This is a genomic window from Fibrobacterota bacterium (assembly GCA_019509785.1).
Classification (GTDB): Bacteria; Fibrobacterota; Fibrobacteria; order UBA11236; family UBA11236; genus Chersky-265.
This window is the reverse complement of record JAEKLQ010000054.1, coordinates 57,672-115,342: the sequence shown is the minus strand read 5'-3', so window position 1 is coordinate 115,342 and position 57,671 is coordinate 57,672. Positions and strand designations below refer to the sequence as shown.

The 57,671-nt window shown below is 60.9% G+C and carries 48 protein-coding genes (2 of these 48 cut by a window edge); 26 read left to right on the top strand and 22 right to left on the bottom strand.

Annotated features, from left to right (window positions below; translation table 11 throughout):
• Both JF616_16630 and JF616_16625 read right to left on the bottom strand, forming a co-directional pair.
• Window positions 1-3, bottom strand: part of the annotated coding region (locus JF616_16630; GenBank protein ID MBW8889383.1) for a hypothetical protein (this coding region is incomplete at its 3' end). The annotated region extends 2,247 nt beyond the left edge of the window; 3 of its 2,250 annotated nt are in view.
• A 5-nt stretch (window positions 4-8) separates the two neighbouring features.
• On the bottom strand, window positions 9-2,441 hold the full coding sequence (locus tag JF616_16625; GenBank protein MBW8889382.1) for a hypothetical protein: 2,433 nt from the start codon (window positions 2,439-2,441) through the stop codon (window positions 9-11).
• A gap of 450 nt (window positions 2,442-2,891) precedes the next feature.
• Here JF616_16625 and JF616_16620 point away from each other — a divergent pair, with 450 nt between their 5' ends.
• Entirely contained in the window at window positions 2,892-4,973 is a 2,082-nt protein-coding gene (locus tag JF616_16620; protein ID MBW8889381.1) for a sugar transferase, read from the top strand.
• Window positions 4,974-5,447: 474 nt separating this feature from the next.
• Here JF616_16620 and mnmG read toward each other — a convergent pair whose 3' ends face one another.
• The 4 genes from mnmG to prpB all read right to left on the bottom strand — a co-directional run bounded on the left by mnmG (window position 5,448) and on the right by prpB (window position 10,963).
• Window positions 5,448-7,316 (bottom strand): tRNA uridine-5-carboxymethylaminomethyl(34) synthesis enzyme MnmG, encoded by a 1,869-nt coding sequence (mnmG, locus tag JF616_16615; protein MBW8889380.1) that lies wholly within the window; start codon window positions 7,314-7,316, stop codon window positions 5,448-5,450.
• Between the two features lie 83 nt (window positions 7,317-7,399).
• Window positions 7,400-8,842, bottom strand: a complete 1,443-nt coding sequence (locus JF616_16610) for a bifunctional 2-methylcitrate dehydratase/aconitate hydratase (protein MBW8889379.1) — start codon at window positions 8,840-8,842, stop codon at window positions 7,400-7,402.
• Window positions 8,843-8,849: 7 nt separating this feature from the next.
• Window positions 8,850-9,983, bottom strand: coding sequence for a 2-methylcitrate synthase (locus JF616_16605; protein MBW8889378.1), 1,134 nt, complete (start codon window positions 9,981-9,983; stop codon window positions 8,850-8,852).
• Window positions 9,984-9,985: 2 nt separating this feature from the next.
• Window positions 9,986-10,963 (bottom strand): methylisocitrate lyase, encoded by a 978-nt coding sequence (prpB, locus tag JF616_16600; protein MBW8889377.1) that lies wholly within the window; start codon window positions 10,961-10,963, stop codon window positions 9,986-9,988.
• A 128-nt stretch (window positions 10,964-11,091) separates the two neighbouring features.
• Here prpB and JF616_16595 point away from each other — a divergent pair, with 128 nt between their 5' ends.
• From JF616_16595 to JF616_16555, 9 genes are all read left to right on the top strand, one after another.
• Window positions 11,092-11,556, top strand: coding sequence for an EVE domain-containing protein (locus JF616_16595; GenBank protein MBW8889376.1), 465 nt, complete (start codon window positions 11,092-11,094; stop codon window positions 11,554-11,556).
• Window positions 11,557-11,649: 93 nt separating this feature from the next.
• On the top strand, window positions 11,650-11,931 hold the full coding sequence (locus JF616_16590) for a hypothetical protein (GenBank protein ID MBW8889375.1): 282 nt from the start codon (window positions 11,650-11,652) through the stop codon (window positions 11,929-11,931).
• A gap of 271 nt (window positions 11,932-12,202) precedes the next feature.
• Window positions 12,203-12,715: a hypothetical protein gene (locus tag JF616_16585; GenBank protein MBW8889374.1), complete on the top strand. Its 513-nt coding sequence runs from the start codon at window positions 12,203-12,205 to the stop codon at window positions 12,713-12,715.
• Window positions 12,712-13,092 (top strand): prepilin-type N-terminal cleavage/methylation domain-containing protein, encoded by a 381-nt coding sequence (locus tag JF616_16580; protein MBW8889373.1) that lies wholly within the window; start codon window positions 12,712-12,714, stop codon window positions 13,090-13,092. Before JF616_16585 ends, JF616_16580 begins: the two co-directional genes overlap by 4 nt.
• The gene (locus JF616_16575) at window positions 13,092-13,868 is read left to right on the top strand and encodes a prepilin-type N-terminal cleavage/methylation domain-containing protein (GenBank protein MBW8889372.1); all 777 of its coding nucleotides are present in this window, start codon (window positions 13,092-13,094) and stop codon (window positions 13,866-13,868) included. The genes JF616_16580 and JF616_16575 overlap by 1 nt, the downstream gene beginning before the upstream one ends.
• On the top strand, window positions 13,865-15,403 hold the full coding sequence (locus tag JF616_16570) for a hypothetical protein (GenBank protein ID MBW8889371.1): 1,539 nt from the start codon (window positions 13,865-13,867) through the stop codon (window positions 15,401-15,403). Before JF616_16575 ends, JF616_16570 begins: the two co-directional genes overlap by 4 nt.
• Before the next feature lie 217 nt (window positions 15,404-15,620).
• On the top strand, window positions 15,621-16,052 hold the full coding sequence (locus JF616_16565) for a prepilin-type N-terminal cleavage/methylation domain-containing protein (GenBank protein MBW8889370.1): 432 nt from the start codon (window positions 15,621-15,623) through the stop codon (window positions 16,050-16,052).
• The gene (locus tag JF616_16560; protein ID MBW8889369.1) at window positions 16,049-16,792 is read left to right on the top strand and encodes a prepilin-type N-terminal cleavage/methylation domain-containing protein; all 744 of its coding nucleotides are present in this window, start codon (window positions 16,049-16,051) and stop codon (window positions 16,790-16,792) included. Before JF616_16565 ends, JF616_16560 begins: the two co-directional genes overlap by 4 nt.
• Entirely contained in the window at window positions 16,789-17,646 is an 858-nt protein-coding gene (locus tag JF616_16555) for a hypothetical protein (GenBank protein ID MBW8889368.1), read from the top strand. Before JF616_16560 ends, JF616_16555 begins: the two co-directional genes overlap by 4 nt.
• A gap of 55 nt (window positions 17,647-17,701) precedes the next feature.
• On the opposite strand, the gene JF616_16550 is transcribed toward JF616_16555, so the two are convergent.
• Window positions 17,702-18,184: a hypothetical protein gene (locus JF616_16550; protein MBW8889367.1), complete on the bottom strand. Its 483-nt coding sequence runs from the start codon at window positions 18,182-18,184 to the stop codon at window positions 17,702-17,704.
• A 25-nt stretch (window positions 18,185-18,209) separates the two neighbouring features.
• Window positions 18,210-19,301 carry an alanine racemase gene (gene alr, locus JF616_16545; GenBank protein ID MBW8889366.1) on the bottom strand — a complete coding sequence of 364 codons (1,092 nt, stop codon included), beginning with the start codon at window positions 19,299-19,301 and terminating at the stop codon, window positions 18,210-18,212.
• A gap of 428 nt (window positions 19,302-19,729) precedes the next feature.
• Here alr and JF616_16540 point away from each other — a divergent pair, with 428 nt between their 5' ends.
• Both JF616_16540 and JF616_16535 read left to right on the top strand, forming a co-directional pair.
• Entirely contained in the window at window positions 19,730-20,611 is an 882-nt protein-coding gene (locus JF616_16540; protein ID MBW8889365.1) for a pentapeptide repeat-containing protein, read from the top strand.
• A 572-nt stretch (window positions 20,612-21,183) separates the two neighbouring features.
• A complete protein-coding gene (locus JF616_16535) occupies window positions 21,184-22,482 on the top strand; it encodes a pyridoxal phosphate-dependent aminotransferase (GenBank protein ID MBW8889364.1) in 1,299 nt (432 codons plus the stop codon).
• An 82-nt stretch (window positions 22,483-22,564) separates the two neighbouring features.
• Here JF616_16535 and JF616_16530 read toward each other — a convergent pair whose 3' ends face one another.
• Window positions 22,565-23,590 carry a transglycosylase domain-containing protein gene (locus JF616_16530; protein MBW8889363.1) on the bottom strand — a complete coding sequence of 342 codons (1,026 nt, stop codon included), beginning with the start codon at window positions 23,588-23,590 and terminating at the stop codon, window positions 22,565-22,567.
• A 94-nt stretch (window positions 23,591-23,684) separates the two neighbouring features.
• Between JF616_16530 and hisA the strand changes: the two genes are divergently transcribed.
• The gene (gene hisA, locus JF616_16525) at window positions 23,685-24,464 is read left to right on the top strand and encodes a phosphoribosylformimino-5-aminoimidazole carboxamide ribotide isomerase (GenBank protein MBW8889362.1); all 780 of its coding nucleotides are present in this window, start codon (window positions 23,685-23,687) and stop codon (window positions 24,462-24,464) included.
• Between the two features lie 10 nt (window positions 24,465-24,474).
• On the top strand, window positions 24,475-25,425 hold the full coding sequence (locus JF616_16520) for a rhomboid family intramembrane serine protease (GenBank protein ID MBW8889361.1): 951 nt from the start codon (window positions 24,475-24,477) through the stop codon (window positions 25,423-25,425).
• A gap of 125 nt (window positions 25,426-25,550) precedes the next feature.
• Here the strand turns inward: JF616_16520 and JF616_16515 are convergent, their stop codons facing one another.
• The 6 genes from JF616_16515 to JF616_16490 form a co-directional block, all read right to left on the bottom strand.
• Window positions 25,551-27,812, bottom strand: a complete 2,262-nt coding sequence (locus JF616_16515) for a hypothetical protein (protein MBW8889360.1) — start codon at window positions 27,810-27,812, stop codon at window positions 25,551-25,553.
• Window positions 27,813-28,050: 238 nt separating this feature from the next.
• Window positions 28,051-29,058, bottom strand: coding sequence for an aspartate carbamoyltransferase (pyrB, locus tag JF616_16510; protein ID MBW8889359.1), 1,008 nt, complete (start codon window positions 29,056-29,058; stop codon window positions 28,051-28,053).
• Between the two features lie 649 nt (window positions 29,059-29,707).
• Window positions 29,708-30,436, bottom strand: a complete 729-nt coding sequence (locus JF616_16505) for a hypothetical protein (GenBank protein MBW8889358.1) — start codon at window positions 30,434-30,436, stop codon at window positions 29,708-29,710.
• Between the two features lie 177 nt (window positions 30,437-30,613).
• A complete protein-coding gene (locus JF616_16500) occupies window positions 30,614-32,146 on the bottom strand; it encodes a SpoVR family protein (GenBank protein MBW8889357.1) in 1,533 nt (510 codons plus the stop codon).
• The gene (locus tag JF616_16495; GenBank protein ID MBW8889356.1) at window positions 32,143-33,507 is read right to left on the bottom strand and encodes a DUF444 family protein; all 1,365 of its coding nucleotides are present in this window, start codon (window positions 33,505-33,507) and stop codon (window positions 32,143-32,145) included. Before JF616_16495 ends, JF616_16500 begins: the two co-directional genes overlap by 4 nt.
• 112 nt (window positions 33,508-33,619) lie before the next feature.
• A complete protein-coding gene (locus JF616_16490) occupies window positions 33,620-35,599 on the bottom strand; it encodes a protein prkA (GenBank protein MBW8889355.1) in 1,980 nt (659 codons plus the stop codon).
• A gap of 376 nt (window positions 35,600-35,975) precedes the next feature.
• Here JF616_16490 and JF616_16485 point away from each other — a divergent pair, with 376 nt between their 5' ends.
• From JF616_16485 to JF616_16470, 4 genes are all read left to right on the top strand, one after another.
• Window positions 35,976-37,205 (top strand): LL-diaminopimelate aminotransferase, encoded by a 1,230-nt coding sequence (locus JF616_16485; protein ID MBW8889354.1) that lies wholly within the window; start codon window positions 35,976-35,978, stop codon window positions 37,203-37,205.
• A gap of 105 nt (window positions 37,206-37,310) precedes the next feature.
• On the top strand, window positions 37,311-37,874 hold the full coding sequence (locus JF616_16480) for a hypothetical protein (GenBank protein MBW8889353.1): 564 nt from the start codon (window positions 37,311-37,313) through the stop codon (window positions 37,872-37,874).
• 98 nt (window positions 37,875-37,972) lie between these two features.
• Window positions 37,973-38,983, top strand: a complete 1,011-nt coding sequence (locus JF616_16475; GenBank protein MBW8889352.1) for an NAD-dependent epimerase/dehydratase family protein — start codon at window positions 37,973-37,975, stop codon at window positions 38,981-38,983.
• A gap of 18 nt (window positions 38,984-39,001) precedes the next feature.
• Window positions 39,002-40,096, top strand: coding sequence for a DegT/DnrJ/EryC1/StrS family aminotransferase (locus JF616_16470; protein MBW8889351.1), 1,095 nt, complete (start codon window positions 39,002-39,004; stop codon window positions 40,094-40,096).
• 51 nt (window positions 40,097-40,147) lie between these two features.
• Here the strand turns inward: JF616_16470 and JF616_16465 are convergent, their stop codons facing one another.
• Together JF616_16465 and JF616_16460 are read right to left on the bottom strand one after the other, a co-directional pair.
• Entirely contained in the window at window positions 40,148-40,885 is a 738-nt protein-coding gene (locus JF616_16465) for an acylneuraminate cytidylyltransferase family protein (protein ID MBW8889350.1), read from the bottom strand.
• A gap of 4 nt (window positions 40,886-40,889) precedes the next feature.
• The gene (locus JF616_16460; GenBank protein MBW8889349.1) at window positions 40,890-41,810 is read right to left on the bottom strand and encodes a sulfotransferase; all 921 of its coding nucleotides are present in this window, start codon (window positions 41,808-41,810) and stop codon (window positions 40,890-40,892) included.
• Window positions 41,811-41,954: 144 nt separating this feature from the next.
• Between JF616_16460 and JF616_16455 the strand changes: the two genes are divergently transcribed.
• Together JF616_16455 and JF616_16450 are read left to right on the top strand one after the other, a co-directional pair.
• Window positions 41,955-43,292 (top strand): aminotransferase class III-fold pyridoxal phosphate-dependent enzyme, encoded by a 1,338-nt coding sequence (locus JF616_16455; protein MBW8889348.1) that lies wholly within the window; start codon window positions 41,955-41,957, stop codon window positions 43,290-43,292.
• Window positions 43,293-43,426: 134 nt separating this feature from the next.
• Complete coding sequence (locus JF616_16450; GenBank protein MBW8889347.1) at window positions 43,427-44,350, top strand: class I SAM-dependent methyltransferase; 924 nt, start codon at window positions 43,427-43,429, stop codon at window positions 44,348-44,350.
• Window positions 44,351-44,419: 69 nt separating this feature from the next.
• Here the strand turns inward: JF616_16450 and JF616_16445 are convergent, their stop codons facing one another.
• Complete coding sequence (locus tag JF616_16445; GenBank protein MBW8889346.1) at window positions 44,420-46,834, bottom strand: hypothetical protein; 2,415 nt, start codon at window positions 46,832-46,834, stop codon at window positions 44,420-44,422.
• Window positions 46,835-47,050: 216 nt separating this feature from the next.
• Between JF616_16445 and JF616_16440 the strand changes: the two genes are divergently transcribed.
• The 4 genes from JF616_16440 to JF616_16425 all read left to right on the top strand — a co-directional run bounded on the left by JF616_16440 (window position 47,051) and on the right by JF616_16425 (window position 51,304).
• Entirely contained in the window at window positions 47,051-48,208 is a 1,158-nt protein-coding gene (locus tag JF616_16440) for a nucleotidyltransferase family protein (protein MBW8889345.1), read from the top strand.
• Window positions 48,209-48,277: 69 nt separating this feature from the next.
• Complete coding sequence (locus JF616_16435; GenBank protein MBW8889344.1) at window positions 48,278-49,057, top strand: SDR family oxidoreductase; 780 nt, start codon at window positions 48,278-48,280, stop codon at window positions 49,055-49,057.
• 61 nt (window positions 49,058-49,118) lie between these two features.
• The gene (neuC, locus tag JF616_16430; protein ID MBW8889343.1) at window positions 49,119-50,276 is read left to right on the top strand and encodes a UDP-N-acetylglucosamine 2-epimerase (hydrolyzing); all 1,158 of its coding nucleotides are present in this window, start codon (window positions 49,119-49,121) and stop codon (window positions 50,274-50,276) included.
• The gene (locus JF616_16425; GenBank protein ID MBW8889342.1) at window positions 50,273-51,304 is read left to right on the top strand and encodes a hypothetical protein; all 1,032 of its coding nucleotides are present in this window, start codon (window positions 50,273-50,275) and stop codon (window positions 51,302-51,304) included. The genes neuC and JF616_16425 overlap by 4 nt, the downstream gene beginning before the upstream one ends.
• Here JF616_16425 and neuB read toward each other — a convergent pair.
• From neuB to JF616_16405, 4 genes are read right to left on the bottom strand one after another with little or no spacing between them, the layout of a single operon-like run.
• The gene (gene neuB / locus JF616_16420) at window positions 51,274-52,287 is read right to left on the bottom strand and encodes an N-acetylneuraminate synthase (GenBank protein ID MBW8889341.1); all 1,014 of its coding nucleotides are present in this window, start codon (window positions 52,285-52,287) and stop codon (window positions 51,274-51,276) included. The genes JF616_16425 and neuB overlap by 31 nt on opposite strands.
• An 11-nt stretch (window positions 52,288-52,298) precedes the next feature.
• Window positions 52,299-53,312: a GNAT family N-acetyltransferase gene (locus JF616_16415; GenBank protein ID MBW8889340.1), complete on the bottom strand. Its 1,014-nt coding sequence runs from the start codon at window positions 53,310-53,312 to the stop codon at window positions 52,299-52,301.
• A 5-nt stretch (window positions 53,313-53,317) separates the two neighbouring features.
• Entirely contained in the window at window positions 53,318-54,520 is a 1,203-nt protein-coding gene (locus tag JF616_16410) for a LegC family aminotransferase (GenBank protein MBW8889339.1), read from the bottom strand.
• Entirely contained in the window at window positions 54,517-55,527 is a 1,011-nt protein-coding gene (locus JF616_16405) for an SDR family NAD(P)-dependent oxidoreductase (GenBank protein MBW8889338.1), read from the bottom strand. The genes JF616_16410 and JF616_16405 overlap by 4 nt, the downstream gene beginning before the upstream one ends.
• Window positions 55,528-55,629: 102 nt before the next feature.
• On the opposite strand from JF616_16405, the gene JF616_16400 reads away from it, so the two are divergent.
• Window positions 55,630-57,594: a hypothetical protein gene (locus JF616_16400; GenBank protein MBW8889337.1), complete on the top strand. Its 1,965-nt coding sequence runs from the start codon at window positions 55,630-55,632 to the stop codon at window positions 57,592-57,594.
• Between the two features lie 45 nt (window positions 57,595-57,639).
• On the top strand, window positions 57,640-57,671 hold the 5' end (the start) of the coding sequence (locus tag JF616_16395; protein ID MBW8889336.1) for a glycosyltransferase family 2 protein. The gene runs 718 nt beyond the window's last position; 32 of the gene's 750 nt are visible here — the first part of the coding sequence; the start codon lies at window positions 57,640-57,642; its stop codon lies off the right edge, out of view.

Here is a 57,671-nt window from a genome sequence, read left to right as displayed (position 1 = left end):
CATGCCGTTCACGAGCTCCGCCGCAGCCAACGCTGGTGGACGAGCATGTTCCTCTCATCCCCTTTGCGTTTATACCAATCGGCCATGAGGGCGTGCGTCTCGCCGATGGATTTGTCCAGCTTCAGGCTGCGCGCCAGCGCAACGTAAGCCGAATGCCAACGGTGCTTGCCCATCCAGACCGCGGCCCGCATGGTTAGGTATTTGGCCTCGCCCGCGTACCCTTTGCATCCATCCAGGAGTTCCGGCAAGGCGTCCACTTGGCCCAGCTGGAGTTTGGTCCACGCCCAACGGTAGCTGGCGCTTTCATTGCCCAAGGGATACATCGCCGCCAACCGGCCATATAGGGTATCGGCGGCCTTGTAATTTCCGGCTCGGTAGGATAACACCGCCAGGGAATCGACGTACAAGGGTTCATCGGGATCGAGGCGACGGAGGCCGCGGAACAGCGCCAGGGCCGTGTCCAGTTCCGCGCGGGCCTGGGCGGAAGAATCCGGCGTCGGCGAGGAGTACCAGTTCATCATCAGGTACGTGCCCAGTTTCCCGGCGAGGATCTTCCCGACCAATGCGCGCTCCCCCGCGGCATCGGGGCCGAGCTTGGCGTACCAAACCGGGGGGAAATCCTGGAACAGGTTCTGGTACGCGCGCGTATCGGATGCGAACTCCTGGTAGCGCCGCTTCAGGTAGATTTTACGCGAATCCACCTGATCGCAGGGGAACAACTCCCCCGCCCGTTTATACGCGGCCGCCGCTTCGGGATAGTTCTCATGCTCCTGGTAGTACACGTCGCCTTGTTCCACCAGGAAAGCGGCCAGCTTCTCGTTCCGGGGGGCCATGGCGCTGTCCCCCAAGATCATCCCCACCCCGCCGATGTCCATGATATGGGCCTCGAGTTCGGCTCTCGGCACGAATTTCTGCAGGCTTAGGCGTAGCGTGCGGGAACGGCCTTTTTCCGCAGCGCCCCCGAAGCTCTCTCCCGGACGCGTGTAGAACAGATCCGTATCCTCGTTACGCAGCCAATCCTGGCCCCCGCCTTCCGTGTAGCTATAGTAGTAGAAACCGTCGCGACCCGGATCATAACCGGAAATGGGGACCCAATGCCCGTACAGGCTGATGAAGGGCACCCGGCCCGCCGCCAGGGCGCTGCGCATGCGGGCGGCGTCGAGGAAGCAGGTGGTTACGGGGATTTCGAGCTGCCTCAGGGCCGGAACCAATTCAGGTACGTTCTCCAGCTTGGGCAAATGCAATTGCACGGTATTGGAGAGATCGAGCAATCGCTTCTTCAGATCCATGTCCGTCCAGGTGGGTTTGAGGAATGCCACCGCGGACAGCAAGGCATACCATTCCTGATCCAGGTAAGAAGCGGGCTTGATGACGGGAAGATCCAATTGGGCCGTCGCCAACCGGGAGGCTTGGGACAAGGCGGCCAGCTCCGCATCGGCCCGCTTGCGTAGCTTGGCGAAGTAAGCCTTCCGCCCGCACACCGCCTGTAATCTTTTCAGGATCTTTACGGCCAAGTCCCGATGTCCGGATTGGTATTCGAGTTCCGCCCACTCGTCCAGCACAACCGGGGTCCCGTGGGAGGCGGGTACGTGGGCCAATTCGACCCTGGCAGCCGCGCGATACAGCCCATAGGTATGCGATTCCAAGGCCCGTTCCCGGACGCCGTCCAGGAAATAATCCCAATCGCCCAGGGCGAAGAGCATATTGGCGTACACCAGCAAGGACGGCAATCCGAGGAACACGGCCCTCTTCGCGAAAACGGACGTGCGACGCGAGCCGATCAGGTAGGCTACGCCCAGGATGAAGGCGCCGCCATAAAAGATGGCCTTTACGATGGACCGATAGGTCCGGTCCGCCGGCGAACCGAATAGCATCAGCTCGCGGAAGGAACCCGGCATTTGGGCCGCGAGCCACAAATCGCACCGCTCCCAAACCATGATCCATCCCAGCACCGCCGCCACTCCGGCGTAAAAGAAAATCAGGGCCCGCAAGCCGGGGCGAAAACCCGTCCGCCAGGCCAAAAGCCCGATGGCGACTACCGCGGGAGTCGCGTACAAAATCCAGAGGAAGCCATCCGTGTAAACGTCGCTCGGAAGATGGGTGGAAAAGTTCTGCAATTCGCCGATGTTGTGGAGCAATGCCACGATGTAGACGAGCGGATAGATCGCCAATGCGGTCGCGAGCAGGACTTGGCGAAAGGCCGATTCCCCTTCCGCGCCATGGCCGGCCTCCACCGGTGGATCCGAACGTTCGCCCGCCTTGCTATCCGCGTCCAATCCCAACGGGAAATAGCGCATCCGCTTTTTGCGGGTCATGGCCCAGGCGCTGCCCGCTCCAGCGAGCAGATACAGGGCTAGAAGCACGGTCCAATGCATCGGCGCCCAGAACAGAAAAGCCGAAAAAACGGCCAAACCGGCCGCGAGCGACAACTGTTTGGCCATACCCTGCCTGACCAGATTTCGCCGACGCAGTTTGGAGAGGTATATAAACCAAAGCGCAAAGGGTCCCAGGAGCAGGGATACCAGGGAGAACCAGACAGCCTTCAATCCAGACGGGAGGTCCGGTTTTCGGAACAAAAAAAGTCCTTCGTTAAGGCCGGCAGACCGGCATGGGCCGGAATATGAAAGGAGGAAAGTATAAATCGCCTATTTCGCAATCAATCGGTTCAAGGACTTATGATTCTAACATCCCGGGAAAAATCGCGAGGGAAATCGGCCAAGCAGGGCGCGGTAGGTTTCCTTCGAATTTGCCGAATTTGTTGACATTTCCCTGACCAAACGCCTATCTTTAGGTTGGATTTAGGAAGCTCGCTTCCGCCCCTGTTAATTGAATTCGGCCCGCCCCTTACCGTCCTCGGAATCGGGATTAGTTTGGACTAGGAGCTCGCTTACATGAAACCATCCCTAGCCGTCTTGGTCTCCAAAAGGCTTGCGGATTTGTTCGTGGGTTGGGTAGGCACCCTTTTTTTCGTCGCCACTTACCCATTGGTCGCGCTTCTCATAAAGCTCGAGTCCCGGGGCCCCGTGCTTTATTCCCAGCAGCGCATCGGGATCAATCGGCGTTCTAGCCCCTACCAGATTTTCAAGCCGAGGGTGACCGAGGCCACTGCGGCGGGCGGTACCAGTGCGTTTATCCTCTCCAACCGCCAGGTCGATTACGGCGGTGAGCTTTTCACCATCCTCAAGTACCGCTCCATGCGCATCGATGCCGAGACTTCGGGGCCGCAGTTGGCCCGTAAGGGTTTGGATCCGCGGGTAACCAAGATCGGCAAATGGCTGCGGGCATTGCATATCGATGAACTGCCCCAGTTCGTGAACATATTGCGTGGGGACATGAGCCTCATCGGGCCGCGCCCCGAACGGCCGTACTTCACCTTGCAGTACGCCAAGCAAATTCCCCACTACCTGGACCGCACCCTGTGGATCAAGCCCGGCCTCACCGGTTTGGCCCAGATCATCCTCGGGTATGACGATTCCCTCGAGAGCGTCGTCCGTAAAGTGCATTTCGACTACGCCTACCGTTCCGCCACCTCCAATTTCCTATCGTGGCTAAAAATGGAAGCCTGGGTGGCGATGAACACGGTTCTCTACCTGTTCATAAAGCCCCAATTCGAAGGCAATGAAAACCGCGATCTGCAAGGCCTGAAACGGGCCAAGGTGGTGGACTTCCGCGCCCTCACGCCGGACAAGGGACTCGAACTTCGTACCGAGGTCCATCAGCATGAGACCAAGCGGTCGCTGATCCTGGTGGGAAGCAGCCCCTATGAACTGAGCCGCACCCTGAAGGAAATCAATCCCAACCCCAAGAAGACCGTGGAAATCCAGGTCAATCCCGATGAGAATTTCGATTTGGAGGATCTCGGCCATTTGATCAATCTGGTCCACCGGGTGAAGCAGAACGGCGGGCGCGTCGCGATCAAGAATTCCAGCCCCCGGGTCCAGAAGATGCTCAAAGAGATCCACATGGATAAGGTGGTGGATCTCTATCGCCCCCAGGATACCGTCAAGAATTTCATGACCGTGGACGTGGAGTCCTGGTTCCATGCCTATAACCTTAAGGAACAGGTTCCGCCCTCCACCTGGCATCTGCAACCCACGCGCGTGGTCGCCAACGTCCGCAAGATCCTCGACCTGTTCCGTACCCACGATACCAAGGCGACCTTCTTCGTACTGGGCTGGGTGGCCGATCATTTCCCGGAAGTAGTCCGTATGATCGATGCCGAAGGCCATGAGATCGGCACGCACGGGTATTACCATAACCTCCTGACCAACATGACCCCGTCTCAGTTCGAGGAGGACTTGGAGAAGTCGCTGGTGGCGATCGGCAAACGGACCAAGCAGACCATCATCGGGCACCGGGCTTCCAATTTCACCATAGTGGAATCGACGCTATGGGCCCTGGAGATCCTCGCCAAGTACGGGATCGAGTACGATTCCAGCGTCTTCCCCATCAAGCGCGAGCGCTACGGCATCGCGCGCTACCCGAACCGCTTGCCCCATCAATTGCTGTTCGCCAACGGGAACAGCCTGAGGGAGATCCCCATGTCCACCTTAGGGCTGGGGAACAGCCTCATTCCCATCTCGGGCGGCGGGTATCTGCGCTTATATCCGTACAAGGTCACCGATCGCTATATCGAGCAGAAGAACCAGCGCGGCTTCCCGGCCATGGTCTATTTCCATCCCTGGGAATTGGACACCGAACAGAAGCGGCTCAACGTAGGCGCGCTGAAGGGTTTCCAGCACTACGTGAACCTGGACAGCACCGAATGGAAGCTGGCCCGCCTGATGCAACGGTTCTTCTTCACGTCCATCAAGGAAAACCTGGAATCCCGCCGGGTGCAATCCCTGCTGCGCAAGAATCCGGTCCGCGTCGAGCGCCTTATGGGCATGGCGAACGGGGAGGAAGCGGTGTTCCGGTTGTCTTCGTCTTCCCCGGAAGCGGTCCAACCGACCGCTGCGGTTCCTCCGGCCTAATCTCCGCTTATCCGGACGTTCTTTTTCGGAAGTTCTTATCCGGGCGATTTACCTTGCCGGATCAAGGTTCCGGATTTCAGCTCCAGAGTGACAGCAAGTACATCGTCAAGAGATAGGCCCAGAAAAAGACCAGGAGCTTGACGAATTTTGAATTATCCAGGGAATCCCGTTGCGGTAATTGGAATCGGCTCATGGAAATCCTCCCAGGTCGAGACGCCGCTAATGCGACTTTTGTAACATAATTTTCCCGTCGCATAGGTCAAGCACCATTTTACGTGGACCCTAAGATCCCCTGTGATAATGGAGGGGGTTCTTAGCCGAATTTTCGTTGGATTCGACGTCTACCGGATGGAAGAGGTAACCGTTAGGCCCCTAGGAGCGGGCGTTCGGAGGCCGGGCGTCCTGCGGGGCAGTCGACTTGGCGTCGACACCCGGAGCGAACGCGCACCGCTGATGGCGGGAAAACGCGGGAGACTAAGCCGGGCCGCTGGCGCCCTGGTTGATGTGGAAGATAAGCCCGGAAATGTCGGCAGGGGTAACTCCGGCGATACGTTGGGCCAGGCCCACCGTAAGCGGCCGCTTGGCGGCCAGCTTCTGGCGCGCCTCCGTCGAAAGGGCATGGGCCCTTGCGTAATCGAAAGCCTGGGGGATGCGCAGACCCTGCAGACGCTTGTTCCGCTCGATCTCCTTCAATTGCCGATCCCAAAAGCCGCGATATCTTTCCGCCGCTTCCAGGCGCAGCATATCCTTCCGGGCCAAGCCCAGATCCAGGCCGAGACGGGCGGCTAAACCTTCCAGGCCCACATCCGGCCGACGTAACAAGGCAAGGGCGGTAGTGGCCTCGTCCAAGGGCGCGGAACCGCATTCACCCAGGTAGGCATCGACCTCCGGCCCGAAGGCGCGCGCTTGGCCGAGGGCGGTCCGCGCCGACTCCATCCGCGCCTGCCAGGCCTCGTACTTCGCGAAGGCGGCATCGTCGATCAGGCCTAAGGCGCGGCCCTTATCGACCAATCGCACCTCGGCATTGTCGTGCCGCAAATGCAACCGGTACTCGGCCCGGGAAGTGAACATGCGATAAGGTTCCTCGAGCTCGAGGGAAACCAGATCGTCGGCAAGCACGCCGATGTAGGATTCGCTGCGGCCCAACAGAAAAGGGGGTTCCCCGCGGATGGCCAGGACCGCGTTGATGCCCGCCACCAGGCCCTGCGCGGCGGCCTCCTCGTAGCCCGATGTCCCGTTCACCTGTCCGGCGAAATAAAGCCCCGGCACTTCCTTGCAGGCGAAGGTGGGATGCAACTGGGTCGATTCCACCGAATCGTATTCCACGGCATAGCCGTAGCGCAGCACGCGGCAGCCTTTCAGTCCGGGAATGGTCCGTAGGGCGCGATCCTGGATCTCGGAGGGTAGGCTGGAAGAAAACCCGTTCACGTAAATGCGCCCGTTGCGGAGGCCTTCGGGTTCGAGGAAGAGGTGATGGGAATCCTTATCCGCGAAGCGGCAGATCTTGTCTTCGATGGAAGGGCAATAGCGCGGGCCGACGCCCTTGATGACGCCGGTGAACATGGGGCTGCGATCGAAACCGTCGCGCAGGATGGAGTGCGTCTCCAGATTGGTATGCGTGATCCAGCAGGTGGCATGGTTCTTGACCGGAGCTTCGGTCCGGAACGAAAAGGACCATGGCTCGGGGTCGCCATGCTGGATCTCCACGGCCTGGTAGTCGATGGAATCCGCCGCCAGGCGCGCCGGGGTGCCGGTCTTAAGGCGGCGGGTACGTATTCCGAGACCTCGGATGGCGGAAGAGAGGCGATCGGCGGCGGCCTCCCCCACCCTGCCGCCCTTGGTTTGCGTCATGCCGGTATGCATGACGGCGCCGAGAAAGGTTCCGGAGGTGATGATGAGGGAGCGGCAGCGCAGGGTTCCGCGCGGCCCGAAGTCCAGATCGAAACCGCCGTCGGGAGTACGCTGGAACGATTCCAGTTCGCCGTCGAGGAGCGACAGGTTGGGAGTCGCGCGCAAGCGGTCTTGCATGGTATCGGCGTAAAGCTCCATGTCCATTTGCGCGCGCGGGCCCCAGACGGCCGGGCCCTTGGATAGGTTGAGCATGCGGAATTGGATGCCCGCCACGTCGGCGACCACCCCCATCAAGCCGCCGAGCGCATCCAGATCGCGTACGAGCTGGCCCTTGGCCACCCCGCCGATGGCCGGATTGCAGGACATGCGTCCGATGGCGGCGACGTCCATGGAGACCATCGCCGTGCGCGCGCCCATGCGGGCGGCCGCGTGGGCCGCCTCGATGCCGGCATGCCCTCCGCCGATGACGACGACGTCGAAACTCGATTCCATGGGGAGGAAATCTACGAAAGGGGAACCGAAAACCCGTACCGGGCGAGGCGCCAAAGCACCCGGCAGAATGGGGCTCGCGGCATTTACGGCAGGAAAAGCCCCATGAATTCCGGCACGGTCATCCTCCCGAGGCGTTCACCGTCCCGGAAAAGGCCCAGCAGCCCTGCGACACGCTCCTTCGCGAATCGCGTCGCCAGGTTCGCTTCCAACTTGGCGAACAGGTGCGGGATCGACTCCTGCCTGCGCCGCTTATGGCCCAGAGGGTATTCCACCACCACCTTTTCGGTGGCGCCCCCGTCCGCGAAAAAGATCTTGAGGTCGTTAGCGATGGATCGCTTGGAGGGATCCAAGTAGTCCCGGGTGTATGCGGTTTCCTCGCGGCATACCATCTTGGCCCGCAAGGCATCGATGCGCGGATCGGCTGCCGTGGAATCGGAATAGTCCTCGGCCGCGAGGGACCCCTTGATCAGGCCGATGGCGGCCATGTATTGGAGGCAATGATCGCGATCGGCCGGGTTGTGCAGGGGACCGGCCTTGTCGATGATGCGCAGGGCCGGCTCCTGGGTGCCGATTTCCACGCGCGCGATCGCGTCCAGGCGATCCTTCACTTGGGGATGCAGGCGGAGGGCCGCTTCCACGGCGGTCTGGGCATGGAATTCGGCCGGAAAGGAAACCTTAAAGAGAACGTTTTCCATGACATAGGTTCCCAGCGGCCGCGCCAGCGCAAGCGGCTTACCGCGCAAGATCACGTCATCGAAACCCCATTGCGGCGCAGTGAGGGCGGAAGGATAACCCATCTCCCCCCGCAAGGCCATAAAGGCCAGCCAGGCTCCGCGCGCGGTGGCGTCGCCGGCGGCCCAGGACTTGCGCGATCCCGTGTTGGGGGCGTGGCGGTAGGTCCGCAAGGCGCCGCCGTCGATAAAGGCATGCGACACGGCCGCCAGGACCTGGTCGCGGGTGCCCCCTAGCATCGTGGCGATCACCGCGGCGGAAGCCACCCGCACGGAGAGGACATGATCCAATCCTACCCGGTTGAAGGCGTTCTCCAGGGCGAGCACGCCTTGGATCTCGTGGGCTTTCACGGCGGCGCGTAGCACGTCGGCGATGGTGAAGGGCGCCTGGCCGGACTTTAACGCGACCCGGCTCTTCCAATCGGCTACCGCCAGGATGCCGCCCAAGTTGTCCGAAGGATGCCCCCACTCTTTCGCCAGCCAGGTATCGTTGTAATCCAGCCAACGGATAAGGGTCCCGAGATTGAATGCCGCCGCGACCGGGTCGAGCACGTATCCCGTCCCGGGCACGCGCGCCCCGTCTTCCACGTGGATTCCCGGCACCACCGGACCCAGCATCTTGGCGCAGGCGGGGAAGCCGAGGGCCAGCATGGCGCAACCCAGGCTATCGGCCAGGCAAAGGGCGGCCGTATCCAGGGCCTCGCCTCCGGGTACCGCGAAGCCATGGGCGTAATCGGCTATGGCCAGCAGGGCGGCATCGGCCGGGCGTTTTTCGTTGCTGATGGGAGCGGACATGGTTCTCCTAGGATCGCTGCGCCAGAGGCACGAAGGCGCGCGTTTCCGGGCCTATGTAATTGCTCGCGGGGCGGATGATCTTGTTATGGGCGCGCTGTTCCATGATATGCGCCGACCATCCGGCGGTCCGCGCGAGTACGAACAGAGGCGTGAAAAGCGGCGTGGGGATGCCGCAATAATGGTAGGCGAGCGCGCTGTAGAAATCGAGGTTGGGGAATAGCTTGCGCTCGGCCCACATGACCTTTTCGATTCGTTCGGCGCGCGGGAAAAGCGATGCGTCGGCGCCGGGGCGCCGGGACAAGCGCAGGGCCCAGGGCTTGATGATATCCGAACGCGGATCGGAAATCGAGTACACCCGGTGCCCGAATCCCATGATCAGCTTCTTCTCGGCCAACCTTTTCCGCACGCCGGCTTCCGCGGCGTCCGGGTCCGGGAAGCTTTCGATCAATTCCATGGCCGCTTCATTGGCCCCGCCGTGCAAAGGACCGCGCAGGGCCCCGATGGCTCCGGTGATGGCGGAATGGTAATCGGAGAGCGTGCTCGCGATGATGCGCGAGGTGAAGGTGGAGGCGTTGAACTCATGTTCGGCGTACAGTATCAAGGATACGTCCAGGCAACGAAGCTCGTCTTCCGCGGGCGCTCGGCCCAACAATAACCGCAGGAAATGCCCGGCCACCGTCTCCTCCGGCGTTTCCAGATCGGGACCTTTCCCGTCACGATGGTAATTCCACCAATAGGCGAGGATCGATCCCAAGGTAGCGAGCAGGCGATCGACGGTATGCATTACGGGACGGTCGCCGTTCTCGGGTTCCAGATTGCCCAGGAAGGAGGTTCCCGTGCGCAACACGTCCATGGGATGCGAGGAAGCGGGAATGAGTTCCAGGACTTTCTTCAGCGCGTCGGGAATGCGGCGCAGGAGGGAAAGGGACATGCGGTAGGTTTCCAACTCGATGGGCTTGGGCAATTCCCCGCGGGTCAATAACCACGCGACCTCTTCGAAGCTTGCCTGCGCCGCCAATTCCTCGATGGGATAGCCGCGATAATTGAGGCCTTTGCCTTCCAGTCCGCAGGTGCAAATCGCGGAATCCCCCGCCACCACCCCGGCCAATCCTCCCGTCTTGTCCTTCGCGCCCTGGGCCATGATCATCCCTTCCCGTTGCGTCCGCTCCGTTTATCCTTCTTCCCGGCGGCGTCTTTCCCAACGGCAAGGCCGTTGGGACCCAAAACCAACCGGCCGTCCGGCTGCTTTCCGAAAAGCTCGTCGAGTTTCCGTTCGTAAGCATGATAACCCAACACGTCGTACAACTCTTCGCGGGTTTGCATCTTCCCCACCAGGGCCTTCTGATGCCCGTCGGCGCGCAAGCCCGCGAGCGCCAGTTCCGCCGCATGGTTCATCACGCGATTAATCGTGAGGGGATATAAAACCAGGCCCACCCCCGCCGCGCCCAACTCTTCCCGCGTGAAAAGGGGCGTCTTCCCGAACTCGGTCATATTAGCCAGCACGGGAATGCCTACGCGCTTGTGGAAGGCGCGATACTGATCCAAGCCGGTCAAGGCTTCGGGGAAGAGCATATCGGCGCCCGCTTCCCGGCAGGCTTCCGCGCGCTCCAGCGCGGATTCCAACCCCTCCACCGCCAAGGCGTCGGTACGGGCCATAACGATGAAATCGGGATCGGTCTTGGCGTCCACGGCGGCCTTGATGCGATCCACCATCTCGGCCAAAGGCACGATAGCCTTGCCCGGGCGATGCCCGCAGCGCTTGGCCGCCACTTGATCCTCGATGTGGATCCCGGCCGCGCCCGCCTTGATGAATTCGCGCACCGAGCGGGCGATCATATGGGCCGGGCCGAAGCCGGTGTCGGCATCGGCAAGCAAAGGCAAGGACGTAGCCCCGACGATGCGGCGGACGTCTTCCAACACGTTGTCCAGGGTGGTCATCCCCAGATCGGGCAATCCGTAGGAGGAATTGGCCACGCCGGCGCCGCTCAGGTACAAGGCGCGGAAACCCGCGCGCTCGGCCAGCATGGCGACGTAGGCGTTGATCGTCCCCACCACTTGCAACGGCTTTTCGGAGCGTAGCGCCTTGCGGAATCGCGCGCCTGCGGATAATCGGGATTGCATTCGGGCCATTCTGGTACCGCCGCGAAGATAGGTTTTGCGACCATTGTATGAAACCCCGTCCAGGCGGGCAATCGCCGCGAATGGTTCCTTCGCGCAGCGAATTGCTACGTTGGCGCCAGGAGGCGACCATGGCGAAACGGTATTGGCTCATGAAGACCGAGCCGGACGAGTTCTCGATCCGCGACCTGAAGGAACGGAAGCAGGAACGCTGGAACGGCGTCCGCAATTACACGGCGCGGAACCACATGCGCGACCTGATGTCGGTAGGCGATGAAGTGCTTTTCTACCACTCCAGCATCACGCCGGCAGGGGTGGCCGGCCTCGCGACCATCGCCAAGGCCGCCTATCCCGATCCCACGGCGTTGGACCCCAAGTCCGACTATTACGATCCCAAAGCCACGCCGGCGAAGAATCCGTGGGTGATGGTGGACGTGAAATTCAAGCGGGAGTTCCCCCGCCTCATCACCCTGGACGAAATGCGCGCCACGCCCGGCCTGGAGGACATGATGGTCATCAAGAAGGGCATGAGGCTGTCGGTGCAACCCGTGACGCCCGAGGAATTTGCGATCGTGGCGAAGCTAGGGTCCCCCTGAAAATCCTCGCGTAGCCCAAGCGAACCCAAAAGATCAGGGCCGACCCCCTTACTATTGCCTTACCGGGGGGCGTGGAAAGCCTAGATTAGGGATATGCGACCCGACCTGGATAGGCCCGTAATCCCCGTCTCGCCCCTGGTTTCCGGAGTGGTGGGACCCGAAGCCGTTCCGCCCGCGCCGGGACGCGACCGGGACGAGGCCATCCTGGGTTTCCTGCGCCAACGCCTGTGGGAACGGGCCCAGGGTAACCGGCGTGTTACCTCCCCTCCGGGCGAGGAGGACAAGTACGAGCCCCAGCGCCTGAACCGTAAGATCATGTGGCAGTACGACGGGAAGGCCAAAAAAGTCCCACTCCTGCGCCGCCCCTACATCTGACCGTGCACCGCCCTTACATGTGACCCCTCCCCTCCTCCGGGACTTCCCGACCCCGGAATTCCCGCTTCCCGTCTTCAATCGCTTTACCCCGCCTTGACATTCCTTGGGGTTCGCCCTCGCGTTTCCCGATATTCCCCATTTTCCCTTCCGAAAAAACCCTAAGAACCCAGGATTTCCATGGGGGGAAAACTTCGACTGGAACTTCGAGCGCCCCTATAATCAAACCAACGCGATATCCGGGCATTTGGTCCCGGGATGCGAGGATGATCAAATGGCCAAGCCTTCTCGGGACACCGGACTCACGCTGATGCAAAGCAACCCGCCGCGCGAACTCCTGCTCGAGAAGATGCGCGGCAAGCTCGCGACCACGCGCAGCAAGGCCCAAGTCGCGACCGAGCATAATCGAGAAGTCCGCAAGCGTACAACCGCCAGTTGGACCTTGCGCGCGATCGCGCTGATCGCCCTATGCGCGCTCAACTATTTCATCATCGGGAACCACGACATGATCGCGGCGAAATTGCATAAGCCTGCGATCCCGACCTTGCCTTCCCCCGCCGAATCCGCCACCCCTGACCAACAGGCTCTCTATTATGTCTATGCCCTTTTCGATTATCCCAAGTTGAACGAGCGTTACGGGGTTTCCGGCTTTTACGCGGTGAACCAGGCGGACGCGAAACGGCGCATCGAAGCGTTGCTGCCGCAGGTCTCGGATCGGGCCTTGGGGGAAATCTCCCGGTACATGCCCATAGCTTTCAAAACGGTGAACTCGGAGATTTCCAAATGAAGGCCGGGCTTCGGAACGCGCAGTCCGGCTTCGGCTTGATCGAGATCATGATCTCCATCGTGGTTCTCGGGTTGGTGGGAGCCACGACTTTCTACTTCCTGCATTCCCAGAATACGAACACGGGCCTGGGCACCGATATCAGCAAGGGGATGTTCGTCGCGAAGTGCAAGCTCGATTCCCTGAGGGTGAATCGTTACGGAAGCCTGGCCACGGGATGCGATACCGTCAACAACCGATTCATCCGCCAGTGGTTCGTAACCACCGATTTGCTTGCCGATCGTAAAACGATCCAGTTACAGGTTTCCTGGCCCCTGAGCGCCCAGCACACCATCACCTTCAATACGATCGTCGGCGACGATCAGTACAAGGTCTACTAATGGAAACTAACTTCCGCATGAATCGCAACGGCGGCTTCACCCTCGTGGAAACCATGGTATCCGTGGTGGTGGGAGCCGTACTAATGGCATCCCTGTACCAACTCTGGACCGCCAACCAAAGGACCTCGTTGCGCCTGGGTAACAAGTCCGACTTCCGGAACCGGGCCACCTTGGCCACCACGCAAGTGAACCGCTCCGTCACCATGGCCGGTTACGGCATGTCGAAGATGGACGTGCTTTTCCGGAGCCGCACCGAAGCGACCGATACCTTGATCGTGTATTCCAATCCCGCCGATCGAAGGACGACGCTGCGGGATACCGCGCGCGTGGGGACGACAACCATCGTTATCGTCAATGACACGGGATTCTCGGTAGGGAGCCGCCTGGGGATCACCGACAGCATTCAACAAGAATACGCTTTGATATCGAACATCTCGGGCGATTCGACGCAGGGGTACACCCTAACGCTTAGCGGGCCGTTGCAGCATCGCTATAATCCCGGCACGCCCGACGTTTACCCCGTGCAAAGGGAGAAGTTCTACATCGATCACAACGCGGGCGCCTTGATCCGCCGCGTCGATCAGATGACGAACACCCTCGCCAGCGGCATGTCCGATTTCCGCATCGACCTCATGGACGCATCCGGCGCCCAGGCGACTTCGTATCGCCTGATCCGGGTCGTGACCTTCTCTATGACCGGAACCTATAAGGTGCCGGCCGGCAACTACAATACGATGCGCTTCTCTTCCACCGTGATCCCAAGGAACATCCTATGAAACGCATGGACTCGAAGCCTTTAAGCGCCACCAAAGTCCAACGTCAAGAAGGCGCGGCCGTCCTGCCTATCATCATCGGCATCGCCGTGGCGATCACCCTGATCCAGGTGCCGCTCCTTTTCAAGACCAAATCCGGCAATAAGTTTTCCGGATCCCAGAAATCCAACATATCGGCCAAGGAAATGGCGGAAGCCGGCATCGATGCGCTGATTTCGGATATCGGCAGAAAAGCCATTACCGTCGGCCCTGCCACGGATACCATGCCCTATGTCGGCGTCACTTTGGGACGGGGAGCGTTTTCGACCCGCGTCCAGACCTACCAGATGAATCCGTCCCGCGTGCGCGTCGTTTCCGCGGGAAGCGTCGGGAGCAATGCCCAATCCATCGAGGCCCGCATGGAAGTGGTCAAGACCGAAACCACCGTTCCTTTCGATACCCCCAAGATGTCTCTGTGGGGCATCCGCGGAACGCCTCCCGTCCTCTACTACCAATCGCTGGCCGAACACGATTCCGGCTGGGCCTGGATCCATCCCGAAGGCCAGGTAACCTTATCCGACGGCGGCCAGATCAACGTGGACGATTTCACCGTGGCGCCGAGCGGGATGATGTATTTCATTAACAACGTCGCCGGCAGCGTCAGCAAGCTCTACAAAATACGGCCCATCGATTTGGACAACAATCCGGCCACGCCTGTCAACGCCATCCTGGTCGGTCCGGTGATCAACACGGCCCAGCCCGATTCGACATTCGATGTGGGCGGCCCGCGGGAGTTGCACGGCCTGGTATTCGTCAGCCGCACCAACTCGGCGGCCAACGGGGTACTGTATGCGGTGACCTGGCAGAGCCTGAAGATATATGAGTTAAGCCTGCGGGACGGAAGCGCCTCCGAAGTGTCCACTCTCGTGCCGAAGAATCCAAGCGGACCCGGTTTCAACGTGGACGCGATCGCCGAGGATTTTTCCGGTACCTTCTACCTCATCCGTAACAGAAGTACGAATGATCATTCCGAGGTTTGGCGTTTCGATGAATTCGAAACCTCGCCGTCAAGTCCGCGCCGCGATACCTTGATTTTCACGGCCGATATCTCCAATCGCCCCGCGCGCGCTTTGGCGGGACATCCCAACGGCTACTTGTACGCGTTAGATGATCAAAAATGGTACAAGATTAATCCCAACCTAGCCAGCGTGAATAATAGGACAACGATCCTTTTCGCGGACAACTCCGCATACAAGGGCATGGGGTTCTTTTACGAACGCGAGGATCTGAAGTTTACCGGGAACGCCCTTCCCCACAAAATCAACATCTGCCATTACCCGCCCGGAAACTGCGCTAACGTCCAAACCATTCAGATCGACACCAACGCTTTGGCCGGGCACATGTCTCACGGAGGAACCTGCCCTCCCGACGTCGGAGGCTATTGTGGGGGAATCATCGGCTCGATCGTGGAGGTTCCCGATACGACCATCCAATTGCGGGTCATTTCCTGGCGCGAGCTCTCCGGCAACGCCCTTTCCGGCCAAAGCGTCGGCCACTAGCCATATTCATATATTCGCCGCGGGGAGCCGAAGGGCTCCCCTTTCCTCGTTTTAAACCTTCCCCGCTCCCCCTCCCCCCGTAACATTACCGTTACCTTACCTGATGCGCACGATCCGTGCGCGACCGGGGGGAGACGGTCCTTGCATCCTCTTCCCTTCCCCCCTATAATCTGCCTTACCGGTACCGCTGGGGGCGCCGGTTTTCCTTGGCGGGAATGTGGTCCAGCACGAAGCTCAAGCGGGAGGAGCGATCATTCCCCGCGGCCGGCGTCAAGCCGGTTTCAGCCTGATCGAAATCCTGGTTTCGGCCGCCGTCACCGGCGTGGTCGCGACTTCGGCATTCTATTTCCTTTCCTCGCAAAATACCATGAGCGCAAGAGGCAATGACCTCATGCGCGGCGTCAATCTTGGCAAGCTCAAGATGGATTCCCTGAAAGTGGTCGCCTACGATTCCCTTTCCGCGGGAACGGATACCGTTACCGATCGCTACGTGCGCTCGTGGCACATCGGGGTGATGCGCGATGGCGCGGGCGTTCCGAACGGAAGGAAGACCATAGAGCTCACCGTATTCTGGCCCCTCACGGGAGAGCAGATGGTTTCCTTCGCCTCCCTGAAGAGCGACGACAAATTCAAGGAGGCCTCGCCGTGAGCCGACAGCGCGGATTCACCCTCATCGAAACCGTGGTGAGCATGGTCATCGGCGCCATCATCATGGCAGCGGGTTATGCGCTTTGGAGAACCCATCAAGTCGAAAGCATGCGGTTGTCCAAGAAGATCGAGCTGCGCAACAAGCTGACCCTTTCCTCCAAGCAGTTGCAACGGGCGGTAACCTTGGCGGGACTCGGCCTTTCCGGCGCCGCCAACCTCGCCAAGCAAGATGCGGTGGGTAGCGACACGCTAATCATCTACACCAACCCCACGGAGGCCAAGGCAAGCCTGGTTATCGCGGCCGATCACCATGTGGCGGCCATCCAAGTCGATGCGCCCACGCTCTTCGCGGCCGGCGGCTACGTGGCATTGGCTTGCGCGGGCAGCGCCGAATTACGCCGCGTCGTTGGCGTCGACGGCTCCACCTTGAGCCTCGATTCGGCTTTCGCCAACGATTACCCGATCGCCGGGACCGTTGACATGCCGGCCCGCCGCGAACGCTTCTATTCCCAGCAAGACAGTTCCGCGCTCGTCCACGAAATCGCCGACGTCCATCGCATCATCGCCACCGACGTGAAAAATTTCCAGGTCTCCTTCGCGGACAAGCAAGGGAACTCCACCGAAGTTCCCGCGCATGTCCGCACCGTGCGCTTCTCCCTGACGGGCATATTCCCGGCCCGCGAAGGGGCCATCAACAGCATCATCCTTTCCTCCACCGCCATTCCGAGGAACACCTTATGAACCGCGTTCCGATCCCTTCACCCGAATTCCGTTCCCAGGCCGGCGGCGGGATGCTCACCATCGTGGCGACCTTGGGCGTATTGCTGGTCCTGGCGCAAGGCACCATCTACTACAAGGCGAAAGGGAGCGCGAAATTCCTCGGGAGCGAAAAGTCCAAGGTATTGGCCCAGCAAATCTCGGAAGCCGGTGTGGAGGACAACATCGCCGACATGGGCCGGCATTTCTTGAAAATCCATTCCGGAATGCCGGAAACGGTGACTTATTCCGGCAAACCTTTCGGCGGAGGAGCTTATACTACGCGATTGGTCCCGGTAGCGACCGGCGCGGATGCGGATACGGTGGACCTTTTCTCTACCGGAACCGTGGGAAAGGGTTCCCAAACGGTGCAAGCGCGCATGAAGCTGCGGAAGATAATGGATACGACGCGCACGCCAATTGCCATCGTGAAACCCGATACCGCCTACACCTATATTCCCCATAGCCTCGCCGATACCGCGAGGGATACGACCATCCAGGACCCAAACACGATGCCCCAGCTGGATAAGACGCCGGCGTACTCCGCATGTATGGCCAGTTCTGCCAAGAAATGCGATATATGCCATCTTCCGAGCGGCGACGTGACCAAGGCTAACGTCATTTCAGTCAGTAAATCCGCCATCAGCACGCATATCAGCCATCATGGCGATTACGTTTCCACCGATAACACTTGCGATCTCTACAAGCCCAAGGTGAATCTGACCATCACCCACCATACGGTCATCGATACGACGCGAAACATCACGGACAAAACCACCTACGAAACCGCCGTGGTCATCGATACGACGGTGAAGGTCCAGATATTGTCCTGGCGGTAAGCCGCTACCGCGGTTACGCGCCCGGCTAGGGCAGCCGGGAGGCGTGGCCCTCCGCTTATAGCGGGGGATCGGTTTTGAAAGTCGGATCCCAATAGATGGTGTGAGTGTCCGAGGTGAGGATGAGCGAATAGTCCCCGTCCTTTTCGAAGATGGCCTTCACCCATTCGTCCGCCCCGCCCGCTCGCAGGGCAGTGATCTCCTGGGCGCCGTTCTCGTAGGCCAACTTCCAGGTCCCGGCGGGAACCTTGAATGTGCCGGTTGCTCCGATCCCCACTCCCCCGATGACCTGAGAGTTGGCGGCCGTGGTAAAGTCGGTGGAAGCTCCCGGGAACAATAAGAAGACCAGGGAGTCGGCGTCGACGTCGATTTTGTTGGTGATCCGCAAGGTGGCGGTGGCCGCGGAGTCCTTGGGCGTAGGGGTCGTGTTCACATCGCTCAAATCGACCGGTTTGCAAGCCGTAAGGCCTCCGAAAACGGCGAAGATCGCCAGCGGTGCGAAAGCGATGGCGGAGCGGAAGAGGGGGCGGGTCGAAAGCATGGGAACCTCCCCCGCCATGATACCACTACCGATATACCCTTTCCACCCGTTTGCCCAGGGAGCAGATGATCTCGTAAGGATGGGTCTGCTTGATGCGGGCCCAATCCTCGATGGTGATTTGGCGCCTGCCAGAACGGCCGACCAGAACCACTTCGTCCCCCATCCTCGCCGCCGGGCAACCGTTCAGGTTCACCGTCAGGTAATCCATGGAAATCCGCCCGATGATGGGGCATGCCTTACCCCGGATGAGCACCTCGCCGGAATTGCTGGCCGCCAAGGGCACGCCGTCGGCGTAACCCGCCGGTACCGTCCCAACCCAGGTGTCATGGAACAGGGTATGCGTTCCGCCATACCCGATGGTGAACCCGGCCGGCAGCCGCCGTCTGGCCAGGAGGGTGGTCTTGAGGGACAAGGTCGGCGCCAGGTGATAGCTGCGCAGCCCGCTGAGATCGAATACGCCGTAAAGGTTGATGCCGGTGCGGACCATGTTGAAGTACGCTTCCGGGAAATTATTGATGCCGTCCGAGTTGGCCATGTGTACCAAAGGGAACGTGAGGCCGGCCGATCCCAGCCGGTCCAGTAAATCCCGGAACAAGGTTATCTGCTCTCGGGACTTGCCATGCATGGGATTGTTGGCATTGGGGAAATGGGAATAGATTCCCTCGAACTCCAGACCGGGCAATTTACGCGCGGCCAGGATCTCTTCATAGGCGCGGAAATGGGGAAAGCCCAAGCGCCCCATGCCGGTATCGACCTTAATGTGTACCTTCACCCGCCGGTCCTGGCGGCGGGCTTCCCGGGAAAGGGCGCGGGCCGTCTCCAGGTCGGGAACCGGACAAACCACCCCCAATTGCACGCAAAGAGGGATCTCGGAAGCGAGAATCCCCCCGATGATTTGAACCGGAACCGGGAATCGTCCGACTAATTGGGCCGCTTCCTTGACCTCGGCCACTCCTAAGCGATCGGCGCCGGCGGCCACCAATGCTTCGGCCACCGGCAGCGCGCCCAGGCCGTACGCATCGGCCTTTAATACGGCCATCACGAGGGCAGGACGTACCGATTTCCGGATCTGGCCGAAGTTACGGCGGATGGCCTTGAGATCGACTTCCAGGCTCACGCGGGAAGGATATACGGGGGAAGCCGGGGTATTAGGCAATGCGCGGCCCGGGGGCGGAAACAGTTCCGGAATTCATGGCGGAAAGCAAATTTAACATTAAATTTAGACCGGGCTTCCCTTCGCACGGACGGCGTGCCCCCGGTCCCACCTCTTCTTTGAAAGCAGGATTATGCGCAGATTGAGTTCCCTGTTTGTACTGGTCGGTATCGCTTCGTATTCGCCTTCGGTTCTGGCCGCCGAGACGCATAAAGGAGAAGACCTGTCCAACCGGTCTTTCAGCGGCAAGGATCTGACCAACGCGGAATTCAAGAATTGCACCCTGGACGGAGCCCGCTTCAACCAGACCATCGGGGCCATCGGCGATGCAGATTTCCGACGGGGATTTCCGGGAAACCCGTTTCCCCCAGGCCGATTTCCGCAATTCCGATTTGCGGGACGCCAATTTCAAAAAGGCCGCGCTGGAAACCGTGAATTTCCAGAATGCCGTCCTTTTGGACGCCACCTTCGCCGGCGCAAATATGCCCAAGGCCAATTTCGTCGAGGCCAAGTTCAATGAGAAGGCGGACTTCTCCAAGGCCAACCTGGCCGGGGCCAACTTCAAGAACAACAGCCTGGAAAAATCCGACTTCTCCAAAGCCGATCTGTCTGGCGCCGTTTTCAACGGTGTCAAATTCGAAGGCGCCGATTTCAGCGATGCCACCGTGGCCAACATCAATCTGGCCGAATCCAATCTCACCGGGGCCGATCTCGACCACCTCCATTTCACCAACGCCAATATTTCCAACACCGCCTTGGTCGAGACCAACCTGAAGGGATCGCAATTCTCGGACTCCAAGTTCGATAAGGCCGAATTCCAATTCACCAAGATGGGAGGCGCGTCCTTCGATCGCTGCACCTTCAACAATACTTCCTTCTATCGCACCGATTTGGGCGACGTGAATTTCTCCAACTCCGCCATGACCGGGGTGGTGTTCGACCTGAAGGGCATGGACGGCGCCAAATTCCACGGCGCCCAACTGGAACGGGCCAAATTCACAGTCGATAAGATCAGCAAGGTCGATTTCAGCGGAGCCAAACTGAAATTCGCCGATTTCTCGGGCGCCCAACTTTTCAACTGCGACTTCAGCGGAGCGGACCTTTCCAACGCGCGTTTCGACAACGCCTTCATCACGGGCTGCGATTTCTCGGGGGCGAATCTTTCGACTGTTTTCTGGGATGCGGACAATTTGAAGAAGAATCTCTTCGATTCGCAGACGCGGTTTCCGCGGTCGTACACTCCGAATCCTTCGCAGATGCGGGCGCACAAGTAGCGTAACGCTGGGCGCGGGGGCGGGCGGGTCTGGGGCCTCAGCTATGCTTCGCGTGGGCCCATCGCCTCCCTAAGATTTGTCTCGCTCGCGGCCCTGGACTTTTGCTCCGGGGGGGACGACTACGGGCCACGTCCCCGACCGACACACTCTTTTCGAATAGCCCGCCTTCCAAACCCCGCCCGGTTCGCGCCCGTCGAATCCGGCATCTCGCGGCGGAAAAGACAGGGGCTCTCATCGTCGCGCGCGCCTCCCGTAAGTTCCAACGACCCTTGCGCGACGCGCGTGATTGTGATCAAGCGGCGAGCGTGAAGTCCCGGGGCGGCTGACTTGGGCTGAATTTGCGAGGCAGCCGAGGCGGCGGGCGCCTGGTCGGCGGAGCCCTCTTCAAATGGGCCCCGCCGACCGAAGGCATGGGTCCATCGAGGCGCCCGCCGCATCGACCCCACCCAAGCGAGCCTTAAGACCCGCCGAGCAAGCTGAGGCCCAAGGCAGACGCACCGGGACGGCCCGCATCCCCGCATTGAATCGCATCAACCGCGCCGAATCGCCCGAAAATGTTAATATTGAAAACTATGAGACGCGAGATATTGCACCAAGGCGCCGGCGAACTGGTCTACGAGATCCGTGAAATCGTCAAGAAGGCGCAGCTTTTCCAAAAACTGGGCGTTGAGATATTCTGGGAAAACATCGGCGACCCGGTCGCCAAGGGAACCCCCATCCCTACTTGGATGAAGGCCATCGTCGCATCCCTCGCGCAGGAAAACCTGTCTTACGCTTACTGCCCCACCAAGGGCGTTCCGGAAACCCGCCAATACCTGGCCCAGAAGAACAATGCCTTGGGCGGCGTGCAGATTACCCCGGAAGATATCTTGTTCTGCAACGGCTTGGGCGACGCCATCTCCAAGGTGTATCAGTACCTGGATCCCGGCGCGCGCGTCATCGGGCCGTCCCCGGGCTATTCGACCCACTCCTCCGCCGAAGGCGGGCATGCCAGCCAGCCTCCCATCACCTACCGCCTCGTCCCCGAGAACCATTGGTTCCCAGACATGGACGAGTTGCGCAACAAGATCAAGTACAATCCCAACATCGTCGGCATCCTCATCATCAATCCGGACAATCCCACGGGAATGGTGTATCCGGAATGGTACCTGCGCGAAGTCGTCTCCTTATGCCGGGAGCACGACCTGTTCATCATCGCCGACGAAATCTATACCCACATCACCTACAACGGCGTGAAGGCCATCCCTTTGGCCCAGGTGATCGGGGACGTTTGCGGCATCTCCATGAAGGGCATTTCCAAAGAGTTGCCCTGGCCCGGTTCCCGCTGCGGCTGGCTGGAATTCTATAACACCCAGCGCGACCCCGAATTCGGCAAGCTGGTCAAGGCCATCGAGGATGCCAAGATGCTGGAGGTATGCTCCACCACCTTGCCCCAGATGGCCATTCCCCTTATCCTGTCGCATCCCGAATTCCCCGCCCATCGCGAAGCCCTCAACCTGGCCATCCAGAAGCGGGGCGACGTGGTCTACGAGACCCTGAAGGACGTGGACGGCCTCCTCGTCAACAAGACGTTCGGCGCGTTCTACACTTCGATCATCTTCAAGAAGGGGATGCTCAAGACCACGCAAAAGCTGAAGGTGGCCAACCCCGAAGCGCGCGCCTTGGTGGAGAAGATGGTCGAAGGCGTTCCCCTCGATAAGCGCTTCGTCTATTACGTGCTGGCAGCGACGGGCATCTGCGTGGTGCCGATCTCTTCGTTCTGTTCCGATCTGCACGGGTTCCGCGTGACCTTGCTGGAAGAGAATCCGGAGAAAATGGCCTGGATGTATAAGAAGCTGCGCGCGGCCATCGAGGAATATCTCGCATCCTGAGGGCCGATAAGGCCACCGGATGGGCCCGATGCGCCCTCGTCCGGGGAGATGCAACCCACGTCAGGCCGCGGCCGACCGGCAATTAGAAGGTATGGCGATTTAGGATAGCCCGCGCCCGGGCGGTCGCATCCCCTTCCCCGGACGGCTTATCATCCGGATCCGTATCCACGCCCGTGTCGATCAAAGGTTTCGTCCTTAGCGACTTCCACTTCTCTTCGGATAGCTGCTCAGCCAAGCGGGCCAAGGCCGTGTCACGGGTCGCCACCTGGGTCGAATCCATGTCGGCACGCAACAGACCGCGATACGTCGCATAATTCCGGACCACCAATCGCTTGTGCGCCAGGAAGGCGCCGTTCGGCTTTCTCGGGTTCCATTTCGTCGGGGCCGGCAGCAGGCAGACCAGGTTGATCGCCTCTTCGGGAGTCAGGTCCTTCGGTTCCTTCTTCATCCAGTAACGCGCGCCTTCGCGTACGCCGAACACGCCATCGCCGAATTGGGCCACGTTCAGGTAGGACTCCAGGATGCGATCCTTGGGGACGAAATGCTCCAACTCCAAGGTAATGGCGGCTTCCCGCAGCTTGCGGCTTATCTCCTTGTCCCGGGTCAGGAAAAGGTTCTTCGCCACTTGCTGGGTGATGGTGCTGGCGCCGCGGGCCTTCTTGCCGGCCTGATGGTTGGCCACGATGGCGTATTCGATTTCCTCGATGTCGAAACCCTGATGCTCGTAGAACTTGGCATCCTCGGCGATGAGGGCGGCCTCCTTCAAGGTCCGCGGCATGGAATCGAGCGGGATCCAGGACCACCGGATCAGGGTATCCGGGATAGGCTTGCCGATCGCCTTCAGGCTATCGGTCAGGCGGGCGCGTTCCGTTTCGATAAAGGCGGTGGTCTTGGGATTTTCGCGCACCAGTTGGCGGATCTCCCACACGTAAAAGTATTCCCCGAACCTCAGAACGCCGTAAAGCAGCGCGATCAACGCTACCCCGAGTACCACTTGGTAAGCGGTCCAGATGATGAACCAAAGCGTCCGCAAGGCCATCCAACCCACATGGAGGGTCGCTTTGGAAATCTCAAACCATTTAGGATTCAGCTTAGCCTTATCGGCCATGTCCCGGACCTTTTCGCGCGCATATCCCGCCGCGCGGTAGGATTTTGCAAGATGGAAAAGTCAAACTAATATTCCCCGAGGGGGATTACCAGCAATGACCGCCTTCCGCCCCTGCATCGACCTGCATCAGGGAAAAGTAAAGCAAATCATCGGCGGCACCTTGACGGATGCCGGCTTAGGGCTCGAGACCAACTTCGTCTCGCCCCATGGCGCGGCATGGTTCGCCGATCTCTATCGCCGCGACGGCCTCACCGGCGGCCATATCATCATGCTGGGCTCGGGCAATGACGACGAGGCCCGCAAGGCTCTGGCCGCTTGGCCGGGGGGCATGCAGATCGGGGGCGGGCTGGACGAGACCAACGCCGTCGCATGGCTGGACGCGGGCGCCAGCCACGTCATCGTGACTTCGTGGCTTTTCCCGGAAGGATTGCTTTCCTTGGACCGGTTGCGCCGGCTTTCGGGCCTGGTCGGCAAAGCAAGGCTGGTCGCGGACCTGAGCTGCCGCCGCCGGGGCGAGGCCTGGTACGTCGCCACCAACCGCTGGCAAACCGTAACCGAGGTCCGCATCGACGAGGCGCTGCTGGCCTCGCTCTCCCGCCACTGCGCCGAATTCCTCATCCACGCCGCCGACGTGGAAGGCAAGCAACAAGGCATGGATTGGCAACTGGTGGACCTCTTGGCACGCATCTCCCCCCTTCCCTGCACCTATGCCGGCGGCGCGCGCGACCTCTCCGATCTGGAGCGGCTGGATCGCGAAAGCCAGGGGCGCCTGGATTTGTCCATCGGCAGCGCCCTGGACATTTTCGGGGGGAAACTCGTACGTTACGCGGATTGCGCCGACTGGAACCGGGGCCATCGCGGAACCGGGAACTGAACCCGCGGGAATGGAAGACCTAGAACCGTTCGATCCCTTCCGGCCGCCCCGGCGCGAGCTGGCCCGCAGCCCATGTAAGCAGGATATCCTGGATATCTCCCTGGTATTGGCCTCGCAGAGCGTCAAGCATTGGATGGAATTCCACGGGGACGAGTGGAGCCTTAGCGTGGATGAGCGCGATGCGGAACCCGCCGCGGCGCTCATCGAAACCTGGCGCCAGGAGAATGAAGGCTTTACGGAGGCCCCCCCGGAGGACTTCGATCTCGACTTGTTGGTGGCCCCGCTTTTATTCCTGGCCATCCCCGTGGCGGCCTATTTCCTGGTCGGCTTCTCGCCTTGGGCCGAGTGGCTCAAGACCCGCGGCGAAGCCGATGCGGCGCGCATCCTGGCGGGCGAATGGTGGCGCTGCCTTACGGCCGCCACCCTCCATGCCGACGACGCCCATCTTCTAAGCAATCTGGTCTCGGGCTATTTCATCCTCAACCTATTGAACCATCGGCTCGGCATCGGCACGCTCATGCTGCTTTCCACCCTGGCCGCCGGCGTCGATAATTTCCTGGTGGCTCTGGCCACCGGGCCCGGGCACGTCTCCCTCGGCTATTCTTCCGTGGTCTTCTGCGCCTTGGGCCTCTTGGCGGGGGTGGAAACCTGGAACCTCTGGCGTCGGCGGCGCGATCACGCGGTCCGCCAAGGCAAACGCCCCGGCGACGGGGCCATCCGCTTCGCGCAATTGCGGCGCCTGTCCCCCCTCATTTCCGCGCTGTTCGTGGCGGTGCTGGTGGGCATCGGCGAGGGCGTGGACGTGAAAGCGCATTTCTACGGATTCGGGCTGGGTGCGGCCCTGGGTCTGGTAACGCCGCTGTTACCCCGGCGCCTCGCGCGCCCCGGGGCCCAGGCCGGGCTGGCAATCGCCACCTTCGCCCTCTACGCTTGCGGCTGGATCCTCGCCATCCGCGAGTAAGCTTAAGAGTCCCTCGCTAAAACCAAGCGGCGGCCCCCTATGGAACCGCCGCCCCCCTCCGCCGGCGGCCGAGAATTGCCGTCGGCGGGCCCCTCTGGCTCCCCCCAGGAGCGCATCAGGATTCCTTAGAGTACGATGCGCTTCGCCATCCGCATTCCCGCGATACGCACCTTCAGTAGGTATAAGCCGGATCGCAGCCCCGGCGTGGTCAAGCGAAATGCTCCGGACTCCGAGCGCGTCGACCAGGACCCGGCCCGCTTTCCTTCCATGTCGAACAACTCGACGGCTACGTCCAGTCCCGAAGAAAGACCGGGAATGCGGATGATCAGGCCGGCCAAGGTCCGTTCCAAGGTCCAGCGGGCGGGATCCGCCAGCCGCGCCAAATCCGATCGCGCGGCGATGCCGGTGTTCGGGGCGTCCCCGGGCTTGTAATTGGGCAACACGTCGACGAGCTGCGCCGGGACCACGCGCGGCACGCCGGTATCGGCATAGGTACTGGCGTTCTTTAAGGAGTCTTTGGCCACGCCGATCAGGCTGGCCCAACGATCCACGAAGCCATACACCGGGCCCAAAGGGGGCTCCTGGCGGTTCTCGGAAAACGGCGATTCCGATCCCGCCCACAGCACCGCGATAGAAGTATCCTCGGGGCCGCCTATCTGTTGCGGCAAGGACTTGGTCGAACCGATCCGTTTGCCCGCCGCATCGAAAGCCTCCCACTCCAGGCTATCCTGCCAGACCCGGTCCGATTTGCCGTGGAAGGTCAAGGTGCCGCAGGACAAGGACAATCCGCCTTCGCAACGGATCGGGAAATCGTAGGACTTGCCCTCGTTCCGCACCACCACGTTCAGGTTCAAGGCATCGAAGCCGGGAAGCGGGCCATACCCGGTAGAGATCTGCGGTCCCAACGCCGGATGATCGCGATGCGCCGTCCAGGCGTCGAATCCCGCCTGGGAGAAGGCGGAACCGGAGAAGGTGCCCACGGACACGGGCACGTCCGCGAAGGCGGAGTCGAAGAACGCGTTGGCCTCCGTATCGCTGGTTTCATTTTCGGGCCCGGTCGATACCAAGATCAAATGCCGCACCACTCCGGTGGCCGGGGAGTACAAGCTCTTGACCAGCTTGATGTTCTGGTAGAAGCGATCCTTGCTGGCGCGGACGGTCGCTTTCAGGTCGCCGGGTTTCGGCTGCGAATCCGGCTTCATGCTGCGCGCGAAATCGGCGACGTAATTGCCTTGCAAATGATTCAGGTAATCGAGGGCCGATTGGTATTCCGCCTCCCCGCGGGAAGCCACCTTGAAGGCCTTCGGATCCCCTCGTCCATCGTCGTGGAGCAACCCGATCTTATTGCCCATTCCCCCCATCTGGCTGAACAGGTCCAACAAGCCGGCGGCTTGCGACTGGGCTTGGTAGATGTATCCGTAATCCGCATAGCCGTACTGGTTATCCAACATCCAGAGCGCGGGCGAGTGCCATTTCCAATACACCGCCACCTCCACCCTGCGCCCCATGCCGGCCAGCACCTCGTCGGTCACGCCCGCATACAGGTTTAGGTACTGGCCCTGCATCTGGCCAGACCCGATGGAGGTCCGTACCGCGACCTGGCGCTTCGCATCGGCCGGCAAAAGGCGCACCCCCGGCTGGTAATTCCAACCATAATAATTGGTCGTTTGGCCGCTCAAGTCCGAAGCATGCATCAAGCGGGTGCGCGGCAGGCCTAAGGTCGCGCGGGAACCGTCCTGCAAGCTGAGCACGGCCTGGCTGACCCCGGCGCCTTCGAAGGAGACCGAGATCAGGGAAGTGTAAGCGGGGAAAAGCGATGCCACCGCGGTTTGCAGGCCCATCTCCAGCCCCTCCGCCCCGATCACAGGCGGCAATTGATAACGCAGACGGAAATGCCGCGACTTGGAAATCTCCGCCGGATACAGATGGATCTGGTAAGACGTGGCGGAAAGCATTTCCAAAAGGATGGGATCGCGCGGCCGCGGCGGGGGAAGGGAATTCCGGTCCACCGCGCTCTGATAGGCGCTATCCGCTTTGGCCTTATCGAGCAAACGGGCTTGCAGCACCTTATCCCCGTCCCACAACAACGCACCCGTTATGGCGGCGCCGGCCGGCAGATTGAAAGCGCCGAGTATTTCCAAGGTCTTCGCGTCCGCGCCCCCGGGAACCGAACCCACCGGGGCGATATCCAAATCCTCTTCGACCTCCAGCCAAGCCGGATGCACCATCACCCGGATCGCGGCGCTCGTCAGCTCGCAACTTCCCGATACCCATGACGAATCCGTGCTATGCGCGCTCTGCCAGGACGCCTGGGCCCACGCCCCCGCCGACAAGGCGAGCGCCATCCCGGCGGCCCGCGTCATCCACTTCACCCCTATCGCCATCATAGTTCGTCCCCTTCCCGGCCGATGCCTGGAGATGTCCTGTTGTCGGTTACGCAAAGCCCGTGCCGATGCGCGAGCAACCGGATACGGTCGAATCGAAGCTGGATCGGGCGATCAGGAAGGTAGGAAAAGCGCCAATAATCGGGGTCGATTAATCCCTGACCCCGGGACATTCAGGAATTGAGCGGTTCGCGGGAAACCGGTCCCGCTATCGGGACCGGCCTCGTAGAGTCCCTAACTCTTAATCGAGCAAATGCCCGTGCATGACCAGATGGTCCACCTTGAAAAGCTTTACGAAAAGGGCCACCCGCATCCACATCCCGTTCCGTTCCTGGCGCCAATACTTGGCCCGGAAATCCGCGTCCACGTCAGGATGGATCTCGTCCCGCCGCGGCAGCGGATGCATGATGACGCCGGTGGGCTTCATCAGCTTCAGATGCTCCACGCCGAACTTGAAGGGGGAGATATCCACACGTTTGGACTCCCCGGCCTGATCATGCTCGTCCTGAATGCGGGTGATGTAGATGGCATCCAGTTCCGGCAGCACGGCCTTCAAGTCCTTCGTCTCGTGGAACTCCACCCCGTGCCCGGCCAGGCTCTTCTTGATATCCTCGCCCATCGCGAAGTCGTCCGGCGCGATGAACACCAGGCGCACGTTGCGGTAATTCTTCATCAGGTAGCACAGCGAACGGACCGTGCGCCCGCGCCGCAGATCGCCCATCATCCCCAGGGTCTTGCCGTCGATGCCGCCCATCTCCTTGAAGCTGCGCTCCAGGGTGTAGATGTCCAACAAAGCCTGGGTGGGATGCTGGTCCTTGCCGCTGCCCGCGTTCACGATGGGCACGCGCCGTTGGATGGTGTCGAAAAGGCTGGCCGCCGACTCCGCCAAGCCCTCCTCCTTGGTGCGCATCACCACCACGTCCACGTAGGAGCTGAAGGTGCGCAGGCTGTCCAGCAGGCTTTCGCCTTTCACCTCCGAAGAAGTGGAGGAGTCGCGGATTTCGCTCGTCTGGATCCCCAGGATCTGGCAGGCGTTGTTGAAGGAAAGGAAGGTGCGCGTGGAAGGCTGGGTGAAGTAAAGCATTGCGCGCTTATGGGCGAGCAGCCCGCGCAGATAAAGCAGGCCTTCTTTGGTCTTGGCGAACTTGCGGATGGCGGTGGTGAGTTCGCACAATTCATCGAGGATGGCGCGATCGAATTGCTGGGTCTTGAGGATGTGGAAGAACTCGGGCTTGGGGCGGTGTTCCATGGCGCGAAAGATAGCAATGGGCGCGCCGGTCGCACTCTAAAGTTGCGCTCGCGCGTGCGGGTCGCGAGCGCGGCTGTGCTGTTAGGTTGGCCGGTCTGCGGGGGTTCCGGGCCGGCTCGGATATTCGCTTTCGGTGCTGCGGGGTCTTTCCGCGGTTCCGGGATGGGAGCGCCCGCAAATAGACTACATGGGTCTTAGCAAGCTTGCGGGCTAGCGGCTCCCTGGGGCGATACCCATCCCGGAACCTTGACGCTCATAACTCTCCGGCCCGGAACCCCCGCAGCCCGTCCATCCCCCGGCGGACCGCCGCGATCGCGACCCGGTTGGTCTCGACCGCATTCCGTTTCCTCCCGGCCTGCCCTTTACAATCGCGCGTTCGAAGAATTCCTGCGACGAGGCCCAGGTATAGGGAATAAACTGGGACAACACAGTGTATGGACAATCATTGTCAATACACTGTCTATATCGCATTCCTGCACGATGGGCCGCCACGATCGCGTCCCGGTTCGGCGTCTCCCTGTAGGCGCGAGTGCGGGCCGGTCGAATCTTTGCCGACCTGCCCCGAATGCATCGCGGGTTCGAATTTCCGACCTTTGCATTGGGTCGTCCCGAAGGCCTCGTAACGGATGCTATCGAAAAGGACCAGCGGTCATCGCGCCCTTAGGAAGGCAAGTATCATTCGGTTCTCCCCGGGCGTAACTTCCTGGCAATACGTAGGCCCCAGGGGACCGGTTTTGCCGTTGACGGTCATCGATTCGATCCCCATGGTGGAAGAGAGGCAAACCTGGAACCGATCTTGCCCGATCTCGGAAGAATCCCGCGAGTCCTGGAATCCCCAAAGGTTCTTGAACAAGATGGACGCGGAAATGGAGTTCCCCGATCGGTTCATCATTAAATCCTGCCCCCAACTCCGATAGCCGTCCTCGGAGAATGTCAGCCCATCGAATGCGGTGTTCGGCGCCACCTGGATCGCGATGGCGATGCCTTCGGGGATGGAATCGATCCGGATGATCGGCGCCTTGATGCTATCGTACCGGAATGCGATGTCCCAGCTCCGTACGGGAAGGGAATCCTTACGGAGTTCTACGAGGTAGGACGTATCGTTCGCGTTCCCGGATAGGCCTACGCTGCGCGCTACTGAATAGGTCGGGCAGGCGTCCCCGCCCCCGCCCTGCCAGGAAATCGGCGGAATGTTGACGCGATTCCCGTTCAGGAACAAGCCTAGCCCGTTCGAATCCAGATCGGAGGTGGCGTTGGAGGAATCCCGCCCGGATACCCGGAACTCGAGCGACCGGTATACGGCTGTCTCCGTTCCACTGTTCCGGGCATAATGGATCGTGTGGGAGAATGGAACAAGTACGAGGGAATCGACGTCCAAATTCCTGGCCTTGGGTCCGGCCGTATCGCATGGAGAAGTCCCATTCAAATTGCATGAGCCCAGCAAGAAAGGCAACGGAAGGATGCCAAAGAAGGCCAGGCGGGAGAAAATCGTACCGCGAAACACGGATCCATAATAAGTCCGACTAGCCAAAAAAAGAAGTCGATTGTGCCGGGACTATTCCTGGGCGAATGACCCCAGGTTGATCTTCGAGAAGCCCTTGCCGTCGTAGGTCAGTTGGATGCGGGTTTCTGAGTTGCCTTCGACTTCTACGGTCTCCAGGTGCACGGGGCGGTCCCAGAGGAAGTAGACGTGGCGCAGGGTTTGGCGGGCGTACTCTTCTTCCAGCGTCAATCCGTCATAATAATGTTTCATGTAGAGTTCGCGCTTGCCGCCGTAGTCGCCGTCGGTCACCTTGATGAGGGGCACGCCGCTGTGGGCGAAAGAGCGCACCACCAGGTCCTTGATGACCTGCCAGTTGGTCTCCTCGACGCTGAATTCCTCCACGTTACCTTGCTGCTTGGAGCCGTAGATGTAGAGTTCCGCTTCCTCCACCACCTGCTTGTTCATGAACTCGTCCAGGAAGAACCAGTCCATGTGGGTGCGGCGCACTTCGAATACCTTCTCCAGGCCCTTTCCGGTCTTCAGGTCGATGTTCCACTTGTCCGGCGATTCGCTGCGTTCCCATTCGTGGCCGAACTGGCCGGCATCGTAGCGCTTCTCGATGTTAAGAAAGGTCTTTACGCCCAACAGGTACGGATTCAGCCCGAACGGGTTGCTGGCCAGCACGCGGGCATTGTAAAGGTTGTAGAAGCCGTGTTCCTCGGGGGTGAGGAAGCCGTCCTGGAACAGGCGCGTCATGATACGCATGTGCCAAAAGCTGGCCCAACCTTCGTTCATCACTTTCGTTTTCCGCTGCGGCATGAAGTAGATGGACTGCTCGCGCACCACGTTGAGCACGTCCAGTTCCCATTCCTCGAAACCGCGGGCCGAATGGCGCATGATGAAGCCCATCAAGTCGGGGTCCGGCTCGGCGGGGATCTTCTTCTTGAGCTTGCGGGCGTCTTCGCGCTTTTCCTCGAAGGATTTCTGGATCTGCTGCCCGTCGAAATCGAAAAGATCGGAGAAAGGGGTACCCACCCTGGGAGCCCTTTTTTTGGTCCCCTCCGGGTTTTCCGAGGGGACGGCGCTTTCCTGGAACAGGTCGGCCTCGATGTGCATCTGGATGGCCTGGGCCGAGTCCAACAAGCGCTCCACCTCGTCGATGCCGTAGTCCTCTTCGTACTTCCGCAGGCGCCCGGCGGACTCGCTGGCCGAGGTCAGCATGTCGCGGCGGGTGCGGCCGAAATAGATGTTGTTCTTCATGAAATCGTTATGGCCGTAGACGTGGGCCATCACCAACACCTGGATCGGGTAGGGATTGGTCTTCATCAGGAAGGCGCGCGAGGGGTTCGAGTTGAGCACCACCTCGTAGGGGATGCCGCCGCTGTATTCGTATTGGGTCCGCTGCTTCTCGTAATCCCGGCCGAAGGACCAATGGGAGTAATTCACCGGCAGGTTATAGGACATGATCTCCAGCATCTTCTGCGCCGGGATCACGTCGAACTCCTGGGGAAAGCAGTCCAAGCCGTATTCGGCGACCACCTTCTGGATATGATTGTCGGCCCTGACCAGCCGTTGCACCTCGTCCTTTTCCCTGCTGTCGCTCATACCTTCCTTTCCTTGGAAAAGAACACCTTGAGGGCCGGGTACACGTGGCCCTTATTTTTGAGGATCACGCCCGCCAAAGGCAATTCCGCCCGCTGGGCCAGGTAATACTCGAAGTCCGAGTCGCGATAGCTGGTATACCGCTCCAGGCTGAAGGTCTCTTCGAAGTTACGCATCAGTTGCTGGCCGTAAGCGACCTCGGTGCGGATTTCGCCGTAGCCCACCATGTTCGGGTTCCGGTCCATCAGGCGCTTCACGCTTTGCATGGTCTTGGCGGGATCCCAATCCTCGCCGTCCGAGAAGTGGAAGGCGTAGATGTTCCATTTCGAAGGCGGATAATCCGAATCGATCAGCTGGCAGGCCATGTCGTAAGCCGAGGCGCAGATGGTCCCGCCGGACTCGCCCTTATGGAAGAACTCGTCCTCGTCCACCAGCTTGGCTTCGCTGGTATGGGCGATGAAGCGGATCTCCACGTTGCGGTACTTATGCTTCAGGAACTCCACCATCCAGAAGAAAAAGGAGCGGGCCAGGTATTTCTTGGTGGTGGACATGGAGCCGGAAACGTCCATCATCGCCAGGATGACGGCGTTGCTCTGGCTCTCCATGTTCTCCTTCACCACGCGGTAACGGAGATCGCCATGCTGGATGAAGGGCTTCAGCTTGTCTTCGGAATCGCCGATTTCGGCTTCCCGCTCCGCTTCCGGCAAGGCCAGGATTTCCAACGCCTTCTGGTAATCCCCTTTGGCGCGGTTGAGCGCCCGTTGACAGACTTCCATGGGCAGACCCGTCTTCTCGGCCAGCTTGGAAACCGCGTCCGCGGTCCTCCGCAAGGCGTTGCGGAAGCTGCGCTTCTTGTCCAGATTGGGCTTAAGGCCGTGCCGCTCGATGTCCTCGAAGTTCCAGCCCGCTGGTACCAAGGTCTCGGCGATTTCCTTCTTGCGCAGATCGGGCAATTGGAGATCGTCCATCATCATCTGGATCAGCTCCTCGATGTCGACCTCGGTCTCCATGTAGTCTTCGCCGGCCGCGTCGGCGGGCTTCCCGCCCTTGCCTGGTCCCTGGCCCTCGCCGTTGGGCGCCGGCCTCCGGCCGATCACGTCGCCTTTATCCTTCTTGCCATGGCCTAGCCCGTAGCCGCCCGAGCCGTCGCCTTGGCCTTTGCGCTTGCCGTAGATGAACTGATAGGATTTGATGCCGCGGATGGGGATCTTGACGGTCTGCCCTTTGCGGCGGGAGATGATGCTCTCCTCCGAAATCACGTCCGCGATGTTCTCGCGGATCGATTCCTTGATCTTCTTCTGATGGCGGGCGACATCTTCCTGCCCGCGTTTGGAGAAGTCCCAGTCGACTTGGCGGACGGTCATAAGACTCCCTGTGATCTAGTTAGGGTACAGGGTAAAGGGTAAAGGGTTAAGGGTGGGTTAAATCCGGTATTCTTACCCTGTACCCTAAACCCTTTACCCTTTACCCTTTTCTTCACTCCTCTTTCCGCAGCACTTCGCCAACAAACTGCAGCAGGCGCTCCGCGTTCTTCTCCGAATAGCCCTTGCTCCGCAAGGCTTCGATGGCGTCCCCGCGGCGCTTCACCGTCTTGGGATCCTTCTTGTTCGGATCGGCGATGGTAAGGCTCACCACGTTCTTCAGATCGCTCATCAGCTTCTTCTCGATGGCTTCGTTCAGCGGCTGGTAGCTCTTGAAGTCGAAGGGCTTGCCCTGATCTATCGCATCCGACTTGAATACGAAGATGCCCTGGCGGAACTCGCGCTTGGCGTTCTCCGAGACGCCAATCATCTCCTCGATGGCGCGCATCAGCTTCTCGTCCGCTTCCACGGGTTCGCCGGTGACCGGATCGGTAATCTTCTTCTTGAGGCAGAAGGAAGTGCAGTTCTTGATGTAATTGTCGAACAGCGATTGGGCCTGATCCTCGTAGGCGAACAGGAAGGCGCGGTTGACTTCCTTCTTGGCGACCTCGCGATACTCGGCGTTCACGCTGCTCTTGTCCGCCATCAGGAGGCGCAGGTAGCGCTCGGCCTCTTCCTCGGAAAAGCCGATATGATGCCCGAAGTTGTTGCGCAGCGACCGGATCACGTCGAGGGGCATGATGCTGCCTTCCTTCTCCTTCTCCGAGAGGGCGACGTTGATGGCGTTCACCACGAATCGGGGGGAGATGCCGAACATGCCTTCGCCCTTCTTCTTGCCTTCCAGGCGCAGGGCCTTCAGATCCACCGGATCCTTCTCCTGCTCCATCACGGCTTCGCCATTGTAATAGCGCATCTTCTTGATGATATCCGGGCACAGGTTGGATTCGGTGAGGCGCGTGAGCACGGCGAACATGGCCGCGACTTCGAGCGTGTACGGCGCGATGTCGATATGCGAGAACTGCGAGCTCGCGATCATCTTCTTGTAGATCTTCACCTCGTCGTCCACGCGCAGATTGTAGGGCACGTAGATCGGGTACATGCGATCGTGGAGGGCTTCGTTCTCCTTGTTGGCCTTGAACTTGTCGAACTCGGTCTGGTTGGTATGCGACAGGATCACGAGATCGGTATAGATCTGGGGGAAGCCGGGCACCTTGATCAACTGCTCCTGCGCCACCGTGATCAGCACGTAATGGAATTTGATATCGCACTTCAGGATTTCGATGTACTCGATGAGCCCGCGGTTGCTGATCTCCAACTCGCCGTCAAGGCTATAGGCCCGCGGATCCGTCTCGCCGTACTCCGTGATCTTGGAGAAATCCACGTGGCCGATCAGTTCGGAAATATCCTGGTTCTTCGGGTCGCTGGGCTGGAAGGTGCCGATGCCGCGGCGGGCGCGTTCGGAAAGGGTCAGCTGACGCACCTTGACCTTCTCCCACAAGACGTTGCCTTTGTCGTCCTTCAATTCGGCGTTGTTCAGGAGGCGATGCCGGCAGATGGGGCACAGATCGCCCTCGATCTTCACGCCGCCCAGGACCTCCTCCCATTTGGCGCGGTCATGGCGCGGCACCAAATGGAGCGGTTCTTCGCTCATGGGGCAGCCGTCGATGGCGTAGATGGGCATGGCGGCCGAATATTCCTCGAGGCGCTTTTTCAAAAGGCTGGAGATGGAACTCTTGCCCGAGGACACGGGACCCACCAGCATCAGGATGCGTTTGCCCGTTTCGGTGCGGCGCGCGCCGGCGTGCAGGAATTTCACGATGTCGTGGATGGATTCGTCCACGCCGAAAATATGGTCCTCGAAGAAATTGTAATGCACCAGATCTTCGTATCCCGGGAGCAGCACCTTTTCCTCGGTGGGCTTGGTCCCCTGGCCGATCATCATGTTGTAGAGCCGGCTCGGGGCCGACATGGCGATGGCCGGGTTCGCTTTCACGAGCTCCATGTATTCGAGACAGGTGCCGGACCAGGAGGCGGCGCTTTTCTTCGCGCGGTTCTCGTTGATGATGGATTGGAAATCTTTATTGTCGCTGGCCATGGGTGGGTTCCCCTTCCCCTATATATTACGGTTTTCCGTCCTCAAAAAACAGGAATTTGCAACGGGTCTTGGCGCTATGGGTGGATTGCCTTCCCCGGAACGGTCGGTATCCGGGGTATTGACAAGGGTTTGACTCGACATCGGTCCAATTGGCATGGCAGCCGCTTTCGAAACCGAGTTACGATGCGCCGGAAATTCCGCAAACCATGTGCGGCGCCGGAATCTCAAGTGTATGTCTTGGGAGCCGCTCCGTCCAACCGAAATCGGCGTTGGAATTCTCCAAAAACCTTTCCGCCGCTCAATCCCCGGAACGAGCATAGACCCGATTTTGTAGATTTCCGCACCTTAAGGAACCGCATTCATCCAGGAACGGACCATGGCTAAGATCAATTCGAACTACCAGAAGCTTCAGGCCGGCTACCTTTTTCCGGAAATCGGCAAGCGCGTGCGCGCCTACGCCGCGGAGAATCCGGACGCGAAGATCATCCGGCTGGGCATCGGCGACGTGGTGCTGCCTTTGCCGGAGCCCGTGCTCCAAGCCCTGCGCAAGGGCGTGGACGAGATGGGCAAACCCGAAACCTTCAAGGGCTACGGCCCCGAGCAGGGCTATGATTTCCTGCTCGATGCCATTTCCGCCCATTTCAAGTCCCAAGGCGCCCATGTCGCTCCCGATGAGGTATTCGTCTCGGACGGTTCGAAATGCGATACCGCGAATATCCAGGAGATCTTCGATATCGATAACGTGGTCGCGGTGACGGATCCCGTATATCCGGTATACGTAGACACCAACGTCATGGCCGGACGTACCGGTCCCTTCGAAGCGGGCCGTTACGGCAAGCTGGTATATATGCCCACGACGGCGGAGAACGGCTTCGATCCGGAATTGCCCAAAGGAAAAGTCGATCTCATCTACCTGTGCTCGCCGAACAACCCGACCGGCGCGGTCATGTCCCGGGCATCCCTGGAGAAATGGGTCGCCTACGCCAAGGCTAACGAGGCCATCATCCTTTTCGACGCCGCCTATGAGGCCTTCATAACCGAGAAGGGGCTGGTCCGCTCCATATACGAGATCCCGGGAGCCCGCGAAGTGGCCATCGAATTCCGCAGTCTCTCCAAGACCGCCGGCTTTACCGGGACGCGCTGCGCCTACACCGTGGTGCCCAAGGACCTTAAGGCCCGCGACCAGAAGGGCGAATGGGTGGCGGTGCACGGCCTTTGGAACCGTCGCCAAACCACCAAGTTCAACGGTGTCAGCTACCCGATCCAGAAGGCCGCCGCGGCGATCTTCACGTCGGAAGGCGCCAAGGCCATCCAGGAAAACATCGCCTACTATATGGAAAACGCGCGCATCATCCGCGAAGGCCTAAAGGCCGCGGGTTTTACCGTGTATGGGGGCGTGAACGCGCCTTACATTTGGCTGAAGGTGCCGCAAGGCCTCACTTCCTGGCAATTCTTCGACAAGCTGCTTACGGAAGCGCAAGTAGTCGGAACGCCGGGTTCGGGATTCGGGAGTTGCGGCGAAGGCTACTTCCGCCTGAGCGCATTCGGATTCCGCCCGAACGTGGAAGAGGCCGTGGGCCGCATCCGGTCCAAGCTAAAGCCTTAGCGCCGGCGCGGATTCCAGGGCTCCGCATGGATTGTTTGCAGGTAGGCGTGGATTTACCTTTCTTTCGCTGTGAACGGACGGGCTCCGAGCGGGCCGGGAGACATCATGACTAAATGGTTTAGCGTTTTCGCGGTAGCCTTTCTGCTGGCCATGGGGGCATGGGCGGAAGGCCGGAATTTCGGGGTGGGCGTCGTATTGGGCGATCCCACCGGCTTTACGGCCAAGTATTGGACCAGCTCCACCACCGCCCTCGACTTCGGGTTGGGATGGTCGGGCTACTGGAATCAATCCGGGTATTACGACCCTGCCTGTAATGACGGGGTTTTCTACCGCGATCACCAGGGATATTGCGACAGGCGGTCCTACGATTACCGCGATCGGTACGGCTACGGATGGGATATTTTCCATGTCCATGCCGATTACTTGTTCCACAATTTCGACCTCATCCGCGCCACGGAGCGGTTCCCGCTTTTCTACGGTCCCGGAATCTCGGTCAATTATTACGACTACAATTACCTGCAAATCGGGATCCGCGGGGATTTCGGCATCGCTTGGATGCCGCGGCGGGCGCCGATGGATTTGTTCCTGGAGATCGCCCCCACCCTCGACGTCTTTCCGGGCCCTCACCTGGGCGTAAGCGCTGGTTTAGGCGGCCGGTATTACTTCTAGCCCGTGAGACCGCCCGGGCGGCGTTACCCATGGCCGCTATGCGCAATTCCTCTCGGGAGGGCTAGAGTCCGCTCCCGCAAGAGTGGTATCCTTGGGGCATGGGTAATCATGCCTCGGAAAGCTATTTCGCCGGGACCCGCATCCTTATCACGGGCGGGCTCGGGTTCATCGGATCCAATCTCGCGAGGCGGCTGTGCGCCATCGGCGCCCGCCTGACCCTGGTAGACAGCCTCATTCCCGAATACGGCGGGAACCTTTTCAACATCCGCGACCTCGAGGACAAGGTCAAGGTGAACATCACCGACGTGCGGGACCCGTACGCTATGGCCTACCTGCTGCAAGGGCAGGATTTCCTTTTCAATCTCGCCGGGCAGACCAGCCACCTCGATTCCATGTCCGACCCGCGCACGGACCTGGAGATCAACGCCGCCTCCCAGCTTTCCATCTTGGAGGCCTGCCGAAAGCATAACACCTCCATCAAGATCATCTTCGCCAGCACCAGGCAGCTTTACGGGAAGCCTCAATACCTCCCGGTGGACGAGGAACACACGGTGCGTCCGGTGGACGTGAACGGGATCAACAAGCTGGCCGGCGAATGGTACCACATGCTTTACAACAACGTGTACGGCATCAAGGCCGCCGCGCTCAGGCTGACCAATACCTACGGCCCCGGGATGCGCGTCAAGGATGCCCGCCAGACCTTCCTGGGCATTTGGCTGCGCCAGCTCATCGAAGATAAGCCCATCAAGGTGTACGGGGACGGGACCCAGATCCGCGACTTCAATTACGTCGATGACGTGGTGGATGCCATGCTATGGGCGGCCCTACAACCTTCGGCCTACGGCAACGTCTATAACCTGGGCAGCAAGGAACGGATCAACCTGAAGTCCGTGGCCGCGACCCTGGTGGAATTGGCCGGCAAAGGTTCCTATGATCTGGTTCCCTTCCCGCCTGATCGCAAGGCCATCGACATCGGCGATTACTATTCGGATTACTCCAAGGCCCAAGCCGCATTCGGTTGGGAGCCGCGCGTCCCCCTCCACGAAGGCCTCGATCGCACCTTGGCCTATTACCGCCTGCACGGATCCCATTATTGGGACGCGCGCTGAGCGCCCTCAGGAACGCCTATGATCCAGATGAATGAATTCCGGGCCGAGCCCGAAGAATTGCTCCGGGCCCAGGCCGCCGCCGCCGAACGGGTCATCCGCTCGGGCTGGTACGTCTTGGGGAACGAAGTGAAAGCCTTCGAAGCCGCCTGGGCCGCGCGTTGCGGGCTCCCCCATTGCCTGGGCGTCGGCAACGGCATGGATGCCATCGAGATCGGATTGCGCGCCTTAGGGATCGGCCCCGGGGATGAAGTCATCACCACTCCGATGACCGCATTCGCCACGGTGTTGGCGGTGATGCGCGCCGGCGCCGTCCCGGTGCTGGCCGACATCGATCCCGGCACGGCCCTGCTCGATCCGGCCAGCGCGGAACGCTGCCTATCGCCCCGCACCAAGGCCATTCTGCTGGTGCATCTGTACGGGCAAATCCGGGACATGGACCATTGGCTCGCCCTCTGCCGCGGGGCCGGCATCGCCTTGGCCGAGGATTGCGCCCAATCGCATTTGGCAAGTTGGAATGGCCGCAGCGCGGGAAGTTTCGGGGAGTTCGGGGCTTATAGCTTCTACCCGACCAAGAACCTTGGCGCATTGGGCGACGGCGGCGCGGTGGTGACCGCGCGGGCGGATCTGGCCGAAGCCATCGGGCGCCTCCGCAATTACGGGCAAAGCCAGCGCTATCATCATCCCATCCTGGGCCTCAACAGCCGGCTTGACGAAATGCAAGCGGCGTTGCTTTCCGCGCGCTTGACTTGGTTGGAAAAGTTCGGGGAGCGGCGAAGGGCCATCGCGCTCGCCTATCGGAAGGGCATCCGCGAAGGGCGAGTACGCCTATTGGGCGCGCCCAGGGAAGATCAGAATCACGTCTATCATCTTTTCGTGGTGATCTGCGAAGAGCGCGAGGCCTTGCTGGCCCATCTCAAGGACAGGGGCGTGGAAGCGCAAATCCACTATCCCATTCCCGTGCATCAGCAGGCGCCCTGCCGGAACATCGCACGGGATCCCGCCGGGCTGGCGCGCGCCGAAGCGCATGCCCGCCTTTGCATTTCATTGCCCTGCCATCCCCAAATGAGCGACGGCGAGATCGAGGCAGTGATCGCCGCCGTCAACGCGTTTTAGGGTCCCAAACGGGATGAGGCCGACGCCCGCGCGGACTTTTTCAACACCCTGTTAAAGCTTGCGGCCGTGCACCGCGTCCATGTCCACCCGCTTGCGGTCGATCATGAACTCGGCCCAATCCCAATCCACCGGCTCATCGATCTCGAGCGCGCATTCGTCGGGGACCAGGAAAGGCAAGGTGAGATCGGTATAGAAGGACTTATTCCGACGGAAGCTGTCCCACTTGGCGATGTAGAAGCCGCCGCTGGGAGTGACCTCGATTTGCTCATCCTGGCGCCGGGTGATGGCGCTGCGGCGGATATTTTCCGCGAGGACGTCCAGGTACCGCGTCATGGGTTGCACGAACACGGTCGAGGGCCGCACTTGGCGGACGGCCACGATGTTCTCGGAGTCTTTATCCGCTTGCAAACGATCGGCCGCTTCCTTCAAATGCCGGGCATAAATGAACGGCGAGGTCGGTTCCAGCACGCATACGGCGGAATAGCTTCGCCCATGGCTCTCGGCCCAATCCATGGCGTGCAAGACGACGTCGCTGGATTTGGCCGTATCGGAGGCCAAATCCGGCGGCCGCAAGAAGGGCGCGCTGGCTCCGCGCGAGCAGGCGATGTCGGCATATTCGGCGCTGTCGGTGGAGATCCAGATATCTTCCGGACGGGCGATCGCGTTGGCGGAAATGATCCGGTGCGCCAACAAGGGAAGGCCGCCCAAGGGTTTGATGTTTTTGTGCGGGATGCTTTTCGAGCCGGAACGCGCCGTCATCAGCCAGAGCACGCCATCGGTTTTAGCCATCGCCTTATTCCTTCATCAGTCCGGCCACGTAATCCGGATCGGAAAATCTCAGCGTCTCGGCCCGTTCGGTGGATGAAAGGCCGTCCAAGAGGGACTTTTCCATGGCGCTATGGTCCTTCACGGAAGCGAGAATCCGCTCCGTGCCGGGCGTCATTCCAAGCCCCAACCACCTTGCCAAATCGCGCACGGCCGGCGCCGGCTCCTTGAGCAAGCGATCGTAGGAAAAGAGGTAGGGACCCTGGACGCCATTGAGGGCGGCGTACATTTCGCGGTAATACAAAGCCGAGCGTTCCAAGGCCGACATACGGGGCCAGGCGGCGCGTTTGGCCTCCGGGACCCAGTGCGGCCGTAGCATCCCCTCATCGAAAATCCCGTTCCACACGAGCCCGCGCGTCCGCAGGGTCTCATCCGAGAACCATTCCTTCTTAAGCAGGGAGGCGATGCATCCGTAAGCCTCGCGATGGGTCAGCACGAAACGCATACCAGGATAAATTTCCTTAAGCCTGCCCACGAACGGGGTCACGTCGGTCATCTTGACCGCGAGCACGGCGCCGCGGGCCTTTTCCATGGCCGACAGCTTCCCCAGGGACACGCCGGTACGCGCTTTGATTTCGGACTCGGACTTGACCTTCAGGATGCTGCTCTCGTCCTTCTCGTTGAAGTTCCAGGCGCGGCCGGCCACCAGTTCGATCAGCTTTTCCTCGTATAGGTAGGTCTCGAAGAGGAGCTGGAATTCCCTGCGGGGAAGACGGGCGACGAGCGGGATGAGGGTATGCAACATCGCCGATTCGTATACGTATTCGATACCGGCGAAAGTCTGGAGGATCCGACCCGTCAAGGTCGAGCCGGTGCGGCCGGGCCCGACGATGAGGATGCATTGATTGGCTTTTTCGTAGGCGTCCTGATGGACCAGGTATTCGGGCATGCCCGATCTTAACCCTGCCCAGGCGCGCAGGTCAACCGCCGTTCTAAGAGCCTCTAAGCTTGCCGGCGCGTACGGAATAGCATTAAAATCGGAAGAGCGTCGGACCCGCCGCCATTACGAAAAGAAGACGGAAAGAAGAGACCTATGGAGAAAAGACCGTTCCCCGCGTCCAAGGGCGCCGAGCTCTGGAACCGCGCCAAGAAGATCATCCCAGGCGGCAACCAGCTTTTATCCAAGCGCAGCGAGCGTTTCGTTCCCGGCATATGGCCGGCCTATTACAGCCGGGCCAAGGGCTGCGAAATCTGGGGCGTGGAAGGCGAGCATTATATCGACTTCGGCGGGATGGGCGTAGGGGCCTGCATCCTCGGGTACGCCAACGACGAGGTGGACGAAGCGGTCATCCGGGCCATCCGCGACGGATCGATGTCGACCTTGAACTGCCCGGAGGAAATCGAATTGGCCGAGCGGCTCTTGGCCCTGAATCCCTGGGCGGGCATGGTGCGTTTCGGCCGGGCGGGCGGCGAGGCTTGCGCCATCGCTATCCGCATCGCGCGGGCCGCGTCAGGCAAGAACAAGGTGGCTTTCTGCGGCTACCATGGCTGGCACGATTGGTACATCTCCTCCAACCTGGCCGAGGGCAGCAACCTCGACGATCAGCTTCTGCCGGGCCTCTCGTCCCGGGGCATCGCCCGCGGCTTGAGTGGCACGGCCCTCCCCTTCCGCTACAACCGCCTCGACGAATTGGAGAAAATCGTGTCCGCCCATGCCGGCGAAATCGGCGTCATCATCATGGAGCCGGTGCGCGACAACCCGCCCGAACCCGGCTTCCTGGAAGGCGTGCGCCGCATCGCCGATCGAATCGGGGCCGTACTAATCTTCGATGAAGTGACATCGGGATTCGTCATGAACTTGGGCGGGGTCCATGCGACCTTGGGAGTCGACCCGGATATCGCGGTATACGGAAAGGCATTGGGCAACGGCTATCCCATCACGGCCGTGGTCGGCAAAACGGCGGTGATGGACTATGCCCAGGAAACCTTCATCAGTTCCACCTTCTGGACCGAGCGCGTGGGTTTTACGGCCGCGCTGAAGGCCATCGAAGTGATGGAAAAGACGCGCGTGCACGAGAAAATGATCGCGCAGGGCCACCATATATCGGCCATATGGAAACAAAGCGCGGCCCGGCACGGCCTCGCCGTGCACACCGAGGAGGGAATGCCTCCCCATGTCCATTTGGGGATCGAAAACGATCCCGATCTGGCCGTCCATACCTTGCTTACCCAGGAAATGCTGCGCCTGGGCTACCTGTACGCGCCCTCCATGCGCTGCAACCTGGCCTATACCGATCCCATCCTGGAAGGCTACGCCCGGGCCATCGATCAGTGCTTCGCCATCGTGGGCAAGGCCGTAAAGGCGGGCACCGTCCGTTCGCAGCTTCTCTCCCCCGCCCCGGCGAGCACCGGCTTCAAACGCTTGACCTAGAGTCCCTAATAGAATGCGGGCGAAGAGCAGCCGAGCCCCTATTCTATTAGGGACTCTTCATAGGAACGCGGTCGGTTTATTGCAATGGCCGTCCCGATTGGGGATAATGGCCGCATTCGCTCGTGGAGGGCTCGATGTTGGATAAGTTGGATACGCTGGAAACTTGTCAATTGTGCGGAGGCCGGGAGTTCCTGGGCCTGAACGGGATCGTCTTCAAGCCCGACCCCCTCAAAGCCACCTTCAAGCTGCGCGATGAGGATACCGGTTGGCATATTTGCCGCCGTTGCTCCTTCGTCTTCCAGAATCCGCGCCTCAATCGTGGTTTCGTAGAAGAGTTTTACGGCCGTTCCGATTATCACCAGGGGAAAGAGATCGTCGAAGGGCAGATCAACCACACCCTGCTTTCCCTGGCCCGCCGCGAGCTCTACCTGGGGCTGAACGGGATCAATATCGCCGCGACGCGGAACGCCACCTGCCTGGACTTCGGGTGCGGAACCGGAGGCGCCCTCAATTTCCTGGCCGAACGCGGCAACGAGGTGTGGGGCGTGGAGTTGGATCGCCGCGAGGTGGAATTCGGCCGCAAGCATTACCGAATCAATTTCGTGCACAACGTGAAGGAGATCCCCGAAGCGACGCGCTTCGATTTCATCTTCACCCACCACTGCCTAGAACATATGTACGATCCGAACGACTTTTTCGCGTATGCCTCGCGCGCCTTGAAGCCGGGCGGCCTCTTGATGATCTCCTTGCCGACCTGGCGCTATTCGGATACCATGAAGTTCATCAACGGGTTCGACATCTCGGACAATAGCATGTTCGACCACGTGTCCTTGGCCGGCTTCCTGAACAAGTACGGCCTGTTCCAATTTTCCCACATGTACCAGAATGCCGACGATTTCGAACTCGTGGCGCTGGCCCGCAAGTCGCCCAGGAAGAACCACTACGTCGTCAACCTGGAAGAGTCCCTGGCGGAACTCTACGGCAACGTGGCCAAGCGCCACGCCGATCGCCTCGCCGAGGGAACTCCCGCCGCCAACCCGATCATCGTCCGGATGTAAAAGATCATCAGGGCATGAACGATCGTCCGGACTCGGATGATCGTTCCTGCGTGAAGACTGCGGCCGGGTTCAGTCCCGGTCGTTAAGAACCGATTCCATCCACGCCGATTCGGCCGGGTGCTTTTTCAGGTAGTATTCCCCGATGGCACGCGCTTGCCTGCCTTCGCCCAAATCCTTGAACATCCGCATCGCGTTTCCCACCAATTCCTTGCAATACGGATCGGCCTTGAGGCCCTGCGCCAATTGCTCCAAAGCCCGTTTTCGATCTCCCTGCTGCCAATACAGGACGGTCAGGTTGTTGTGGGCCATGGCGAATCCCGGCCAACGCGAAACGACCTGTTCGAACGAGGAGGCCCCCGCGGCGGGATTGCCCGCGAGGCATTCCAAATGGCCGCGCAAATTGAGAAGCTCGGGCGTGGCCGTGCCGGAGGCCAGGGCTTGCTCGACCACCTGCAGGGCCCCCGCATGGTCCCCGGACGCCTTGAGCCGGGTCGCGCGTTGGAATGGCGATTCGGGCTCGGACCCCGTTTTGGGCCCGGTCGCCCGGGAAGATCCCGAGACCAATTCCGTCGCATCCGCCGCGGTCCGCGCCTCTTCCGGGAGCGGGTACGGGCATCCATAAGCGGCATCGCAAGCGAGAACCGCCAGGCGTTTTCCCATGGCGGAAATGCGCGTGCGGGAAGCGCCGGCTTCCAGGAAGTGCATCCGCTTCCCGTGGATCAAGACCAAGGCCATGCCCGCAGGCACGCTTCCCAGGCCGGAACGCTGCAGGAATTTTTCCGGGGCATCCTCGGTCCAGGCTACGAGTAGCCGATAGTCGGGCGGATTTTCCTCGCCCGTGAACAAGAAGCGCAGGGCCCGCCGCAATTGGGTCCGGACGCCTGCCCGCTCGACGGCCAGTGAATCCTGGCCCATGGCCTTCTCGATACGCTCGCGATTGATATCCAGCATGTCCCGCCGGTTCACGATCACGTCCACGACGTCGGTCGCGGCATTGGGCATGAAGAACTTCGGAAGCCCATGGAAATCCCGGGCGGGAATGATGTCGCCGAAATCGACCATGTGCCCGAAGTAGGCGATGTAATGCCACCGGAATCCATGCAACACCGACTCCAACCGCGGCGGGGCCGGAATCATCTCTTCCAACTTGGCGAAATAGGCCTCGGGAGTGGGCATCCACACGTAGAAATCGTCCTTGGGCTTCGGCGAAAGGGACCAGGTGCTGGCCAGAACCGGTACCCCCACCCGCCCTACCTCCAGGCCCAGCGTGGTCCAGGCGGTCAGGACGATATCCGCCAACTCGGCGAGATCATAGCTGGAAACGTCCATGCCCGGCCAAACGAAGGTCGCGTTGGGGAAGGGTTTGTCGAAGGCTTCCTTGAGTCGGCCGAGATGCTGGGAGACGCGGCTTTCCCGCTTATTGGCGCCTTCGCGCGGATGGATGCGCACGACCAGGTGGACATCGTCCTTGCGGCCGACGTAGGCGATCAAGGACTTCAACCATTCTATTTGGTCGGGCCAGGGCTGGGTCACGCCATGCACTTGCCGCAGTTCCAGCGCGTCCACCACCGAATCGACGGCCAGGCGTTCGTCCAGGCTGCTGGTGAAGGCGACCATCAGCTTTTTTCCCGGCGGGATGGCCAGTTCCGCGAAGAGATCCTTCCCCTCGATGGTTTTCTTGGGCGAGTAGACGCGGGAGGAGACGGAGCCGAATCGACCGAGCAGATCATCCATGGGATCGCGAACGCGTTCCGGGGGCAGGCTCAGGTCCCGCCATTCCGGCCATTTGACCATGGCTTTCTGATCCTCGCCCGACCCGGGCCTATGCATAAGCGCCACGATTCGGCGATCGCCGCCCATCTGGCCGGTGAATCCGACATGGGTGGAGGGGATGCCCATGCGGGAGCCGGCCACGCGCGCGCCCATCAGGATGCCGTAATCCTCGTGATGGATGATCCCTTTGACGGGAAATGCCTTGATGAGTTCCAAGGTGAGGAGATAGGAAAGCATGGCCCCGGAAAGGTACTGGATCCAGACTTCCCGCATCGCATCGTCCATGCCCACGAAATCGGAGATCTTGGTGGCCAGCACCAGGTCGACGACGGTCAGCGTGCCGAAAGGGATCCCGTCGAACTTGAAGTCCCTTAAGTCGGGGGGAGTATCCTCCAACGCGTTATGGATGCGTTCGATCATATCCACGCGCAAATGATCCTTCAGGTCAACGCTCTCGAGCCCGTAAGCGGCCAGGACGTTGGTGGAAGCGTGCAGGCAGGAACCGCAGACCTTTTCCTGGTTCTCGCGGGCCTGGCCGTGGGGCAGCAGGTACATGTCCATTACCGGGCAATGCGGATAAAGCCCGTGGCACCGGACGAAAAGGACCCGGTATCCTTTCTCCTTGAGGATTTTGGCGATCAAGGCTTGGGCCGTGAAATGGGGGACCACTCCGGCTTCCGGGGTGAAAAAGAGGTAACATCCGTTTTCCATCGATGGGTCCTGCTCGGATAGGCGTGAACGGCGGCGAAGGACCGGCGCTGCGCGATCCCTCCCCCGGATCATACGATTTCGCGGCCACCCGATTCAAATATCCCTGCTTACCCTCCAATTCCCCTCAAGTCCCAAGAAATGCGAAAGTGGTACTCAAGATCGGCCGCGCACGGGTCGATAATCAATGCAGATGGACGCCACAACCCGGCCGGTAATATGATTTGGAAACCGAATACCGCACCTGCGCAAGCCACCCTCACCCTGGAAGCGGATGCGGCGATTACCGCGGAGAGCAATCTGGAACAAGCCTTAGAAGAGTTGGTTTCCCTCAAGGACAAGACCATCAAGTCCGGCTGGGAGAAAATCAACGTCAACAGCCACCAAATCCTGTTCATCGTCGATCCGGAAGGGAAAATCCTGGGATCGGTTTCGGACGGGGACGTGCGCCGTTGGGTGCTGGCGGATCGCAGCCTGAACGATCCCCTGGCGAAGATCATGAACCGCGAGCCCATCGTATGCTCGGAAACCGATAGCCGCGAGCGGATCAAGCTGGTCATGCTGAAGCGCAGCGTGAATTGCGTTCCCATCCTCGATCGGGCCGGCGTCATCAAGAAAGTGGTGACCTGGCAATCGCTGATCCGCGGCGAAACCGCGAAGGCGCAGAAAAAAACGTCGTCGGCCAAGGGCACTCCCACCGTGATCATCGCCGGCGGCTTCGGCACGCGTCTGGCCCCCTTCACCAAGGTCCTTCCCAAACCCCTCATCCCCATCGGGGACAAGCCCATCCTCGAGCATATCATGGATCGGTTCCAGTCCTTCGGGGCCGATGAATTCTTCCTTTCGCTTAACTATAAGGCGAACATGATCAAGGCCTACTTCAACGAAGCGGGCGGCGATCAGAAGATCCATTACGTCCTGGAGGACAAGCCCCTCGGCACCGCCGGGTCGCTGTCCTTGCTCAAAGGCAAGCTGTTGCGCGACTTTTTCGTGTCCAATTGCGATATCCTCGTGGACGCCGATTACGGCGACATGCTCGATTTCCACCATCATAACGAAAACGCCATCACCATGGTTTGCTCGATGAAGCATTCGCGCATTCCTTACGGCGTGGTAGAGCTGAACAAAGGCGGGACCCTTAAAACCCTGCACGAGAAACCCGAGTACGACCATCTGGTCAACACGGGGATGTACATCGTGAGCCCGGCCATGCTGGCCCTTGTACCCAACGGGACGTTCTTCCATTTTACCGACCTGATCGAGAAGGCGAAGGATCTTGGCCACAAGATCGGCGTTTACCCGATCACCGAAGGCGCCTGGGTGGACATCGGGCAGCTCGAAGATTACCAGGCCGCCCTCAGCAAGTTGACCGCTTAGCAGGCCGTTAAACGCCGGCCGTCCCCCGGCCGGCTTGACTCTCCCCCCGCATATTCGGAAGATCGACCCATGATGGGATCGCTTTTCGATTTGACCGGCAAAGTGGCGGTGGTAACCGGCGGGGCGGGCCTGATCGGACGGCAAGCGGTCTCCGCCTTGCGAGCCCACGGCGCCAAGGTGTACATCGCCGAACTCGATACGGAACGGGCCAAAGCAGTCATCGCCTCTCCCGGATTCGAAGGCGTGGAATGCGTTCCGTTGGACATCACCGATCCCGGCTCCGTCGCGGCCATGACCCGCGATCTTTGCGAGCGCGAGGGAGGCATCGACTTTCTGATGAACAACGCTTATCCCCGCACCGCCGATTGGGGCGCGCTGTTCGAGGACATCAAGCCCGAATCCTGGCGCCAGAACGTCGACATGCATATGAACGGCTACTTCCTGTGTTGCCAGATCGTGGGCGAGGCCATGCGCAAGCGCCGCTCGGGGTCGATCCTGAACATGGGATCCATTTACGGGATGGTCGGGCCGGATTTCAACTTGTACAAAGGGACTCCCCTGACCAATGCGGCCGCCTATTCCGCCATCAAGGGCGGCCTGATCAATTTTACGCGCTACCTGGCGTCCTACTACGGCCCTCACGGGGTGCGCGTCAACAGCTTGAGCCCCGGAGGCATCGAGGACGGCCAATCGGAAAGTTTCCTGCGCAACTACGCTTCCCGCTGCCCCATGGGACGCATGGGCCGGCCCGAGGAATTGGCAGGCGCCATCGTGTTTCTGGCTTCGGATGCGGCCAGCTACCTTACCGGGCACAACTTGGTCGTCGATGGCGGCTGGACCGCGATCTAAACCTGAGGATAATGCGCGAGAATCGGGAAACCCGATTCCGACATCGGCAACCGGAATATCCATGCTCCAGAACATCGCCGTATTGACCACCAATCGTTCGGAATACGGTTTGTTGCGGCCCCTGCTCAACGGGCTTGCCGGCGATAGGCGCTTTAACCTTCGCCTTCTCGTGGGCGGGTCCCATTTGCTTTCCGAGTTCGGAAACACGGTGAACGGCATCCGCGCGGATGGGTTCGCCATCGCCCGGGAAATCCCCTTCCTCTCCTCCCATCCGGTTCCCGCCCCGGAGGCTATCGCCTTGGCCAAGCTTTCCGATCAGCTGGGCCGGTACTTCGCGGAATCCAAGCCGGATGCATTGGTTCTGCTTGGCGATCGCTATGAGTTGCTCGCCGCCGCCGCCGTGGCCTTGGTGATGGATGTGCCCATCGCGCATGTTTCCGGCGGCGACGTCACGGAAGGAGCCATCGACAATCAGGTGAGGCATGCCCTCACCAAGCTGGCCCATCTCCACTTCCCCGCCACCGAAACCTATAAGCGGAATCTGCTGGCCATGGGAGAGGAGGAATGGCGCATCACGGTCTCGGGGGAACCCGGCTTGGACGAACTCGCATCCGGAAACTGCCTGCCGCGGATCGACCTTTTCCGGAGCCTGGGCATTCCGTCCGACGCCCAAGTTATTTTGGCCACCTTTCATCCGGAAACCATCGCCAATGCCATTACGCCGGATTTTGTGGGCTCGGTAGCCGAAAGCCTGCTGAACGCCACGCCCTACCATCTGCTTTTCACAGCCGCCAATTTCGATCCCGGGGGCCGGGAAATCAACGCCCGCGCCGGGAGTTTGGCCTTAGGTAACCCACGCGTTACCTATCTCCCCAGCCTGGGGTCCGAGCGGTATCGTTCCATGCTTCGCTACGCGGCCCTCATGTTGGGCAACTCTTCCAGCGGCCTGGTGGAGGCGCAAACCTTCGCTTTGCCCGTACTGGACGTGGGTAAAAGGCAGCAAGGCCGTCTCGCCAACGCCAACGTAATCCACGTCGCCGCCGATCCTGAGGCCGTCCTGGCGGCGGTGCCGGCGGCCTTGGCCCCCGCATTCCGGAAACGGATCCAGGGCCTCCCCAATTTATACGGGGACGGGCATGCCGTTCCCCGCATCCTGGAAGCCCTGGCCGCGGCCGATCCGTCCAAACTGGCCTTGAAGAAAAGCGTTTTCCGGGGATGAACCGCCCGGCCTACATCGGCGGTGAATTCCGCGATGGGGACAATGCGCCTTTCCTAAACGCGCAAGGAGGCGATGCCGAGCGTTATTTCCCGGCTCGGATCGGCGGCGCGGAACGCGCCTGTTTCGAAACCGGTTCCGATGCCTTGGCGGCCATCCTGGCTTCCCTGGGCGGACCCAAGCGGGTCTGGGTCCCGTCGCATTTCTGCATGGATAGTATCGCGCGCGCGCGCCAGAAAGCCGAACGCGCCTGGGAGCCCGTGCGGTACGATGACCTGGAAGGCCTGCCGGGCAACCTGGAAAAAGGCGATGCCCTGCTCTTCCTCCACTTCAATGCCCGGAATGCGGCGCATGCCGATCGCGCGGCGGCCCTGGCGGCGCAAGCGGGCGCGGCCCTCATCGAAGATTTCGTCCATGCGCCGCTCGAAGTGGCGGAATTCCGGGGGGAAGCCGCATTCAACAGCTTGCGTAAGTTCGCCCGCCTGGAAGTGGCGATCGCTTATTCCCGGCGGGGTTCCTTATCCGGTTCGGTAAGGGAGAGCGCTTATTTCCGTGCCAAGCGAAAGGCCACGCGCGCCAAGGACGCTTATGCCGGGACCCCGGACCCCCTCTTGGAGCGGGAATACCTCGACCTCTATCGCACGGCGGAAGCGGCCTTGCAAGGGGACCCGGGCATCGTCTACGCCCACGAATCGGAAATGGAGGGATTGGGACTTCTCGATTTCGGAGCCATGCAGGCGATACGCCGGCGGAATCATGCCTACTTGGCGGAACGATTATCCGCGACGGGCATCACGACTTTGCCCGGGGATTACGCCTATGCCATGGCGCGCTTCCGCCTCCGGGATGCCCTGCGGGATCGCTGCTTCGCCCTGGGGATTTTTCCCGCCATCCATTGGCGCGACTGCGGGACGGCGCTCTCCCGGGAAATCCTCGCATTCCATATCGATCAACGGTATGGCCAGGCGGAAATGGACCGGATCGCGGACGCGGTGGCCGGTTACAGTTCGATGCATTCATCCTCGGCATAAGCCCGTTGCGCCTTACGCCCCAGCACCAGGTCCCAATGGGCCGCCGAAACGCCCTTTCCGCCCGCCCGCTTCACGGTCAGGTTTTCCTCGCCGAACGATTCGCCGCGGGAAACAGCGCGCTTGGCGACGATGGATTTCTTCACCGCGGGGGCGATCTCCCGTTCGCTTGCCGCCGGGCGTTTGACGCCGTCGCCCAGGCAGCCCTCGACGTTGCGCGCGCAGCGCACCATTTCCTTCAGTTGGGAAAGGTCCAGACTGGCCTTGTGATCGGGCCCGGGCATGGACTTGTCCAGGGTGAAATGCTTCTCTAGGATGCGGGCCCCGAGGGCGACCGCGGCCAGGGACACTTCTATCCCGTCGGTATGGTCCGAATATCCCACCCGCGTTTTGAAAGCGCCCTTCAAGGTCAGCATGGCCTTCAGGTTCACCTCGTCCATTGGACAAGGATAATTGGTGGTGCAATGCAGCAAGGCCACCGATTTCGCGCCCGCCGCAAGCAAAGTATGATAAGCCCTTTCCACCTCGCCCAGGTCCGACATACCGGTCGAAAGGATCACGTCCTTGCGCTTGGCCCCCACCTTCCGCAAGAAGGGAACGTTTTCCACCTCGCCGGAGCCCACCTTGATCAGATCCATGCCGATGGAATCCAGGAAGTCCAAGCTCTCTTCTTCGTCCGGGGTGGATAAGAAGCGGATGCCGCGCCGGCCGCAATGGTCCTGGACGCGGCGGAAATCGGCGTAGGAGAGTTCCAGCTCCTTGATCATGTCGAATTGCGTTTTACCGCCGCCAACGTTCCGTTCCTGATAGGCCGCCGAAGGCGCGGACCGGGTCAGGATCTTCTCGGTCTTGAAAGTCTGGAATTTCACCGCATCCGCGCCGGCTTCCGCGGCCGCGTCTACCAGGCGAAGCGCGAGATCCAAGGACCCGTTGTGGTTCACGCCCGCTTCGGCGATGATGAATACCCCTCGCGCAGGAAAGGTCATAGCTTCCTCCCTCATTCCTTGTAAAACAGCACGCGGGCCCCGCCCGCATTCCCGTCATGCGTCAAAGCCCAAAGCTCCCGCACCCGCGCATAGGCCGATTCGTCGAATACGCGCATTCCGAAATGGAAACGCCGCGTGCCCGGGGAAAAGGCCTGCTTGAACTTGAGCAAGGGATCCCCGGGATCCGTCGTCGTGCCGCCGCCCAAGTGGAACACCCGGCAACCGCGCGCCTGCAATTCCAGGGCGCAGCGATAGAGCAGCAGATTGTTGGGGGCCAAGCTCTGCGCTTCCCGTAAGCTTCCCGAAAGATGGTAATGGCCATACGGCCCCCAGTGCATGATGGCGGCGGAGGCGACGATGGCGCCTTGGTGGCGGCAATGCGCCAGGAAACCATGCCCGCGCAACGCCTTCGCCATGCCGGTGAAATAGCCCGCGTCGAATCGATACGATGCCGTCGCTTCCAGACGCTCCATGGTCGCTGCGTACAACCCCGCGAAGGCCTCCAGTTCCCCGAAGCCTTCGTCGACCTCGAAGGCTACGCCGGCCTTTTCAGCTTTGCGGATCATGTTCCGGTTCTTCTGGGAAACCTGGTTCCGCCACGGATCCGTATCCTGCAAATCCATGCACACGGTTTCGCGATCGGCGATCACGCGGAACCCGATCCCCGGTTCATGGTTCCCCAACAAGGGATGGAAGCGGATGAAGGCGGCGATGATGCCGCGTTCCCGGCAGGCCGATTCCAAGGCGCGTCCGGCGGAGGCCAGGAAAGCGGAATCCGCGCTGGTGGACCACCATCCCCCGTATCCGTAAGGGGTTTCCATGTCCTTCCAAGTCGGATCGGCATCGGGAAGGTAAGCCCGCACCGAAGACTCCAGGTAGGGCAACCGGAAAATCTTCCCCCCCTCGCCATACTCGAAGAGAAGCGGAAGCGAATGCGACGTGCGATAAAGATCGGCATAGGCGCGCGTGAAGTAAATGTCCGGCGCCCCTTGCGGATCCCAATCCTCGCGGACCGACCAACCCATGGCGCTCAGTCGGTTCCCAAGCCGGCCCCGCTGGGCAAGTTGAGGATACGGCGCGCGAGGCTATCCGCGGTCCGCAAAACCATGCGCGGGCATGCGGCATAGATCGGCATCTGGTGCATCGGGACCCAGGCCGGACGCATAGCGACGCCATGCTCCATCGCCAACTCCAGGATCACGTCGCGCAATCCTGCCTGCTCCTCGTCGAGCATAATGGCGTTGAGCCAGAAATTGCTTTCCGTCCCCGCCGGCCCGTCGACGAAGCGGAGCCCGGGCATGCCGGCGAAGGCATCGCGATAGGCCTTCGCGAGGGACCGCTTGGCGGCTAGGAATTCCGAAAGCCGTTCCAGTTGGGCGCAACCCAGGGCGGCATTAAGGTTGGGCATGCGGTAATTGAAGCCGATCTGATCATGGCGGAAAGCCCATGGGTGGGGAAGCTTGGCGGTGGTCGTGATGTGCTTGGCCTGCCGTCCCAATTCGGGGTCATTAGTGAGAATGGCCCCGCCCCCGCCCGTGGTCACGATTTTGTTGCCGTTGAAGCTGAGCGACGACATCGATCCGTGGTTGCCGACGTGGCGGCCGCGATAGCGCGAACCGAGAGCCTCGGCCGCATCTTCGATCAAGACCAACCGGAAATCGGCGCACACCGCGGCCAACGCATCCAGATCGGAGGGATGCCCGAAGGTATGCATGGGAACCACGGCCCGGATGCGGCGCCCCGTCCCCCGATTGCGGCATTCGCCTTGATGGATTTCCGTCGCTCCCGCCAAGTAGGCGCGTAGCGCGGCGGCGTCTATCCCCATATCGTCGAAGTTGGCATCGGCCAAATGGGGGACCGCTCCGCAATAAGAAACGGCGTTGGCGGTGGCCACGAAGGTAAGGGTCGGGATGATGACTTCGTCCCCGGGACGTACGCCCGCCAGCAGTAGGCAAACGTGCAAGGCGGCCGTGCCATTTACGGTCGCCACCGCCCGCCCCGCGCCGGTGATCTCGGCCAGCATGACCTCGAACCGATCCACGTACGGGCCCACCGAGGAAACCAAAGTGGTCGTCAGGCAGTCCTGGAGGTATTCCGATTCCCGTCCCCGGAAGATAGGCTCGTGCAATGCGGGAATGCGCTCGCGTCCCGTCGCCCGGCGAACGGCGGCGAGGATGCCGGACGCGTCCGGAGCGGTTCCGGGCGCGGCGGCCCCGGGGGCCGGCACGCTCATAAGTTGTAAATCCCGGCCTTATAGGCGGCCAGGTTTTCGGGCCGGGAGAACCATGCGATAGTCTTGGTAAGTCCCCGCTCGAAGCCGTCCAGCCCGCCATAGGCGGGTGACCAGCCCAGCAGTTCCCTGGCCTTGGAATTGTCGGCAAGCAGCCGGAACACCTCGCTGGCTTCGGGCCGCATGCGCTCGGCATCGTTCTCGATCTCGATTTCCTTTTTCAGCAAGCGCGCGATCAAAGCCGCGGTATCCCGGATGCTAACCTCGAAACCGCTCCCGATGTTGATCGTCTCGCCCACCGCCCCATCGGCGGCGGCCGCGGCGATGAAACCGGCCACCGTGTCGGCCACGAAGTTGAAGTCCCGCGTGGTATCCAAGGCTCCCAGCCGGATGCGACGGGCGCCCGCGGCGATCTGGGTGATGATGGTCGGGATGACCGCGCGCGCCGATTGCCGCGGCCCGTAGGTATTGAAAGGCCGGACGATGCATACCGGGACGCCGAAGGACGCATGGTAGGCCACCGCCATCTGATCCGCCCCGATCTTCGAAGCCGAATACGGCGATTGGCCGATCAACGGGTGCTTTTCGTCGATGGGCACGTAACGCGCCGTCCCGTAGACCTCGCTGGTGGAGGTATGCACCACGCGCTTCACCTTCAATTCGCGCGCCGCCTGCAGCACGTTCAAGGTGCCTTTCACGTTGGTATCGACGTAGCTTTCCGGCGCCTGGTAGGAATAGGGGATGGAAATCAGCGCCGCCAGATGGAAGACCGCATCGCAACCCTGCATCGCGTCCTTGACGCAATGGAAGTCCCGCACGTCGCCGGTGCGCACCTCGATGGAGTCCAAGGCGGCCTTGGGCAATCGATCCAGCCAGCCCCAGCCGTTGAAGGAGTTGTAATAGGCCAGCGCCCGCACCTTATGGCCGGCTTCCGTCAGGGCTTCGGTGAGATGGGATCCGATGAATCCATCGGCGCCGGTGACGAGCACCTTCAGGTTTTTGAATTCCATGCCCAAGTATCCGATTTCGGGCCCGAGGCGCGCAATCGCCTTGCTCCGCCGGGACCCGGTTTGGCATAATCGGAGAGCCCCTCTTTCCGGAAGGATCATGCCGTGACCCCATCGACCGACCCGAAAGGGGAGGAGATTTCCGCCTTGGTCCGCGAGCTGCATTCAGCCATGACGCGCCAACGGCGCGGCTTTCCGGAAACCATCCGCTTCTTCGAAGAGAATATCCCGCCCGCCCTCATGGCCGGAGGGACCTTCCACGCGGCGCTTGCCGAAGCCGCCCATGCCGGGAGCCCCGATCTCGAGTCCTGGGCCCTTGGCCGCTACGCGGAAACCGTGGATGCCTCCGAACCATGGGCCCGTTTACGGGAGTGCCGTTGGCGCATGGCCGATTACGCGGGCGCGCAGCAAGCGGATCTGCGCTTGGCCCCTGCCTGCCTACGCGAAGGGAAGCGCGCCGAAGCCCTGGCCGCCTTGGCCCGATGCTTTTCGCATGCGCCCGGCCCCGAGGCGAGCCCCGCCCTGCTCGCCTTGCTCGGACCGGTCGCGAACGTATTGGCCGACCCGGCCTCCGAAGCGGACGCCCTGGCGCTGCGCCGCGGACTTAGGAAACACCTGCTGTTCCTGTTGGCGGGCGAGGCGCCGCCGGGGGATTTCAACCTGGCTTTCATCGATATGAGCTCGGCGGAGTACGCCGGACCTCAAGGTTCCTCCCGGGCCCTGGAGTCTTTCCAGGAACTGGTAGCCGACCCCAAATCCCTCCCCCAAGAGCGCTTGGCCGATAGCCCCGATCTACGCGTCCTCTGGCGTTATCCCGGACATGCCTTCCTGGCGGATTCACGGCAAGCCAAACCCTTGTCCACCGACGCCGTCGTCCTGGAAGCCGCCGCCCTATGCTCGCACTTCCGTTTCCCGCTTCCCCCGCCGAAGCCGTCTCTGGGATTCGGCGCGCCGGAATCCGAAAGCCGGGAAACCTTGATCGCGCGGGAAGGCCACGCCCTATGCAACTTGGGGTTGCTGGGAACCCTCATGGGCCCGATTTTGGGAGTGCAGGGATTCGCGCATCCGGATGCGGCCCGGCTGATGGAGGACTTGGCCAGGGCCGGCATACGCTACGCCGCCACCGGCCGGAACGCCGAACCCGCATACGGCCAGATGGTCCATTTCTTCTGCGCCACCAACGCCTTCTCAAACGCTTTCATGGCCTTCCTGATCCGCTTGTACAATCCTCCCTATCCTTCCGAGGGTTGCCGGAGCGCCTTCGGGCATTTCGGCGGATCCGAAGTGGAGGCGGTGGCCAGGAACCTTAAGCGCGATGGCATCCACATCTTCGGGCAGAAGTTGCCGGAAGCATGGGTGGATGAACTCGTGGCTTACGCGCGGACCGCGCCATGCTACCGCAAGGACGATAAAACCAAGGATCAGGAATCGGCGCCCTTCCCCACCGGCTCGGCCCGCGGCAATCTATACGACTTCAAGGAGGCGGACCTGATCCGCGTCCCGGCGATCCAACGGATGATGGCGGATGAGGGCCTTTACGAGATCTCGCAAGCCTACTTCGGCGCCAAGCCCAATCTGGATGCCGTGCAAATGTGGTGGAGCCCGGTATTCGATCGGCAAGCGAGTTCCGAAGCGGCCCAGATGTACCATTTCGATCTGGAGCGCGTGCAATGGCTGAAATGGTTCGTGTACCTGACCGACGTCGACTCCGGAGCCGGCCCCCATTGCTTCGTCAGGGGATCCCATCGCGCGGGCCGTAAGCCGGGGGAACTGCTGGCCCGGGGTTATCAGCGCATCCCCGACCAGGACATGGCCCGCTTCTATCCGAAGGAAGATCTCCTGGAGATCACCGGCGGCAAAGGCACCCTCTTCGTCGAGGACACCAGCGGATGGCATAAGGGCAAGGTACCGACGACTTCGGACCGCCTGGTGCTGGAGATCGAGTTGAGCAACACCCTGTTCGGGACCCTATCGCCGCGGGACGCCCGCATCCCGCCGGACGCCTTCCCGCCCTTGCTGGCGAAGGCGCGCGCGCGGCCGCAATTCCTGGGGAAATATGGCCTACCCTAAGAACCAGTCTCAAAAATGGGTTCGTAGCGGACCGCGAGGAAAACCATGATCGATTGCCTGTTCACCGTCTCCTGCCG

Excerpts from the sequence above, each read along its gene's own strand:
- JF616_16625 (MBW8889382.1), bottom strand. The coding sequence starts at position 2,441 with ATGGCCAAACAGTTGTCGCTCGCGGCCGGTTTGGCCGTTTTTTCGGCT.
- JF616_16620 (MBW8889381.1), top strand. The coding sequence starts at position 2,892 with ATGAAACCATCCCTAGCCGTCTTGGTCTCCAAAAGGCTTGCGGATTTG.
- mnmG (MBW8889380.1), bottom strand. The coding sequence starts at position 7,316 with ATGGAATCGAGTTTCGACGTCGTCGTCATCGGCGGAGGGCATGCCGGC.
- JF616_16610 (MBW8889379.1), bottom strand. The coding sequence starts at position 8,842 with ATGTCCGCTCCCATCAGCAACGAAAAACGCCCGGCCGATGCCGCCCTG.
- JF616_16605 (MBW8889378.1), bottom strand. The coding sequence starts at position 9,983 with ATGGCCCAGGGCGCGAAGGACAAGACGGGAGGATTGGCCGGGGTGGTG.
- prpB (MBW8889377.1), bottom strand. The coding sequence starts at position 10,963 with ATGCAATCCCGATTATCCGCAGGCGCGCGATTCCGCAAGGCGCTACGC.
- JF616_16595 (MBW8889376.1), top strand. The coding sequence starts at position 11,092 with ATGGCGAAACGGTATTGGCTCATGAAGACCGAGCCGGACGAGTTCTCG.
- JF616_16590 (MBW8889375.1), top strand. The coding sequence starts at position 11,650 with ATGCGACCCGACCTGGATAGGCCCGTAATCCCCGTCTCGCCCCTGGTT.
- JF616_16585 (MBW8889374.1), top strand. The coding sequence starts at position 12,203 with ATGGCCAAGCCTTCTCGGGACACCGGACTCACGCTGATGCAAAGCAAC.
- JF616_16580 (MBW8889373.1), top strand. The coding sequence starts at position 12,712 with ATGAAGGCCGGGCTTCGGAACGCGCAGTCCGGCTTCGGCTTGATCGAG.
- JF616_16575 (MBW8889372.1), top strand. The coding sequence starts at position 13,092 with ATGGAAACTAACTTCCGCATGAATCGCAACGGCGGCTTCACCCTCGTG.
- JF616_16570 (MBW8889371.1), top strand. The coding sequence starts at position 13,865 with ATGAAACGCATGGACTCGAAGCCTTTAAGCGCCACCAAAGTCCAACGT.
- JF616_16555 (MBW8889368.1), top strand. The coding sequence starts at position 16,789 with ATGAACCGCGTTCCGATCCCTTCACCCGAATTCCGTTCCCAGGCCGGC.
- JF616_16550 (MBW8889367.1), bottom strand. The coding sequence starts at position 18,184 with ATGCTTTCGACCCGCCCCCTCTTCCGCTCCGCCATCGCTTTCGCACCG.
- JF616_16535 (MBW8889364.1), top strand. The coding sequence starts at position 21,184 with ATGAGACGCGAGATATTGCACCAAGGCGCCGGCGAACTGGTCTACGAG.
- JF616_16530 (MBW8889363.1), bottom strand. The coding sequence starts at position 23,590 with ATGGCCGATAAGGCTAAGCTGAATCCTAAATGGTTTGAGATTTCCAAA.
- hisA (MBW8889362.1), top strand. The coding sequence starts at position 23,685 with ATGACCGCCTTCCGCCCCTGCATCGACCTGCATCAGGGAAAAGTAAAG.
- JF616_16520 (MBW8889361.1), top strand. The coding sequence starts at position 24,475 with ATGGAAGACCTAGAACCGTTCGATCCCTTCCGGCCGCCCCGGCGCGAG.
- JF616_16515 (MBW8889360.1), bottom strand. The coding sequence starts at position 27,812 with ATGATGGCGATAGGGGTGAAGTGGATGACGCGGGCCGCCGGGATGGCG.
- pyrB (MBW8889359.1), bottom strand. The coding sequence starts at position 29,058 with ATGGAACACCGCCCCAAGCCCGAGTTCTTCCACATCCTCAAGACCCAG.
- JF616_16500 (MBW8889357.1), bottom strand. The coding sequence starts at position 32,146 with ATGAGCGACAGCAGGGAAAAGGACGAGGTGCAACGGCTGGTCAGGGCC.
- JF616_16495 (MBW8889356.1), bottom strand. The coding sequence starts at position 33,507 with ATGACCGTCCGCCAAGTCGACTGGGACTTCTCCAAACGCGGGCAGGAA.
- JF616_16490 (MBW8889355.1), bottom strand. The coding sequence starts at position 35,599 with ATGGCCAGCGACAATAAAGATTTCCAATCCATCATCAACGAGAACCGC.
- JF616_16485 (MBW8889354.1), top strand. The coding sequence starts at position 35,976 with ATGGCTAAGATCAATTCGAACTACCAGAAGCTTCAGGCCGGCTACCTT.
- JF616_16480 (MBW8889353.1), top strand. The coding sequence starts at position 37,311 with ATGACTAAATGGTTTAGCGTTTTCGCGGTAGCCTTTCTGCTGGCCATG.
- JF616_16475 (MBW8889352.1), top strand. The coding sequence starts at position 37,973 with ATGGGTAATCATGCCTCGGAAAGCTATTTCGCCGGGACCCGCATCCTT.
- JF616_16470 (MBW8889351.1), top strand. The coding sequence starts at position 39,002 with ATGATCCAGATGAATGAATTCCGGGCCGAGCCCGAAGAATTGCTCCGG.
- JF616_16465 (MBW8889350.1), bottom strand. The coding sequence starts at position 40,885 with ATGGCTAAAACCGATGGCGTGCTCTGGCTGATGACGGCGCGTTCCGGC.
- JF616_16460 (MBW8889349.1), bottom strand. The coding sequence starts at position 41,810 with ATGCCCGAATACCTGGTCCATCAGGACGCCTACGAAAAAGCCAATCAA.
- JF616_16455 (MBW8889348.1), top strand. The coding sequence starts at position 41,955 with ATGGAGAAAAGACCGTTCCCCGCGTCCAAGGGCGCCGAGCTCTGGAAC.
- JF616_16450 (MBW8889347.1), top strand. The coding sequence starts at position 43,427 with ATGTTGGATAAGTTGGATACGCTGGAAACTTGTCAATTGTGCGGAGGC.
- JF616_16445 (MBW8889346.1), bottom strand. The coding sequence starts at position 46,834 with ATGGAAAACGGATGTTACCTCTTTTTCACCCCGGAAGCCGGAGTGGTC.
- JF616_16440 (MBW8889345.1), top strand. The coding sequence starts at position 47,051 with ATGATTTGGAAACCGAATACCGCACCTGCGCAAGCCACCCTCACCCTG.
- JF616_16435 (MBW8889344.1), top strand. The coding sequence starts at position 48,278 with ATGATGGGATCGCTTTTCGATTTGACCGGCAAAGTGGCGGTGGTAACC.
- neuC (MBW8889343.1), top strand. The coding sequence starts at position 49,119 with ATGCTCCAGAACATCGCCGTATTGACCACCAATCGTTCGGAATACGGT.
- JF616_16425 (MBW8889342.1), top strand. The coding sequence starts at position 50,273 with ATGAACCGCCCGGCCTACATCGGCGGTGAATTCCGCGATGGGGACAAT.
- neuB (MBW8889341.1), bottom strand. The coding sequence starts at position 52,287 with ATGACCTTTCCTGCGCGAGGGGTATTCATCATCGCCGAAGCGGGCGTG.
- JF616_16415 (MBW8889340.1), bottom strand. The coding sequence starts at position 53,312 with ATGGGTTGGTCGGTCCGCGAGGATTGGGATCCGCAAGGGGCGCCGGAC.
- JF616_16410 (MBW8889339.1), bottom strand. The coding sequence starts at position 54,520 with ATGAGCGTGCCGGCCCCCGGGGCCGCCGCGCCCGGAACCGCTCCGGAC.
- JF616_16405 (MBW8889338.1), bottom strand. The coding sequence starts at position 55,527 with ATGGAATTCAAAAACCTGAAGGTGCTCGTCACCGGCGCCGATGGATTC.